The following is a 56306-nucleotide window of genomic DNA, read 5'->3' as shown; positions in this document are numbered from 1 at the left end:
GCCGCTGCTGGACGAACACGGCGCGCCGCGCATCCGCGCCTTCCTGGTGCCGGCGGCGCAGGTGCAGATCGTGCCGTCATGGGGCAGCATCGGCCTGCGCGCCAGCGCTTCGCACAGTTACCGCATCGATGGGCAATGGGTGGGCAAGGAGCATGGATTCACCATCAGCCCCGCCACCGCCACGGCGGATGGGCCGCTGTACCGCTACCCGTTTTATTCGCTGGCCTTCGTCACGCTGGCGGCCAACGTGGCGGGCATGGCCAGCCATTTCATGCGGCTGGCGCGGCCCTGCATCGAGCGCCGCCGGCATGCCGTGAAAAACCTGCCGCTGCTGGAGGTGCCCGAAGTGGCCGCCCTGTTGCGCGACAAGGAGCAGGCCCACGCCGCCGCCCGCGCGCATTTCTATGATGTGCTGGACCGCAGCTGGGCATCGGTGGCGGCCGGCGTGGCGCTCGGCGCGGACGACATGCTGGCCGTGCAGGCCGGTTCGCTGGCCCTGGTGGCCGCCTCGCGCGCCGCGGTCGACGAGCTCTACCCCTACTGCGGCCTGTACGCCGCGCACCAGGACAGCGCCATCAACCGGGTCTGGCGCGACTTCCATACGGCCAGCCAGCATTCCTTGCTGCTGCCGTGCTGAGCGCGTCCCTGGCTCAGGGTTGCACCACGAAGCGCCCCGGCGCCGGCCCCAGCGTCCGGCCCAACCCCATGGCCGGCGGCGCCACACGCTGGCGGTCGGAATGGCGCGCCAGCCATTGCTGCCAATGGGGCCACCACGAGCCTTCGGTGTGCTCGGCCTGCTCCAGCCACTGCTCCGGGCTGGTGTAGCCGATCGGCGCCACGTTGGCGGGATGGCTGTAATAGCTGCGGTTGGCGTGCCCCGGCTCCGAGACGATGCCGGCGTTATGGCCGCCCGAGGCCAGCACGAAGTCGATCGGCCCGTTGCACAGCAGGTGGATCTTGTAGACCGAGCGCCATGGCGACACGTGGTCGCGCTCGGTGCCCAGCACGAACATCGGGGTGCGGATATCGGCCAGCGCCACCGGCTTGCCGGCCACCTTATAACGCCCCTCGGCCAGATCGTTGTGCAGAAACAGCCGCCGCAGATATTCGCTGTGCATGCGGAACGGCAGCCGCGTGGCGTCGGCGTTCCAGGCCATCAGGTCGTTCGGCGCGCTGCGTTCGCCCAGCAGGTATTCGCGCATCATGCGCGACCACACCAGGTCGCGCGCATGCAGCAGCTGGAACGAGGCCGCCATCTGGTCGCCGTCCAGATAGCCCTGGTCCCACATCAGCGCGTCGAGGAAGGCCAGCTCGCTGTCGTCGATAAACAGGCCCAGCTCACCGGGCTCGTGGAAGTCGGTCTGCGCCGCCAGCATGGTCAGCGACGCCAGCTTGCCCTGCGCGTCCAGGTGGCCCGCGCTGAGCGCCGCGGCGCCCATCGCCAGCAGGGTGCCGCCCAGGCAGTAGCCGGCCGCGTGCACCGGCGCGCCGCCGCACAGCAGGTCGGCCTGCTCCAGCGCGGCCAGCAGTCCGCGCCGCAGGTAGTCCTCCATGCCGAGATCGCGGTCTTCGGCGTCGGGGTTGCGCCAGGAAATCATCAATACCGTATGCCCCTGCTGCACCAGGTAGCGCACCAGCGAATTGTGCGGTGACAGATCGAGGATGTAGTACTTCATGATCCACGACGGCACGATCAGCACCGGCTCCCGGTACACCTTGGCGGTCTGCGGCGCGTACTGGATCAGTTCGATCAGATCGTTGCGGTAAACGACCTCGCCGGGCGTCAGTGCCACGTCTTGCCCGGGCACATAGGTCCGGCCAACCGGCTCCGACACCGTCGCGCCGGGCGGCGCCAGGCGCCGGCACAGATCCTTGCGCCAATTGAGGGCGCCATCGATCAGGCTGCGCCCGCCGCTGGCGACCGCCGCGCCCAGCACCTCCGGGTTGGTCCACAGGAAGTTCGATGGCGAGTACATATCGAGCAGCTGACGCGCGGTGAACGCCACCACGTCGGCGTGATGCGACGACACGCCGGCCACGCCGCAGGTGGCCTGCTTCCAGAACTCCTCGGCGTGCTTAAAGACCTGCGCGTACCCGGAAAACGGCCACTGCCGCCAGGCGGCATCGGCGAAGCGCTTGTCGGCGCCGACGTCGACCGCCTGCGCGCCGCCGGCCAGGGCGCCGCTCCAATAGGCCAACAGTTCGCTGCACTTGCCCGGGGACACCGCCAGGTGCTGCCACCAGTCGTGGAACGCCAGCGACATCGCAATCGGCGACACGCCGCCCGTCATGCGCGCCACCTGGCTCTGCAGGTACAAATCCAGCACGTTGCGGCTGCCGATCGCAGCCGTGGGCGCCGGAGCGCCAACCGGATTCGATACGGACTTCAGCAGTGTTTTTTCCACAATCCCTCCTTGATCATCGTCGGACGATTATGGTTGGCGGAGGTTCCTGACGTATTTGATCCAGGTCAAAAACGTCGGCGATCATGCTCTCAGCTACCAGCCGGGCTTCCGCGCGCCAAAATGGAACACGGGGCGCGCAAGATTTCGCACCATAACAATGCAGCATGATTGCCATTGGTGCATGGAAGCGGCCGCGACCGCCCGGCCGCCCCGCATGCCGCTGGCACAGCTCTTGCTCAATGACAGGTAGCGAGAGGTGCGGCGGAAACAGTCGAACAACACTTCTTGAGCATGGACGCTAGGGTTCCGGTCGCTATCAAGCGATGTCTGGTCCGAGAGCAGCCGGTTTCGAACAGCGCAGCTGTTGGGAACTCCACGGAGGGATAAAAGCCCGGGAGGTCATCACATGGTTTGATTTGTGATGCTCACCTCTCGTCCTTTTATTTTTTCGGGAGCCTGACCATGCATCCACGTTTCTCCTCGCGCGTCCTGCGCACCTTCGTAGCATCCCTGTTGTGCATGACGCTGGGCCTGAGCGCCGGCACCGTCCGCGCCGAGGTCAAGGTCGGCCTGTCCGACTGGCCGGGCTGGGTGGCCTGGTATGTCGCGGATCAAAAAGGCTATTTCAAGAAATACGGCGCCAAGGTCAAGCTGGTCTGGTTCGCCAACTACACCGACTCCATCGCCGCGCTGTCGGCCGGACAGCTGGACGCCAATTCGCAAACCTGGTCCGACACCATGACGCCGCTGGCCAAGGGCGTGCCGCTCAAGACCATCCTCGTCAACGACAATTCTGCCGGCAACGACGCCTTGATGGTCAGCGCAAAAATCAAGTCCTTCGCGGACTTGAAGGGCAAGTCGGTCGCGCTGGAGCAATTCAGCATCTCCCATTTCGTGCTGGCCAACGCGCTGGCCAAGAACGGCCTGGCCATCAAGGACGTGAAGATCGTCAACCTGTCAGCCGGCGACGCGGCGGCGGCCTTCATGTCGGGCAAGGTCGACGCCGCCGTGGTGTGGAACCCGTGGGTGTCGAAGATCGAATCCAGCGGCAAGGGCCGCGCCCTGTTCACCTCCCGCGACATGCCCGGCTTGGTGCCGGACCTGCTGGTGGCGCACGGCAAGGCGCTGGCCGACAAGGCCAAGCGCGCCGAACTGGTGGCGATGATCAAGGCCTGGTTCGACACCGAGCAATTCATCCGCAGCAACCAGGCCGAAGCGCTGCAGATCATGTCCAAGGTGGTCGGCATGAAGCCGGATGAATACAAGGTGTTCCTGCCCGGCACCCGCTTCTTCAACGCCGCCGACAACAGCGGCGCGCTGGACCCGGCCCAGCCGCAGTCGCTGGTCGCGGTCGGCCCGGTCATCCACAAATTCCTCAAAGATAACAAGCTGGTCGATGGCACGGTGGACTATGCCCATGGCATAGACAGCTCCCTGCTGGCCGACGCGCTGAAGAAATAAGGCGCGCCATGCGGGACTTCACCACTGGCGGCAAGGCCGCCGCTGCCGGGCGCGCCGGCGTGCCGCGCAACCGCCGCTCGCCCTGGGCGGTGCGCGGCGAGCTGCGCCGGTCCAGCGTCGTGCTGCTGGCCGCGCTCGGCTTCCTGCTGCCGTTCGTGGCCTGGACCGTGCTCTCGGCCAGCGCCTGGGTCGACCCGGTGTTCCTGCCGACGCCGCTCCAGGTGCTGCAGCGCGCCCACGAATGGCTGTTGGCCGACGACTTGCTGAGCGATGTAGGCATCAGCGTGGGGCGCGTGTTCGGCGGCTTCCTGCTGTCGGCCGCCGTCGCCATGCCGCTCGGCGTGCTGATGGGCGCCTACGCGCCCGTACGCGCCCTGCTCGAGCCGCTGACCGACTTCAGCCGCTACCTGCCGGCGGTGGCCTTCATCCCGCTGATCATGCTGTGGGTGGGCATCGACGAAAGCGCCAAGGTCACGGTGATTTTCGTCGGCACCTTCTTCCAGATGGTGCTGCTGATCGCGCAGGACATCGCGCGCGTGCCGCCGGCGTCGATAGAGGCGGCCCAGACCATGGGCGCCAGCAACGGCGAAGTGCTGCAGCACGTGCTGATCCCGGCCGCCCGCCCGGCCATGCTCGACACGCTGCGCTCGATGATGGGCCTGTCCTGGACCTACCTGGTGGTGGCCGAGCTGGTGGCCGCCAATTCCGGGCTGGGCTTTTCCATCCTGAAGGCGCAGCGCTTCCTGCAGACCGACAAGATCTTCACCGGCATCCTGCTGATCGGGCTGGTGGGATTGCTGACCGACCAGGCGTTCCGCTGGCTGCACCGGCGCGCCTTCCCCTGGCTTTACCTGCGGAGCTAAGCGATATGACCAACAAGATCAGCATCCGCCAACTGGACAAGTACTACGGCGCCGGCGCGCGCCGCACGCAAGCCTTGCAGCGGATCGACCTGGACATCGCCGCCGGCCAGTTCGTCACGCTGGTGGGCGCTTCCGGCTGCGGCAAATCGACGCTGCTGCGCACGCTGGGCGGCCTGGAGGAATACCGCGACGGCGAGATCGCATGCAACGGCCGCGCGGTGGACGGGCCGGGCCCGGACCGGGCCATGGTGTTCCAGGGCTACAGCCTGTATCCGTGGCTGACGGTGATGCAGAACATCAAATTCTGCCGCCGGCTGCACTGCCACCGCGACAACACCACCTCGACCGACGTCGAATTCGCCGCCGGCCGCGCCGACGCGCTGGTGGCGCTGATGGGCCTGTCGCACGTGGTCCACGCCTATCCGTCCGAGCTGTCCGGCGGCATGCAGCAAAGGGTGGCGATCGCCCGCGCGCTGATGGTCAAGCCGGACGTGCTGCTGATGGACGAACCCTTCGGCGCGCTCGACGCGCAGACGCGGGAAGTGATGCACGACCTGATACGCCACGTCTACCTGCTGGAGAAGACCACCGTGGTCTTCGTCACGCACGACGTCGAGGAAGCGCTGTATCTGGGCCAGCGCGTGGTGGTGATGGCGCCGCGGCCGGGCCGCATCGATTCGGTGATCGAAGTGCCGTTCGGCGCGCAGCGCGACCAGGACCTGAAGCTGAGCCCCGAGTTCATCGGCCTGAAGCGGCAGATCCTCGACCGCATCCGCGCCACGTCGGGCATGAAGACCGACCTCGAACAACTGGAAAAACTGACACGCAGCACGACACAACCCATGGAAGGCCTGTGATGACTACAACGATGGAACCCGAAGCGCTGCAACAGGCGCGCGAACTCGCCCCCGGCCTGGCCGGCAAAGACATCCTGTGGAGCGAACTGATACCCGGCGGCGGCCACTGGTCGTACCGCGTGCGGCGCGGCAGCACGCTGCGCTTCATCGATCTCGAAGGCGGCGCCAACCTGGCCTGCCTGCTGTACCGCGCCGACGAGCGGCTGGAACGACTGAACCTGCCCGACACGCTGAAGGCCCAGCACACGGCGCACCTGACCGCCGGCCATGTGCTGTACTCGGACATGGGCCGCATCCTGGCCGCCATCTCCGCCGACACGCTGGGCTGGCACGATCCACTGTGCGGCCTGTCCGACGCCGCGCTGATCCGCTCCCGATACGGCGAGCGGCGCTACCAGGAACACCGCAACGCGATGCACCGCAACGGCAAGGACAGCCTGCTGATCGAGCTGGGCAAGTGGGGCCTGGGCCGGCGCGACCTGGTGCCCAACGTGAACCTGTTTTCCAAGGTGACGGTCGACGCCGGCGGACGCTTCCAGTTCGTGCCCGGCCACTCGCGCCAGAACGACTATGTCGAGCTGCGCTTCGAGATGGACACGCTGCTCGCGCTGTCGACGGCGCCCCACCCGCTCGATCCCTCGCCCGTCTACGCGCCCGGCAAGGTCGCCATCGTCGCATGGCATTCCGGCCCGGCCGCCATCGACGACGCCTGCCGCCTGTCGTGCCCGGAGAACGGGCGCGGCTACCACAACACCGAACTCGCCTACCGCTAGGAGCATACATGGACACCCTGCTTGAAAGCTCCCTCGATCCGGCCGCCGCGCTGCTCGACCATTACCAGCCGGCCGGCGAGCCGTGGCTGCACACCATGCGGCGCGGCCAGGTCCTGCGCATCATCGACCTGGAAGGCAACCAGGCGGTCGACACGATCTTCTACAACGCCGGCGATACCGAAGAAAGCTACAGCGTCACCGACACGCTGCAGCGCCAGGGCGGCATCTACCTGAGTACCGGTTCGGTGTTGTATTCGAACCGCGGCCGGCCGATGCTGTCCATCGTCGCCGACACCTGCGGACGGCACGACACGCTGGGCGGCGCCTGCGCGGCCGAAAGCAATACGGTGCGCTATGCCGCGCAAAAGAAATTCATGCACAGCTGCCGCGACAACTACCTGCTGGCGCTGGCGCATGCGGACAACGGCATGGGCAAGCGCGACCTGGTGCCGAACGTGAATTTCTTCATGAACGTGCCGGTCACGCCGGAAGGCGGCCTGAGTTTCGAGGACGGCCTGTCGGCGCCCGGCAAATACGTCGAGCTGCGCGCCGAGATGGACGTGCTGGTGCTGGTCTCGAACTGCCCGCAATTGAACAACCCGTGCAATGCGTACAACCCGACACCGGTGCGCTTCGTCATCTGGGATTCGGAATAATTACAAGGACTACGCCATGTTTACCAAAATCCTGATCGCCAACCGGGGCGAGATCGCCTGCCGCGTGATCCGCACCGCGCGCGCGATGGGCATCAAGACCGTCGCCATCTATTCCGAGGCGGACGTGGAGTCGCTGCACGTGCGCCTGGCCGACGAAGCCATCTGCGTGGGCCCGGCGCCGGCGGCGGAAAGCTATCTGTCGCAACAGGCCGTGCTTGGCGCGGCCCTGTCCACCGGCGCCCAGGCGATCCATCCCGGCTACGGCTTCATGAGCGAGAACGCGGCCTTCGCCGAAGCCTGCGCCGCCGCCGGCGTCACCTTCATCGGCCCGACGCCGCGGCAGATGCGCGAGTTCGGTCTGAAGCACACGGCGCGCGACCTGGCGCGGCGGGCCGACGTGCCTCTGCTGCCGGGCACCGATCTGCTGCGCGACATGGAAGACGCGCTGCGGCAGGCGCAAGCCATCGGCTACCCGGTCATGCTCAAGAGCACCGCCGGCGGCGGCGGCATCGGCATGCGGCTGTGCCACGACGCGGACGAGCTGGGCGCCGCCTACGCCTCGGTCAAGCATCTGTCGGAAAACAACTTCAAGAACGGCGGCATCTATCTCGAAAAATTCGTGCGGAACGCGCGCCACGTCGAGGTACAGATTTTCGGCGACGGCCGCGGCAACGTGGTCTCGCTGGGCGAGCGCGATTGCTCGGTACAGCGCCGCAATCAAAAGGTGATCGAGGAAACGCCGGCGCCGGGCCTGACCGACGCCACCCGCCAGGCGCTGGCCGCCACCGCCGTGCGCCTGACACGTTCGCTGTCCTATCTGTCGGCCGGCACCGTCGAATACGTGCTCGACGCCGACAGCGGCGCGTTCTACTTCCTTGAAGTGAACACGCGGTTGCAGGTTGAACACGGCGTGACGGAACAGGTGTTCGGCGTCGACCTGGTGGAGTGGATGATACGCGCGGCCGGCGACGGCTTTACCCTGCCGCCGCAGGACAGCCTGCGCTCGAACGGCCATGCGATGCAGCTGCGCGTGTACGCCGAGGACCCGGCCAAGAATTTCCAGCCTTCGTCCGGCGTGCTGACGGCGGTCGAATTCGGCCCGGGACTGCGGGTCGACACATGGATAGAACGCGGCGTCACCGTCAGCCCCTACTACGATCCGCTGCTGGCCAAGCTGATCGTCAAGAGCGGACAGCGGTCGGCGTCGATCGATGCCTTGTCCGAGGCATTGGCGGTATCGCGCATTGACGGCATCGAGACCAACCTGGCCTACCTGGCCAGCATCCTGCGCTACCCCGATTTTGTGGCCGGACGCCAGACCACGCAAATGCTGGCGGCCATGCCTTACCGGCCGCGCACGGTCGACATCCTCGACGGCGGCATCCAGACCACGCTGCAGGACTATCCCGGCCGGCTGGGGCTATGGGCGGTCGGCGTGCCGCCTTCCGGGCCGATGGACGCGTACGCACACCGCTACGCCAATCACCTGCTGGGCAACGACGCCGGCGCCGCGACGCTGGAAATGACCTTGCAGGGCGCGACCCTGAGCTTCAACTGCGACACCATGGTGGCACTGGCCGGCGCCGACATGCAGGCGTTGGCCAGCGGGCCGCAAGGCAGGCGCCAACTGGCCAACTGGCATACACATATGATCCGCGCCGGCGAAACGCTGCGCTGCGGCGCCATCGCCGGCGCCGGCCTGCGCGCCTATCTGGCCATCGCCGGCGGCGTCGATGCGCCGGCCTACCTGGGCAGCCGCGCCACGTTCACGCTGGGCCAGTTCGGCGGCCATGGCGGCCGCGCGCTGCGCAGCGGCGACGTGCTGAAACTGCACGCGGCCGCGCCGCAAGCGGCGCCCGCCGATCCCGTGGCGCCGCCGGTCTACGGCCATGCCTGGGACATCGCGGTGCACTACGGCCCGCACGGCGCCCCGGACTTTTTCACCGACGACGACATCGCCATGTTCTTCGGCACCGATTGGCAGGTGCACTTCAATTCCAGCCGCACCGGCGTGCGTCTGGTCGGCCCCAAGCCGCGCTGGGCCCGCACCGACGGCGGCGAAGCCGGCCTGCATCCGTCCAACATCCACGACAACGCCTACGCGATCGGCTCTATCGACTTCACCGGCGACATGCCCGTGATCCTGGGACCGGATGGCCCCAGCCTGGGCGGCTTCGTCTGCCCGGCGGTGATCGTGTCGGCCGACCTGTGGAAGATCGGTCAGCTGAAGCCGGGCGACACGGTGCGCTTCATCCGCGTATCGCCGCAACAGGCGGCGGCCATGCGCGACACGCTGGAACGCGTGTTCGAACAAGGCGGCGACAATGGCGGCAACGGCGTCAATAGCATCAGTGGCGCGCCAACGCCGCTGCTGGCACCAGCCAACAGCGCGGCCGGAACCGAAGCCGCCGCCATCGTCGGCACCGGCGCCTACCGCAACGAGACCGCCGTCACCTACCGCCGCGCCGGCGACGACTACCTGCTGGTCGAATTCGGCGACCTGGTGCTGGACATCAACCTGCGCTTCCGCGTGCACGCGCTGATGCAGGCCATCGAGAACGCACAACTGAACGGCGTGATCGACCTGACGCCGGGCATTCGTTCGCTGCAGGTCCATTTCGACCACCGGCAACTGCCGATGGCGCGGCTGGCGGGCCTGATCGGCGAACTGATGACGGCCCTGCCCTCGGTCGACGACATCGTCGTGCCGTCACGCATCGTGCACCTGCCGCTGGCGTGGAACGACGCGCAAACGCGGCTGGCGATCCAGAAGTACCAGACCACGGTGCGGCCGGACGCGCCCTGGTGCCCCAGCAATATCGAATTCATCCAGCGCATCAACGGCCTGGCCAGCGTGCAGGAGGTGTACGACATCGTCTTCAACGCCAGCTACATGGTGCTGGGACTGGGCGACGTCTACCTGGGCGCGCCGGTTGCGACGCCGATCGATCCACGCCACCGCCTGGTCACCACCAAATACAATCCGGCCCGCACCTGGACGCCGGAAAACGCGGTCGGCATCGGCGGCGCCTACCTGTGCGTGTACGGCATGGAGGGACCTGGCGGCTACCAGTTCGTCGGCCGCACGGTGCAGATGTGGAACCGCTATCGCCAGACCGCCAGCTTCCGCGACGACAAGCCATGGCTGCTGCGCTTCTTCGACCAGATCCGCTTTTATGAAGTCAGCGAAGAGCAACTGCTGGAACACCGGCGCGATTTTCCGCTGGGGCGTTTCGACATCAAGATCGAGGACACCACGTTCTCTCTGGCCGACTACAACCGCTTCCTGGCCGAGCAGCAGGACTCGATCGCCGCGTTCAAGCGCCGCCAGCAATCCGCCTTCGACGCCGAGCGTGAACGCTGGGGGCGCAACGGCCAGGCCGATTTCGTCGGCGAGGAAGCCGCGCCCGACGCAGCCCTCGAGGAGCGGCTGCCGGCGGGCCAGCAATACCTGACGGCCGAGGTGCCGGGCAGCGTCTGGAAAATCGTCGCCCAACCGGGCGAGCGCCTGGCCGCCGGCGACACCGTCGCGATCTTCGAGTCGATGAAGATGGAAATCACGCTGCGCGCCGCCGCGCCGGGCGCGGTGCTCGAATGGCTGGTCAGTGAGGGCAAGCCGGTCAACGCCGGCCAGCGCATCGCCATCTTCCGCCAGGCTGAAGAAAACGATCAATAAGTATCGATAAAAAACCCGTTCAATGTTTTCCCACTCAAGGAGCCCAACCATGTCATTTTGCCGCCGCAGCACCCTCGCCGTCGCAGTCAGCATTGCCCTGTCCAGCACCGCCGCCATGGCCGAAGAAGCTCCCGCGCCGGTAGCGCCCAGCCTGACCGCTCACGTCGACCTGGTCAGCCGCTACGTCCTGCGCGGCATCACCTCCACCTATGGCCCGGCCGCGCCGCTGGGCAACGCCGGCGCCGATGCGCCGGAATCGGACCGCCCGGCTTTGCAATGGGGCGCCGACTGGTCGCATCCGGACGGCTGGTACCTGGGCTATTTCGGATCGACCATCAACTACTCGTACCAGCAACTGGGCGACTCGTATGCGAACCGCGCCATCAGCGACTTCCAGAAGAAGAAGTCGATCGAGAACGACCTCTATGGCGGCTACAGCGGCAAGGCCGGCGACATCGGCTACACGGCCGGCCTGACGGCCTACGTGTACCTGAACGGCAGCCACGCGAACGCGCTGGAAACCAAGCTGGGCGCCACCATCGGCGACTTCACGCTGACCGCGCAAACGCTGCTGCAGGACGTCGTCTGGGGCAACAAGGGCGATACCTATTGGGCGCTCAACTATGCCCACCCGCTGCCGTATGAGCTGACCCTGACCACCTCGCTCGGCTACTACACCTACAGCAAGCAGGGTCGCTACCTCGGCAGCACCGACACCGCCGCCGGCACCCGCTGCGCCGCCGGCGAGAGTTTCTTCACCAACGGCTGCCTGGCCGGCGGCCAGCCCAGTTCCGGCGGCTTCCGCCACCTGATCGTCGGCGTCACGCAGCCGATCGGCCAGACCGGCCTGACCTGGGGCCTGCAAGGCATCCTCGGCGGCGACAACCGCTTTGGCGTCAAGCAGAAGAACCAGCTGATCGCCACGCTCAGCTACGCCATGTAAGCGGCGCCCGGCGACATCACACACAGAAAGGACAGCCATGCCCCATTTTGATCATTCCCTGGACCTGCGTCTGGACACACTGCGCGCGCAGTACGGCGGCGGCACGCTGTGCCCGACCGAATGCATCCGGCGCGTGCTGGCCGCCATCGCCGCCGAGCGGCCGGAAATCTGGATCACGCGCGTGCCGGACGATCGCCTGCTGACCCAGGCGGCGGCGCTGGACCGGCTGCTGTCGCAGCGCGGCGCGGCGGTCTTCGACAGCATGCCGCTGTTCGGCGTGCCGTTCGCGGTCAAGGACAATATCGACGTGGCCGGCATGGCGACCACCGCCGCCTGCCCGGAGTTCGCCTATGTGCCGGCGGTCTCGGCGACCGTGGTGGGCAAATTGCTGGAGGCCGGCGCCATCCTGGTCGGCAAGACCAACCTGGATCAGTTTGCGACAGGACTGGTCGGTACCCGCTCGCCGTACGGCGTGGTGCGCAACGCGCTGCATCCGGATTACGTCTCCGGCGGTTCCAGCGCCGGCTCGGCGGTCGCGGTGGCGCTCAGCCTGGTGAGCTTCGCGCTGGGCACCGATACGGCCGGTTCTGGCCGGGTGCCGGCTGGATTGAACAACATCGTCGGCTTGAAACCGAGCCGTGGCCTGCTCAGCACGCGCGGCGTGGTGCCGGCCTGCCGTACGCTCGATTGCGTCTCGATCTTCGCCGCCACCGTCGGCGACGCCTGGACGGTAACGCAGGCGGCGGCCGGCTACGACGAAGGCGAGCCGTATTCGCGCACGCTGCCGATGGCCGGCGTCAAGCGGCGCGGCTATCGGATCACCGTGCCGGCACAGCCGGAATTCTATGGCAACCAGGCCGCGCAGCACGCCTACGAAGCCAGCCTGGAACGATTGCAGCAGCTGCCGGACTGCCACCTCGCCAGCATCGATTTCACTCCCTTCCGCGAGGCGGCCCTGCTGCTGTATCAGGGGCCATGGGTGGCGGAGCGCATGGCCGCCGTCGGCGACTTCTTTACCGACCACCGGCAGGCGATGAATCCCGTCGTTGCCGGCATCATCAGCCAGGCCGACCGGTACAGCGCGGTCGATGCCTTCAACGGCCAGTACCGCCTGGCGGCGCTGCGGCGCCAGGCCGAGCGGCAATTGCAGGGCTATGACTTCATGCTGGTGCCGACCGCGCCGACCATGCCGACCATCGCCGAGGTCGAAGCGGAGCCGGTATTGCGCAATTCGGAGCTGGGCTACTACACCAACTTCGTCAATTTCTTCGATATGGCCGCGCTGGCTATCCCAGCCGTCGGACGGGCCGACGGCCTGCCGTTCGGTGTCACCCTGATCGGCGCGGCGGGATCGGACCACATGCTGGCCGCAGCCGCCGAAGGCTTCGTACCGCTGTGGCAGCCCGCCAATGCGCCGGCCATTCCCGTTGTGGGCCAGCCCCTGCCGTTTGCCGAGGCCAGCATCCAGCTGGCGGTGGTCGGCGCCCACCTGGAAGGACAGCCGCTCAACTGGCAACTGCTGGAACGGGGCGCGCGCAAGATAGAAAGCACCCGCACCAGCGCACGCTACCGGCTGCACGCGCTGGCCGGCACCACCCCGCCCAAGCCGGGCCTGGAGCGCGTAGTCGAAGGCGGCGCGGCGATTGCGGTGGAGTTGTGGGAGCTGCCGTTGCGAAATTTCGGCGCGGTGGTGGCCGAGGTGCCGGCGCCGCTGGGCATAGGCTCGTTGGAGCTGGCTGACGGCCGCTGGGTCAAGGGATTTGTCTGCGAGCCGTATGCGCTGGCCTCCGCACGCGACATCACGCACTTCGGCGGCTGGCGCGCTTACCTGGAACATGGCATGGAAAATGCTTAGTTGTTTCGGGTCACTTGGAGAGCAGCCATGAAAAAAAATTTCAGCAAAACGACGCTGCGCGGCATGGTCGGCGGAGCCTGCCGGCTCTGCCGCGCGGTCTTGAAAATGCTGGCCAGCCGGCCTGCGGTCGTCTATCCGTCGATCGCGGCGGCCATGCAGCGCAAATCGCTTTAGGGCGCCGGCGCGCCGGACCGATTATCCAGGTCTTGCAGCCTCGCGCGTATCGCCACCGCCAATGCGGCGGCCCGCGCGGCGTCCCAGCCGCCGCCGGTATCGACCACCAGCGCATGCGCCTGCTCCTGCGCCTGCAGGGGCTCGCGCGTCTGCTGCTGATAGGCCAGCAGCCCGACGCCGGCGTCGGAGGCTTGCTCCGACTCGCCGCCGCGCGCGGACAGGCGTGCCGCCAGCGTCGCCGCAGGGGTGACGATATCGAGCAATAGCCAGCGAGCGCGGAGCCGGCGCGCCAGCCGGACCAGGCGCCGGCGCTGCCATCGCTGCAGAAACGCCGCATCCAGCAGTACCGGCTGGCCGGCCGCCGCCGCGCGACAGGCCAGCCGCAGCAGCCAGCCGTAGGTTAGACGGCTGGCTTGCCCGGTATAGATGCCGGCTCCCGGGGAGGCGGCGGCGCGCTGGCTGGCGGCCATCCCGTGCAGGCGCTTGCGCTCGACGTCCGAACGCACGCGCACGGCGGCAAGCGGCTCGACCAGACCGTCGCACAAGGTCGACTTGCCGCTGCCGGACAGCCCATGCGTCGCCAGCAGCAACGGCGGCGCCGGCAAGGTAGCTTGCAGCGCCCAGCCCAGATAGTGTTCCGCCTCGGCCATGGCTTGTCCCCTGGCCGCGCCATCGCCGCCGCGCAGCAGCGCCACCTTGGCCCGCACCAGCGCCCGCTGGCAGCGGTAATACGGCAGCAGCACCGCGCCGTCATAGTCCCCACCGCGCTGCAGATAGGCGTCCAACAGCCGCGCGGCCAGGTCGGCGCGGCCGCGGCACTGCAAATCCATGCAGACAAAGGCCAGGTCCTGCTGCACGTCGGTCCAGCGCAGGCTGGCGTTGAATTCGATGCCGTCGAACACCAACACCTGGTCCGCCAAGGTCAGGATATTGCCGCAGTGCAGATCGCCGTGGCATTCGCGCACCCAGCCGCCGGCCCGGCGCCGCGCGTAGCGGCTGGCCAGCCGGCGCTGCTGCGCGTCCAGCCAGGCCGCCAGCCGCGCCAGCGTCGCGCGCGCCGGTGAGGCCGGTGGCAGCAGCGCGTTCACTTCGGCCAGATCGGCGCCGGTGCGCTCGCAGATGGCCGTCGGCGTGCCCCACGGCGTGTCGGCCGATGCGCGCGCGGCGCCGGCATGAAAGTCGGCCAGCAGCAGGCCCAGGTCCCGCGCCTCGCCGGCATCAAGACTGCCGTGCGCCAGTCGCGCCGTCCACAGCGCCTGCTGGTCGAAGCGCAGCATCCGTACGGCGTAGTCCAGCACCGGGCCGGTGCCGCCGAACTGTGGCTGGCACGCGCTGCCGGTGACCGCCTCCACGCCAAGGTACAGGCTGGGCGCCAGCCGCCGGTTCAGCCGCAGTTCCTCCTCGCAGCAGCGGCGCCGCGCCTCGACGTCGCTGTAGTCGAGCCAGTCGAGCCGGAGCGCCTTCTTGAATTTGTAGGCGTGCGCGCCGGCCAGCAGCACCCATGAGATATGGGTTTCGATCAGCTGGCCGTCGAGCCGCCGCGCCAGCGCATGGATCAGCTGCCGCTGGCGTACGGCGGCCTGCGCCAACGGCGCGTCAGCGCCCATGGTCCGGCACCAGCACGGCCGCGCCGTCAAATGCGCCGGCCCTCAGGTCGGCCAGCGCTTCATTCGCCTGCAGCAGCGGATACGTCACCGGCGCGGTGCGCAGGTCGATCTGCGCGGCCAGCCGCATGAACGCGGCGCCGTCGGCCCGCGTCAGATTGGCCACCGAGCGCAGGCTGCGTTCGCCCCACAGCAGCGCATACGGCATGGCCGGCAAGTCGCTCATGTGGATGCCGGCGCAGACCACCGTCGCACCCTTGGCGCAGGCGGCCAGCGCCAGCGGCACCAGCCGGCCGTCGGCGGCGAACAGGATGGCCGCGTCCAGCGGCACCGGCGCCGGGCCGCTCGATGGGCCGGCCCACACCGCCCCCAGCGACCGGGCGAACTGCTGCGAGCGCGTGTCGCCGTCACGTGTGAACGCGTACACTTCGCGCCCCTGCGCCACCGCCAGCTGGGCCACGATGTGGGCGGCTGCGCCGAAGCCGTACAAGCCCAGCCGCCTGGCGGCGCCGGTCATCGCATAGGCGCGATAGCCGATCAGGCCGGCGCACAGCAGCGGCGCCGCATGCACATCGTCGTAGCGGTCCGGCAGCGGCAGGCAATAGCGGCTGTCGGCCAGCGCGTAGCCGGCATAGCCGCCGTGCCGGTCGCAACCGGTGAAGCGGGCGCGGTCGCACAGGTTTTCCCGGCCGGCGCGGCAAAACGCGCACACGCCGCAACTGTGGGCCAGCCACGGAACGCCGACCCGCTGCCCCACCTGCCACCGTCGTACGCGCCCGCCGACGGCGCTCACGACGCCGACGATCTCATGCCCGGGCACCAGCGGCAGCCGGCGCGGCGCCAGCTCGCCGTCCAGCAGGTGCAGGTCGGTACGGCAGACGCCGCAGGCCGACACCCGCAGCAGCACGTCGTGGCCGCGCGGACGCGGCACGCCGCACTCGCGCTCACGCAACCGCGCACCGGCGCTGCTGTGTTCCAGCACCATGGCCCGCATGACGGCGCCCGCCGCCGGCCCGACCCTTCCCGTCGCAGGTAGATCGGTACTCAACGAAACACCAGCACCGGCAAATGGCAGTGGGTCAGCACTTTCTGGGTTTCGCTGCCCAGCAGCAGCGCCTGCACGCCCCTGCGGCCGTGCGACGCCATCGCCACCAGGTCGCAATGATGCTGGAGCGCGGCGTCGATGATGGCTGCATACGGATGCTCATGCTCCATCGTCAGCGTGTCGCACGCCACGCCTCTCGAGCGGGCGGCGGTCGCCACCCGCTCCACGCAAGCGCGGGCCCGCTCCTGGCTATGGACCGCGTAGCCTTCCGGGGTATCGGCTAGCACCTCGGCGCGCGTGCTCAGCACGTGGAATGGCTCGGTCACGTGCAGTACCGTCAGCCGGGCGCCCGTCTCTTTGGCGAAGCTCAGGCACGGCGTCATGGCGGCGATGGACGGCGCCTCGCCGTCGGTGGGAAACAGGATATGTTTAAACATGGAAGGCCCCCGGCGCCGTCAGCGCGTCAGCGTGGCATCGATGGTGATCAGGTTGTTGACGTGGGTCACGCCGGGGGCCAGCCAGGCCGCCCGCTCGGCCGCCTCGCGCTCGGACCATGAACGCACGCTGCCATGAAGCGTCACCGTGCCGCCGCTGGCCTCGACCCGCAGCCTGGCCGCATCGACCGCGGCATTGCGGTGAAAGGCCGCAACGATCTTGCGCTCCACGTCGTGGGGCTCGACCGCCGGCCGCAGGTGTATCTGGTTGGTGACGCCGCGCACGCCGCGTATCCGGCGCACCGCCTGTTCGGCGCGCTGGCGCTGGTAGTTCCATTCCACCTCGCCCTCCAGCTTGAGCATGCCGCCGTCGGCCACCACCTGGATCGATTCGGCCGAGTGCGGCAGCTGGAATTTGAGCACGGAGGCCGCTTCGCGTGCGATGTCGGCGTCGAGCCGGCCCTCGCCGGCCAGCCGCACCTCGATATCGTTGGCCACGCCAGCCACGCCGACGACGCGCTGCGCGGCGCGTTCCGCGACGATCTTCTGGCTGTAGCTGCGGACAAAGCCACTGAGCGTGACGATTTTCTCGCGCACAGAAACGCCCACGTCGGCCGCGGCCAGATCGGCATCCCAGGCCAGCTCGTGCTCGACGTTCTTCTTGATGTCGCTATCGGTCATCATGACTTCCTCCTTGCGTCGCCGCTACTTGGTGATGGTCGAGGCCTCGCCCAGCGCCTGTTGCAGCGGCTGCGCCTGCGGATTGCTGACGGTGCCGGCGGCGATGTCCTTCGGCGACAGCGTGCGGCCGTAGTAGGCGTTGGTCAGGTTTTGATTGAAGCGGATGTCGTTCAGTCCGATCGCCACGGCGTCGCCGAACAAGCCCTTGGTGCCGCTCCAGGCGACCACATCACCGGTGCCCGCCGTGCCCTGGGCCAGCTTGGACCAGTTGACCACGGTCAGGCCGGCCTCGGCGCTGAGGGCGAAGTTGTTTTTCTTCATGAACTCGGCGACCGCCTTGTCGTTGTTGAGGACCATGGCGATCGCCCCGCCCTCGGCGCCGACCTGCAGGCCCACCGTCAGCCCGCCGAGGTCGTAGAACGCCGGTCCGCTCCAGCTGCCGTCGGTGCGCTTGAGCAGCAGCAGGCCGGCGCCGCCGTGGGCACCGACGCCGAGCGCCGCGCGCCCGTACGACGGCACGATCAGCACGCCCTTGGCCTGCTGCAGCAATTGCTTCATGCGCGGCTCGGCCTCGAGCTGGCGTACCACGGCCAGCGCGTCGCTGACGCGCCGCGTCGCGCTTTGCGCCGGCTTGGAACTGGTGTCGGCCTGGCTGGACTGGTTCGATTGATCAGCCTGGCCCGCCGCCTGCGCCACCGTTGCGCCGCAGATGGCCAATGCCACCAGACTAGCCAGTACGCTTTTCCGCTTGGTATGAATAGGCATAGCGTTCCCTCCTGGGTTAGTGTTCTTGCACACCCCTCGTGTACCGGATCATGCTAGTCCCGCCACCCACGTGACATCCTTGATCTCGGTCAAATGCGCACTGTATTGGCCCAAGGAGGGAATCCTCGGCCGCGGCGATGGTCAAAAACAGGAAGGCGGACCGTCCCGCCGCCGTACTATGGGAGACCAGCCATGACCACCACCAGCAAGCTCGAGAAAACGGCATGGAAGCCGTACTTCGATCACGTCTCCACACTTCTGGAGGGAATGAACGTCGGCATCGAAGTCGCATCGCTGCAGATCGGCAGCCAGTTTGCGGCCGAATGGCTGCCGCTGACCGGTGTCGTCTACGATCCGAAGAACGACCTCATCGCGATCATGGCGGAGGGGCTCGACCACATGATACGGCGCCCGCGCGAAGTGTTTATCGAGACCAAGGGCGTCAACCTGCTGAGCATGGAGGTGGTCGACGCCGACGGCGTCAGCCAGGTCATCCGGTTCAGGGAACCGCTGAAGCTGCCGGCGCCCTAGACGCCGGCGGGGCCGCGCCGCTGGCCGCAGCGCGTCAGCGCCGGCTCGACGGCGCCGCCGGCACGAAACACCGTGCAGCCCTTGAGGCCCAGCCGGTAGGCGTCGTTGAGCAGCGCCTCGACCTGCTCCACGCCGGCCTGCGCGGGCAGGTTGACGGTCTTGGAGATCGATTGGTCGACATGTGCCTGCAAGCGCGCCATCAGCAGCAGCTGCCGCGCCGGGTCGACGTCGGCCGCCTCGACCAGCGCGTCCGGCAGCGGGACATGCTCGCCGTGCAGCTGTCGAAACAGGCGCCAGGCATAGTCGCTGCCCTCCATGACCGCCGTGCCGCCGCCGGCGGTGCGCACCTCGCGCCGCAGTTGAAAGGCGTAGACCGGTTCGATGCCGCTGGAGATATTGTTGGCGAGCACGCTGATGCTGCCGGCCGGGGCAATCGCGGTCAGGTGGCTGTTGCGGATGCCGTCGCGCCAGATGCCCTCGATGATGTCCTGCGGCAGCGACTGGATGAAGTCCCCGCCCAGGTACTCGGCCGCGCGGTAGGCCGGAAACGCGCCGCGCTCGCGGGCCAGCGCGATCGACGCGTGGTAGGCCGCGTGGCTGACGGTGCGCATGACGGTGTCGGCGATATCGAGCGAGCTGTCCGTGCCGTAGCGCACGCCCAGCATCGCCAGCGCATCGGCCAGGCCGGTGATGCCGATGCCGATGCGGCGCGCCGCGTGCGCGGCGCTTGCCTGCGCCCTGAGCGGAAACGGCGACACCTCGTACACATTGTCCAGCATCCTGGTGGCGGTGGTAGCGGCCGCAAAGATGCCCTGCAGGTCCAGCCGCGGATGGGCGCCGAACGGCTGTTCGACGAAGCGCGTCAGGTTCAGCGAGCCCAGGTTGCAGGCGCCATGCGGCGGCAGCGGCACTTCGCCGCAGGGATTGCAGGCGCTGATGCTTTCCCTGTAGCGCAGGTTGTTCGAGCGCTGCACGCGGTCGATGAAGATCACGCCGGGGTCGCCGCAGTCAAAGGCGGCCTCGGCGATGCGGCGCCACAGCGCGCGGGCGCCGACGGTGGCGGCCACCAGGCAGGGCTCGGGCGCCACGCCGCCCGACCACAGCCGTTCGCACACCACGCCGCCGTCCGGCACCGGGTGCCCGGCCAGAGGGAACACCAGCGGCCACGGCGCATCCTCATCCACCGCCTGCATGAACGCGTCGCTCACCAGCACCGACAGGTTGAAATGGCGCAGCGTCCCGCCCTGCCGCTTGGCGTCGATGAAGCGTTCGATATCGGGGTGATCGCAGCGCAGCGTCGCCATCATGGCGCCGTCGCGCTCGTGGGTCGACAGCAGCGTGGCGCAGGCGCTCTCCCACAGCTGCATGAACGACACCGGCCCGGAGGCGATATGGCCGCTCTGGATCGCCCGCGCGCCGGCCGGCCGCAGCGGGGAGAAATCGCAGCCGATGCCGCCGCCGGCCTGCAGCGTCACCATCGATTCCCCCAGCGCCGAAAAGATGCCGTCCAGCGCGTCGTGCAGCGTGCCGGTGACGAAGCAGTTGAACAGCGTGCGGCGGCGCGCGCTGCCGGCGCCGGCCAGGATGCGGCCGCCCGGCAGGAAACGGAAGTCGGCCAGCAATTGCATATAGCGTTCGCGCCACTGGTCGCGGTGATGGGCATCGGGCTGCGACAGCGCCAGCGCCACCCGCTCCCAGCTGGCGGCGATGTCCGCCTCGCCGGCGTCGCCGCCGGCCCGGTACCTGGTATGCCAGACATGGGCCGACAAGGGTTCCGACAATCGATCGTTTGGCATGATCACCTCCGTGGCGGCGTACCGCCTTGGTCTTTATTCTTTAGACTACGACGACATCGGCCGGCGGCTGCGTCTCCACCACCACGCAATCGGTGGTCAGCACCAGGCCGGCAATCGAGGCGGCGTTGCGCAGCGCCAGGCGGGTGACCTTGGTCGGATCGATGATACCCATCGCAGTCAAGTTGCCGTACTCGGCGGTGGCCGCGTTGTAGCCAAAGTCGCCGCCGCCATGGAGCACCTTGTCGATCACGACATCGGGCTCGCCGCCGGCGTTGGCGACGATCTGCCGCAGCGGCGCCTCCAGCGCCTGGCGCACGATGCGCACGCCACACTCCTGCGCCATATTCGCCGTCGCCACGGCGTCGAGCGCTGCGCGCGCGCGCAGCAGCGCCACGCCGCCGCCGGCGCCGACACCCTCCTCCACCGCCGCCCTGGTCGCATGCAGCGCGTCTTCCACGCGCGAGCGTTTTTCCTTCATTTCCGTCTCGGTCGAGGCGCCGACCTTGATCAGCGCGACGCCGCCGCCCAGCCGCGCCAGGCGGGCCTCCAGCCGGCCGCGCTCGACCGCGTTGGCGACCCTGCCCAGCTGCTGGCGTATCGCCGCCGCCTGACGCTCGATGCGCGCCGCGCTGGCCTCGCCGGCGATAATCGTCGTGCTGTCATGGTCGACCTCGACCCGCTGCGCCTGGCCCAGCTGGTCGAGGGTCGCCTTGTCGAGCGCCATGCCGGCCGCCGGCGCGATCACCTGCGTGCCGGTGACGGCGGCGATGTCTTCCAGCTGGGCCGCGCGCTCGTCGCCGAATCCCGGCGCCTTGACCGCGCACACCTTCAGCGTGCCGCGCAAGGCGTTGACCACCAGCGTCGCCAGCGCGTCGCCGCTGACATCGTCGGCAATGACCAGCAGCGCCTGGCCGCCCTGGATCAGCTGTTCCAGCAAGGCGTACAGCTCGGCGCCGGCCGACATGTGCCTGGCGCAGACCAGGATCCGCGCGTTCTCCAGCACCACCCGTCCCTTGCCGGGGTCGGCCACGAAGTACGGCGACAGGTAGCCGCGGTCGAACTGCAGCCCTTCCACCACTTCCAGCTCGTTGTCCAGGCCGCGCCCGTCCTCGGCCCTGACCACGCCCTCGCGCCCGACCCGCTCCAGCGCCTGGGCGATCATGGCGCCGATCGCCGCATCGCCGTTGGCGGAGATGGCGGCGACCTGGGCGATTTCCTGGCTCGAGGCGATGGTGCGGGAGGCCTCGTGCAGGCCGGCCACGACGGCCTCGACGGCGGCATCGACGCCGCGCTTCAAGTCCATCGGGTCGAGGCCGGCGGCGACATACTTCATCCCCTGGTAAATGATGGCCTGCGCCAGCACCGTCGCCGTGGTGGTGCCGTCGCCGGCCATCTCGGACGTCCTGGCCGCCACCTCGCGCACCATCTGCGCACCCATGTTCTCGCTCTTGTCCGGCAACTCGATCGCCCTGGCGACGATGACGCCGGAATTGATGATCATCGGCGCGCCCCGGCCGTCGTCCAGCACCACGGTGCGGCCCCTGGGACCCAGCGTGACCTTGACCGCGTTGGCCAGCGTATTGATACCGGCGTGCAGCCTGGCGCGGGCGTCGTCGTGAAACAGCAGATGTTTGGCCGGCATGTTTCCTCCCAGGTGACAGGACTGTCCGCCGCCTCGCCAGCGCCCGGCGACGCGGCCAACCCTGCCAGCATATGACCCGCCGCCCCGCCAAGATTGCGCTGCCTCAAAGGTGCGCTGCGGCCCGGCGCCTATCTGGTGATGCGCCGCTGGCGCCGTGCCGCCGGTGAGCTGTGATTGCCGCGTTTTTTTCTCCCGACCGAGAACCAAACCGGCGGCGGCGCGTCCAACGCATAGTGATGGCGCCCAAGCGCGGAGGACATTGCAGCGCTGAATTTCCGAGGTCGGCTCATGCGTAGACTGTTCAACAATCGACTGCACGCGGGCAAGCTGCTGGCTGACCGGCTGCACAGCTACGCCGGGGGTGGCGACGTCATCGTGCTGGGCCTGCCGCGTGGCGGCGTGCCCACCGCCTACGCCGTGGCCGAGGCGCTGGCGGTGCCGCTGGACGTCGTCCAGGTGCGCAAGCTGGGCTTGCCCGGCTATCCGGAATATGCGATCGGCGCCGTCGCCGGCGAAGGGCCGTGCCTGCTCAACCTCGAGGAGCTCAGGCTGCTCGGCATGCCGGCAGCCGCGCTGACCGATGAGGTCGACCGCGAGCGCGAGGAAATCGCCAGGCGCGAAATACGCTATCGCGGCGGCCGTCCGCCACCGCGATTGCGCGACCGGATCGTGATCCTGGTCGACGACGGCCTGGCCACCGGCGCCACCATGCGCATGGCTATCCTCGTGGCGCGCCAGGCGCGGCCGGCGAAAATCATTGTAGCCGTGCCCGTCGCCCCGCGGGAGGTCTGCCGGGCGCTGGGCGGCGAAGTCGATGAGCTGGTCTGCCTGCACACGCCCCATCCCTACTATTCGGTCGGCGAATGGTACCGCGACTTCGAGCAAGTCGGCGACGAGGAAGTGGCCAGCCTGCTGGCGCGGGCGTGGCGCCGGATCCCGCCCGACCCGAACCTACAACCGGCTGCCGCCCATCATGACCCCGACTGACACCGCTGACACCGCTGCCGCAAACGGTGCGGCGACGCCGGCGTTGATCGGCGCAGTGACGGCCTCGGCCCAGCTACTGACTGGCGCCGCCGCCGACTATGACGGCCTGCTCGCGCTGATCGGCGACGCCCGCATCGTGCTGATCGGCGAGGCCAGCCACGGCACGCAGGAATTCTACGACGAACGCGCACGGCTGACGCGGCGCCTGATCGCCGAACGGGGCTTCCAGGCGGTCGCCGTCGAAGCGGACTGGCCCGATGCCTACCGCGTCAACCGCCACGTCCGCGGCGAGGGCATCGACGCCAACGCCGACGCCGCGCTGGACGGCTTCCGCCGCTTCCCCACCTGGATGTGGCGCAACACCTCCATGGTCGATTTCGTCGACTGGCTGCGCCGCTACAACGCCGCCCTGCCCGCGCAAGCGCCGCGGGTCGGGTTCTACGGCCTGGACCTGTACAGCCTGTACACCTCGATAGCCGAAGTGCTGGCCTACCTGGACCAGGTCGACCCGGACGGCGCCCGCCGCGCGCGGGCGCGCTACGCCTGCCTCGACCACTTCCGCCCCGACAGCCAGCGCTATGGCTATTCCAGCGCGTTCGGCCTGTCGCCGTCGTGCGAGAACGAAGTCATCGCGCAGTTGGTCGAACTCAACACCAGGGCCGCCGGATACCTGCGCGGCGACGGCGCGGCGGCGCGCGACGCGCTGTTCTACGCCCGCCAAAACGCGCAGCTGGTGACGCAGGCCGAACGCTACTACCGCACCATGTTCCGCGGCCATATCTCGTCGTGGAACCTGCGCGACCATCATATGGCCAGCACGCTCGACGCGCTGGCCGCGCACCTGCGGCCGGACAGCGCGGACGGCCACACCCGCATCGTGGTCTGGGCCCACAACTCGCATATCGGCGACGCCCGCGCCACCGAGGCGGGCCGCACCGGCGAGTGGACGCTGGGCCAGCTGGCGCGCGAGCGCTACCGCGAGCGCGCCTTCCTGATCGGCATGACGACCTACAATGGCACGGTCACCGCCGCCTCCGACTGGGATGCGGCCGCCGAACGCAAGCGGGTGCGGCCGGCGCTGCCGCAATCGTATGAAGCGCTGCTGCACCACAGCGGCCTGCCCAGCTTCGTGCTGCCCTTCCGCGGCGACGCGGCAAGCAGCCAGGCGCTGTGGAAGCAACGGCTCGAGCGCGCCATCGGCGTCATCTACCGGCCCGAGACGGAGCGCCAGAGCCACTATTTCCACGCGCATCTGTCGCAGCAATTCGACGCCCTGCTGCATATCGACGACACGCGCGCGCTGGAGCCGCTGGAGCTGAGCGCCCCATGGCAGCTGGGCGAGGCGCCGGAAACTTTCCCGGTCGGCGTCTAGCGCGGGCCGCATCATGCCGAGTCCGGCCGCGCAAAACCCCGACCTGGCATTCTGGCGCATGCCGCTGGCCGATCTGCTGCGCCAGCTCGGCAGCGGCCCCGACGGCCTGCCGGGCGCGGTCGCGGCGGCGCGCCTGGCGCAGTACGGTCCCAACCTGCCCGCCACGGAACATGCCGCGTCGCTGCCGCGCCAGTTCGTGGCCAAGTTCGCCAATCCGCTGGTGCTGATCCTGGTGGTGGCCAGCGCGCTGTCGGCGCTGACCGGCGACACCGCCAGCTTCGTGCTGGTCGGCGCCATCGTCGTCGTCAGCGTCAGCCTCGACGTGGCGCAGGAATACCGGGCCGGCGCCGCGGCCGCGCGGCTGCGCCGCTCGGTCGAGGTGCGCGCCCGCGTGCTGCGCGACGGCCGGCCGGCGCAGATACCGGTGGCCGCGCTGGTGGCCGGCGACGTCGCGCTGCTGGCGGCCGGCGACCTGGTGCCCTGCGATGGCCGGGTGCTGGAGGCCAGGGACTTCTTCGTCAACCAGGCGCTGCTGACCGGCGAACCCTACCCGGTGGAAAAGAGCGCCGTCGAGCTGCCCGGCGCGGACGACGTGCTGGCCGCCGCCAATACCGTGCTGCTGGGCACCTCGGTCATCAGCGGCAGCGCCAAAGTGCTGATGTGCCGCAGCGGCCGCGCGACCGCCTTCGGCGAGGTCGCCGGCCTGCTGCAGGCGCGTGCCCCGCTGACCGATTTCGAGCGCGGCACCCGCCGCTTCGGGCTGTTGATCCTGCGGCTGACGGTGTCGCTGGTGCTGTTCGTGCTGCTGGTCAATGCGCTGTTCCACCGGCCGCTGCTCGAATCGTTCCTGTTCGCCGTCGCGCTGGCGGTGGGCCTGACGCCCGAGCTGCTGCCGATGGTGGTGTCGGTGACGTTGGCGCGCGGCGCGCTGCGCATGGCCGCCGCCAAGGTGATCGTCAAGCGGCTGGCCTCGATCCAGAGCCTGGGCAGCATGGACGTGCTGTGCACCGACAAGACCGGCACGCTGACCGAGGCGCGCATCCGCCTGGAGCAGCACCTGGACGCGGCCGGCCAGGACAGCGCCAAGGTGCTGGAGCTGGCCTATTTCAACAGCTACTTTGAAACCGGCCTGCGCAGTCCGCTGGACGAGGCCATCCTGGCCCACGCCGACATCGACGTGACACCCTGGCGCAAGGTCGACGAGCACGCGTTCGACTTCGAGCGGCGCCGGGTGTCGGTGCTGATCGACAACGGCGCGACCCGGCTGCTGGTGGTCAAGGGCGCGCCGGAAGACGTGCTGCGCCTGTCGGTGCGCTACGGTGCGGACCGGGACGGCGCCGAGCACCCGCTGGACGCGGCGGCGCGCGCCGCCATCGAGGCGCGCTACGCCGCGCTCAGCCAGGCAGGCCTGCGCGTGCTGGGCATCGCCTGGCGCCGGATGGCCACCGACCATCCGGACGCCGTCGTCGGCGACGAGTCGGCGCTGGTGTTTGCCGGCTTCGCCACCTTCGTCGATCCGGCCAAGCTCAGCGCCAGGCCGGCGCTGGCGGCGCTGGCCGCCGCCGGCGTGGCCGTCAAGACCGTCACCGGCGACAACGAACTGGTGGCGCGGCACCTGTTCACCCAGCTCGGCCTGCCGGTGCAAGGCGTGCTGGCCGGCGCCGACATCGAGCACCTGGACGACCTGGCGCTGGCCGCGCGCGCCGAGACCGTCAACCTGTTCTGCCGCGTCACGCCGGTGCAGAAGAACCGCATCATCGTCGCGCTCAAGCGCCGCGGCCACGTGGTGGGTTACCTCGGCGACGGCATCAACGACGCGCCGGCGCTGCATTCGGCCGACGTCGGCATTTCCGTCGACGGCGCGGTCGACGTGGCGCGCGCGGCGGCGGACATGATCTTGCTGGAACACGACCTGGGCGTGCTGCACGCCGGCGTGCTCGAGGGCCGGCGCACCTTTGCCAACATCATGAAGTACATCATGATGGGCACCAGCTCCAATTTCGGCAACATGTTCAGCATGGCCGGCGCCGCGCTGCTGCTGCCCTTCCTGCCGATGCTGCCGGCGCAGATCCTGCTCAACAACCTGCTGTACGACGTGTCCGAGCTGCCGATACCGCTCGACCGGGTCGACCCCGACTACCTGCGCCGGCCGCAGCACTGGGACATGGGCTTCATCCGCGACTTCATGCTGGTCATGGGGCCGGTCAGCTCGGTGTTCGACTTCCTCACCTTCTACCTGATGCTGGCCGTGCTCGGCGCCGGCGAGGCGCTGTTCCGCACCGGCTGGTTCATCGAGTCGATGGCTTCGCAGGTGCTGGTCATCTTCCTGATCCGCACCCGCGGCAATCCCTTCAGCAGCCGACCGCATCCCGCGCTGGCGGCCGTCTCGCTGGCCGTGGTCGGCGCGGCCGCGCTGCTGCCGTTCTCGCCGCTGGGGACGGCGCTGGGCTTCGTCGCGCCGCCGCCCCGCTTCTTCCTGCTGCTGGCCGTCATGCTGCTGGCCTACCTGCTGGCGGTGGAAGCGGTCAAACGCTGGTTCTACCGCCATTACCGGCCACGCCCGCGATCCTGAGCACCCGCGTCGCGCCCGGCGTGCGCCGGCGCTCCGTCCAGCCGGCCGGCAGCGCGGGCGAAAAACACCCCGGGCAGCATCGGCAGCCAGAAGCTGTAGCCGCGAAACAGCAACGTCGCGGCCAGCGCGGCGGGCAGCGACACGCCGGCCTGCTGCAGCGTCACGACCGAGGCCGCTTCAAACACGCCCAGCCCGCCCGGCACGACGCTGACGGTGCGCAGCAGGCTGGACGCCATGAAACTGGCGAACACCCCCGCCGGCGCGGCCGACTCGCCCAGGGCGCGGATCAGTACCCACAGCGTGGCCACGTCCAGCAGCACGATGGCCAGCTGGCACAGCACGCCGCGGCCGATCAGCGCGGCGCTGCGCGCCAGGCGCGGGTCGGCTTCGGCCGGCAAGGCCAGCAGCCGGCCGGCCAGCGGCAGGCGCCGCAGCCACGCGGGGCCGGCGCTCCGCCGGCCCGACAGCGCCAGCACGGCCGTGATCAGCACGCCGCTGAAGGCCGCCAGCAATCCGGCCACCGCGACCATGACCGGCGTCAGCCGCGCGCCCGCCGCGGTGACGGCCAGCGCGACCAGCAGCGCGCCGACATAGGCGCCGTAATAGGCGACGGTACCGACGATCATCGCCGCCATGACCACCGGGCGCGGCACTCCGCGCCGTTCGAAGGCGCCGGCCACGAGCAGCGTGCCGCTGAGCCCCGCCGACGGCAGCGCCTGGTCGACGAACAGCTTGGCGAGGCTGAACTCGAAGCCCAGCATGGCCGGCAGGCGCACCCCGCCGGCGCGCATGACCAGGCGCCAGGTCTCGCCCTGCGCCGCATAGGTGGCCGCCTGCAGCGCCAGCGCGACCGCCAGCCACCATGGCTGCGCCCGCTGCGCGATATCCACCATCTGGCGCTGCTCGGAAAAGTGCAGCGCGGCGACGATCACCGCGGCCAGCATGGCCACGCCAAGCACCCACGACATCCAGGCGGCAGCGCGCATGGCCTTTCCTTTCCAAGTATGGCGGCGCGGCGGCGTCCACTGCCGGCCACCTTCGGTTCGACATGGCGGCCGGCCGTCCCGTTCCCGGCCATGCGCGGCCGGCTGAACTCCGGCGGCCGGCGGCTGGTCAAACCAGCATACGCGCCGGCATCCGCCAGCGCATTTGCAGGAGTCATCATGATCAACCACACCGCTTCCCCCACGCCGGGCGCCCAGCGCGTCCACGCGCCGGCGCCGCTGACACCGCTGAGCCAGTCGCTGCTCGACGTGCTGGCGGCGCGCCGCAGCGAACGGGTATTCTCGCCACAGCCCCTGACGCAGGAACTGCTGGAGACGTTGCTGTGGGCCGCCGCCGGCGTCAACCGGCCGGAGCTGGACATGCGTACCGCGCCGTCGGCCAAGAACTGGCGGGAAATCGATATCTACGCGACCACCGAGGACGGCTGGTACCGGTTCGCCCCGGCAGCCGGCGCGCTGCAGCTGCTGGGCCGGCAGGACCTGCGCGCGGCCACCGGCTGGCAGGACTTTGTCGCCGCCGCCCCGGTCAACCTGGTGTATGTCGCCGACCTGGCCAGGATGGACCACGCCCCCAAATGGGAGCAGAAATTCTACGCCGCGCTCGACACCGGCTACATCAGCCAGAACGTCTATCTGTTCTGCGCCGCCCAGGGCCTGGCCACCGTCGCCCGCGGCTGGGTGGACCGGCCGGCTCTGGCGCGCGTGATGGGCCTGGCGCCGCAACAGCGCGTGATCCTAGCGCAAACGGTGGGCTACCCCGGCACGGCCGATGCGGCGCCGGCCGACGGCGCCGGTATTTGAAATCTTATAGAAGGCGGAGGCTATCATGGGCAAGATGATCGGTATCGACCTCGGCACGACCAATTCCTGCGTGGCGATCATGGAGGGCGGCCAGGCCAAGGTGATCGAGAACGCGGAAGGCGCGCGCACCACGCCGTCGATCGTGGCGTATCAGGACGGCGGCGAAATCCTGGTGGGGGCGCCGGCCAAGCGGCAGGCGGTGACCAATCCGCTGAACACGCTGTTCGCGGTCAAGCGCCTGATCGGCCGCAAGTACGACGAGCAGGAGGTGCAAAAAGACATACACCTGATGCCGTTCAAGATCACCAGGGCCGACAACGGCGACGCCTGGATCGACGTGCGCGGCAAGAGGCTGGCGCCGCAGCAGGTGTCGGCCGAGGTGCTGCGCAAGATGAAGAAGACCGCCGAGGACTACCTGGGCGGCCCGGTGACGGAGGCGGTCATCACCGTGCCCGCCTACTTCAACGACGCGCAGCGCCAGGCCACCAAGGACGCGGGGCGCATCGCCGGCCTGGACGTCAAGCGCATCATCAACGAGCCGACGGCGGCGGCGCTGGCCTTCGGCCTGGACAAGACCGGCAAGGCCGACCGCAAGATCGCCGTCTATGACCTGGGCGGCGGCACCTTCGATATCTCGATCATCGAAATCGCCCAGGTCGAGGGCGAGAAGCAGTTCGAAGTGCTGTCGACCAACGGCGACACCTTCCTCGGCGGCGAGGACTTCGACCAGCGCATCATCGACTACATCATCGACGAGTTCAAGAAGATCAACGGCCTGGACCTGAAGAAGGACCCGATCGCCCTGCAGCGCATCAAGGCTTCGGCCGAGCGCGCGAAGATCGAGCTGTCGTCGTCGCAGCAGACCGAGATCAACGAGCCGTACATCGCCATGGCGAACGGCGCGCCGGTCCACCTGACGCTGAAGATGACCCGCGCCAAGCTGGAATCGCTGGTGGAGGAACTGATCGACGCCACCATCGCGCCCTGCCGCATCGCGCTCAAGGACGCGGGGCTGGAGATCGACAAGATCGACGACGTGATCCTGGTCGGCGGCATGACCCGCATGCCCAAGGTGCAGGAGGCGGTCAAGGCGCTGTTCGGCAAGGAAGCGCGCAAGGACGTCAATCCCGACGAGGCCGTGGCGGTGGGCGCCGCCATCCAGGGCTCGGTGCTGTCGGGCGAACGCAGCGACGTGCTGCTGATGGACGTGACGCCGCTGTCGCTCGGCATCGAAACGCTGGGCGGTGTGATGTCCAAGATGATCGGCAAGAACACCACGATCCCGGCCCGGTTCAGCGAAGTGTTCTCGACCGCCGACGACAACCAGCCCGCCGTGACCATCAAGGTCTACCAGGGCGAACGGGAGATGGTCAGCGGCAACAAGCTGCTGGGGGAATTCAACCTGGTCGGCATCGCGCCGGCACCGCGCGGCATGCCGCAGATCGAGGTCGCCTTCGACATCGACGCCAACGGCATCCTGCATGTGAGCGCCAAGGACAAGGCCACCGGCAAGGAAAGCAAGATCACCATCAAGGCCAACTCCGGCCTGACCGAGGCGGAGATACAGAAAATGGTGCGCGACGCCGCCGCCCATGCCGAGGACGACCGGCGCCTGAAGACGCTGGCTGAGCGCCGCAACGCGGGCGAGGCGCTGGCGCACGCGACACGCAAGTCGCTGGCCGAACACGGCGCGCGGCTCGACGCCGCCGAACGCGCGACGATCGAGCAGGCCATCGGCGCGCTCGACACCGCGCTCAAGGGCAACGACCAGGCCGACATCGACGCCCGCATCGAGGCGCTGTCCGCCACCGCGCAAAAGCTGGGCGCGAAGATGTACGCCGGCACGCCGGAGGCCGAGACCGGCAATGTTCCGCCACAACAGGACGACGTCGTCGATGCCGATTTCAGGGAAGCCAAACACTGACGGCTTGAAACCACGTATTCTTTCCGCCGGCGTCGTGGTTCAACATCGCGGAGCGCAGGGTTGCCGCTATCTGCTGCTGCGCAGCTACCAGTACTGGGATTTCCCCAAGGGCCTGGTCGAAGCCGGCGAAAGCCCGCTGTCGGCCGCCTGCCGGGAGGTGCGTGAGGAAACCTCGCTGGACGCGCTGGAGTTTCCATGGGGGTATGCGTTCCGCGAAACGCCGCCTTACGGCCAGGGCAAGGTGGCGCGCTATTACCTGGCCCAGAGCCACAGCGACGACGTGCGCCTGCCGGTCAATCCGCAACTGGGGCGCCCCGAGCACCATGCCTTCCGCTGGCTGCCCTACGCCGCCGCGCGCGACCTGCTGCCGCTCCGGCTGATCCCGGTGCTGGACTGGGCGCATGCGTTGACCGAAGGTTAAGGCGGCCCGCGCTGCCGGCCGATTACGCGGTGTCAAGGCCGAAGTTTTTGATATGCATCAAAGAAATGCGGTTTGGGCCGGTGGGACAATCCATCCAGCCCATCACCGAGGACGACTATGATGCAGCACGACCTGGCCGCGGCGGCGCGATCATGAGCACCGCCGCCGAACACTATCTCAACCTGTACCTGGGTCAAGCCCGTCCCCGGCTGCGCACCATGCTGCGGCTGATGTTCAGCAGCGCCCAGGAATACGGGCACAAGAGCCTGTGGCTCGGCAGCGCCATCGAATTGATGCGGCCGCTTGGATTCCAGCAGCCCGCCGTGCGCGCCGCGCTGTTCCGGCTCGGCGTGCATCAGCAACTGCGCGTCGAGCGGCACGGCCGCCACAGCCTGTGCACGCTGACGCCGGCCGCCAATGCCGCGATCCTGACGGCGCGCCAGCGCCTCAACACGCCGCCGGAGCGCAGCTTCGCCGAGGACTGGACCATGCTGATCAACAGCGGCGGCATCAGCTCCACGCGTTATGCCCGCGTCCGCCGGCAGTTGCTGGGGCTGGACTACTGCCTGCTGGCGCCCAATGTGCTGGCCCGTCCCGCCGGCTACGCCAACGCCATGCCGTCGGCCGAGGACCACGGCCTGGCGCTGTTCCATGTCTGCGGCAGCCAGTTGGCGGCCGCGGTACGCCAGCCGCTGTTCGGACCGCCGGAATGGGACTTCGACGGCGCGGCGGCGCTGTATCAGCAGTTTGAAGAGCGCTTCGCGCCGCTGCTGCCGATGATGGGCCGGCACGATGCCATCGACGACGAGCAGGCCTACCTGATCCAGCTGCTGGTCAGCCACGGCTACCAGCACTGCCGCCAGGCCGATCCGCTGCTGCCGCAGGAGTTGCTGCCGGACGCCTGGCCGGCGACGACGGCCTACCGGACCTACGCGACGCTCTACAACGGCTGCGCCGAGCAGGCGCGACGCCACCTGTTGAGCGTGACGGCGGCGCCGGACCGGCCGGCGGCCGCAGGCGCAGCCAGCCGCGCCTGCGACGAGCGGCTTGAAATGAGCCGGACTGCTTGATATAACGCAAACCCTCGATACGCGTGGGGACGCGCTTCCTCCCTCTCTCCGTATACTCCTTCAATGGGCGCGCTTCAATGCGCGCTCATTAGCCGGAGGTCATCATGAAACAAGTTTCCATCGAAATGCCGCTAGTCGCACAGTGCTCGGTTGTCGAGTGCGCCTACAACACAGACAGCTGCTGCCACGCCCGCGCCATCACGGTCGGCAGCGGGGTCCACCCCGGGTGCGACACCTTCCTCGACTCCGCACCGCACTCCAAGGCGGAACAACGCACCGCCGGCGTCGGCGCCTGCAAGGTCTCGGCTTGCCGGCATAACGACGATTACGAGTGCATGACCGATCACATCTCCATCGGCCGCGACAGCAACTCCGTCCGCTGCCTGACCTATCAGCAGCGCTGAACCGCCATCGTCGCGACCATCATCGGTGCCACGCAAGCGCCTGCTTGCGCCAACTTTCTTGCAAGGGGAACCATCATGCAGCAACCACGCAGCAGCAATGCTGGATTACGCACGCACCTCATCGCCGGCGCCTTGGCCGCACTTGCCGCGCCCGTTGCGGTATGGGCCGGCGGGCAGGCCGCGCCCGCCGCTGCCGACGCCTTGGTCAGCAGCCCCGGCGACACCGAAGCCAGCCGCGCGCGCACCTGCATCTACAGCGTCATCAACCTGGGACCGGAGGCTGGCGCCGCGACCCTGCTCAACGAACGCGGCCAGGCCGCGTTCGGCTCCTTCATCGGCGGCGGCACCACCAACGGCTTCTTCGACGGCGACCGCGTGCACGATATCGGCTCGCTGGGCGGCAGCTATACCCTGATACACGGGCTGAACAAGCAAGGCGTGGTGGTGGGCGAATCGGAAGACGCCGAACAATTCAGCAACATCCTGGCGTTTGCGTGGACCGTGGGCGGCGGCATGCACGCGCTGCCCGGCACGACGGTCTCGAGCGCGCGCGCCATCAACGACCGCAACCAGATTGCCGGACAACGGCCTGCGCCCGGCATCACCGCGCGCGCCGTGCGCTGGAATGCGGGCGGCGCCGTCACGCCGCTGGGGCCGGTTCCGCTGTCGCTGTCGGAGGCCGATGCCATCAACTGGCAAGGCCTGTCGGCCGGCTATGCCGATGTCGCCGGCGGCGCGATCCACGCCATGCTGTGGGACCGCGCGGGCAACCAGACCGACCTCGGCACCTTGGGCGGCACCCTCGCGTTCGGCGAGCACATCAACGAGCGCAACGAAGTGGCCGGCGAGTCCGACAACGCCGCCAACGACAAGGTACTGGGCTTTTTCTGGAGCCGCGACAGCGGCATGGTGCAGATCAACGTCGAAGGCGGCGGCTCGCGCCTGGTCGCCGGCCTGAACAACCGCGGCGAGGTGGTCGGCGACACCGTCATCGGCGAGCGCAGCGTGGCCTACCAGTGGGCCATGGGGCGCGGCGTGGTGCAGCTGCCGTCCGGCTCGGCCGCGAGCAGCGACGTGTTCGACATCAACAACCGCAGCGAGATGGTGGGCATGATCGAGCGATCCGCCGGCGACGGCGGCGGCCGGCGCGCGGTGCGCTGGCCGGCGCTGACCGAGCCGATCGACCTGAACGCGCATCTGTACCGTCCGCCTGCCGGGCTGGTGCTGGAGGCCGGCGCGGCCATCAACGACGACGGCGTGATCCTGGCCCATTCAAATGCCGGCCTGGTCATGCTGCGTCCCGGCACCCGCGGCACCGACGCGCCGGTGCTCGGCCCCCTGCTCGGCCTGCCGGACGTGATCGAGGTCGGACAGGACCTGGCGCTGACGGTCGGCTTTGTCGACAACGCCGCGGCGCAGACCCACACGGCCAGCGTCGCCTGGACCGACCAGTGCGCTTCGCCGGCGCCGACGGTAAGCGAAGCGCGCGGAGTCGGCCAGGTCCGCTTGCGGCACCAGTTCTGCGCGGCGGGCTATTACGCGGTCAAGGCGCAGGTCACCGATTCGGGCGGCCGGTCCACGGCCGTGCAGCGGGACGTCGTGGTTGACGCGCCGGGGTTTGCCTCGCTCAGCGGCAAGGGCACGCTGGCCGGCGGCGGCGCAGCGGCCGCGCGCGGCTTTCGGGACCTGCCGCTGCACTTTGCGCTGTGGGCGCCGCTGGCCAGCGGCACGCAGAGCAAGGCTGCCGCCGGCAGTCCTGTCGTCATGTTGTCCGGTCCGTTCCATTTCCGCAGCGATCAGGTCAGCACCGCCGCATCGTCCGGCCGGCAGGCGCGCATCGAAGGCACCGGACTGCTCAATGGCCGCGCCGGCTACCGCTTTGTGCTGGAAGCCTGGGATGGCGGCGGCAAGCAAGGCGCCAGCCCGGACCGCTTGCACGTGCGGGTGACGCATGCGGACGCGGCCACCGGCGTCGAAGCGGTCGACTACGACAATGCCGCGCCGGCCAAGGCCAGGACGGTGCTCGCGCTGGACCGTACCGCCGTGGCCGAGGGCGGGCTCAGGCTGCGGAATTAGCGATATGAATGGCCCTGCCGGCCAAAAAACGTCCGCCGATTGGTGAATTTCGCAATTGCACACTCGGCATGTTCATTGCACAATACGGGGATGAGACACTCGACACTTGTTCGCCATGCGGTTTTGCTGACTTGCGCGCTAGCCGCCGCAGGGATGGCCGACGCCGCAGACGGGACTGTGCCGCAGTCCTACACCCCGGATTACTTCACCCAGTTTCAGGCCGGGACAGCGATGGACATGGTGACCCGCCTGCCCGGCTTCGTCTTCGACGGCGGCAATGCGGCGCGCGGTTCGGCCGGCAACGTGCTCATCAACGGAAAGCGCCCCGCTTCCAAGACGGATCCGCTCGGCGACGCGCTGGCGCGCATCCCGGCGGCGGGCGTTCAGCGCATCGACGTCATCAACGGCGGCGCGGGCGGCATCGATATGCAGGGCTACGCCACCGTGGCCAACATCGTGCTCAAACAGATGGACCTGGTTTCCGCCGCCACCAGCGTATCGGGCTACCTGATGCCTGACGGCAGCCTGCAGCCCTCGATGGATGGCAATTACAGCCTGAAGCGCGGGGACCGCAGCATCAACGTCACGCTGGGCTGGACCCGGACGCCGGATACCACGCAAGGACACAAGACCACGACGTATGCCGGCGCCGCCGCTGCCGCCGAGGCGACGATGGAGAACGCGGGCATTGCCGACAACAAGGCGATCAAGCTCAATTACGGGCAAGACCTGCTGGACGGCCAACTGAGCTTGAACGGCGCGCTCAGTCCGTGGACCTACCAGTCGCAGGGCCGCTACGACGCCGGGACGCCCTCCCTGAACAGCAACGACAACGCCGGGCGCACGCGGGAACAGGGCCTGGCCTATACGCGGGACCTGGCGCATGGCGCCAGCATGGACCTGAAGGCACTGCATCGGACAGCCGACATTGCCGCCGAATCGACATCCACCACCAGCGGCAACAGCTCGTATTCGCTGTCGAACAGCACGGCCAGCGAACAGATTCTCGCGGTACAACTGAGTTGGCAGGCGCTGGATGGCGTCGTGATACGCGGCGGCTTTGAACGGGCCGTCCACACCAATGACAGCAGCAACAGCTATCAGGCCAACCCCAACGCCGCAGCGGCGCCCACCGCCAGCGCCTGGGTGCAGGAATCGCGCTTCGAGGGCCAGCTGTCCTCGGCATGGCAGGTCGACAGCTCGATCAGCGCCGAAGCCGGCCTGAAGGTGGAGCAATCCAGCCTGAGCATCGGCGCCGACCAGCCGGAGGCCAAGGCTCACACCTATCCCAAGCCGCGGCTGCGCCTGTCGTTGTCGCCCTCGCCGTCGCTGCAGCTGCGCTTGCGCATGGAGCGCGAGACCAGCCAGCTGAACTTTGGCGATGCCGCGGCGTATTTCGCCATCGCCGACAAGACGCTGCGGGCCGGCTACCCCGATCTGGTGCCAGCCAAGACCTGGCTGTGCGAAGGCGCGCTCGAATACCGCTTCTGGGAACGGGGCGCCGCCATGCTGAGCTACACGCAGTCGCACATCAGCGACGTCATCGACCGCATGCCGATCCGTACCCCGTCCGCCACCATCGACACCGCCGGCAATATCGGCGACGCCAGCGCCGACAGCGTGACCGGCATGCTGAACCTGCCCACCGACAGCTGGTCGCTGCCGCAGGGGCTGATCAAGTTGTCGACGACCTGGAAGTCCTCGTCGGTCACCGATCCCGTCACGCTGGCGACGCGCCGGCTGTCCGGCGAACAGCCGCTGTCCTGGCGGGTCGAGTTCTCGCAGGACTTGCCGCGCCAGAGAACGGCCTGGGGCTTTTCGGTCGACAACGGCTGGACCAACGACAACTGGCAGCTTGCCGAACGCGATACCAGCAGCGGCACGGGCTGGGCCAGGGCCTTCGTCAACTACCGCCCCGTGTCGAACATGATGGTCACGCTGGAACTGAACAATCTCGCCGGGCGCGCCGTCACCTATGACCGGACGCACTATGCCGGCGACAGGCTGGCCGGCGGCGTCGACTTTGTCGAGCACAACATCACCCGCACCCAGCCGTTCGCCATGCTGCGCGTCCGCAGGGACTGGTAGGCGCTCATTCCCAGGCCCGCGCCAGCGAGCGGTAGGCCGTCCAGGTAAAGCCGACGCCGAGCGACAGTCCGCTGTTCTGGCGAAACAGCGGACTGTCGCGGTTGGCGGCGTGCGTGTAATTGTCGTAGCGGGCGAAACCGAATACGCGCCAATCGGGCGACACCCGGCGCGACAGGCTCAGGCCGAGCCGCGTCATCATCCAACCGCCCGTCGCGTGGTAGGCCGGGCGCGCGGCGTTGGCGTATTGCGGTGCGACTTCATAAAAATACCGGTTCAGGCGGGCATTCCCAAACACCGCGCCCAGGTTGGCGTCGGCCTGCCATCCGCCCGCCTTGTCGCCGGCCTCGAACACCACGCGCGGCTCAAACACCAGGCCCTGGCGCTGAAAACCATTTCCAAGCTCGAGCGGCACCCGCAGCGGCAGCTCCAGCCGCACGCGGCTGGCGGCCGTGGGCTCGGCCAGCAATACTTTCAGGCGCGGGCCGAACTCCAGCAGCGACTTCAAGTCCGGCATGCCGGCGCGGGCCGCCACGTCGCCGGAGCGGGCCGGCAGCGACAACGCGAACCCAAGATCGAGCTCGACCCGCTCGGTGTTGAGCAGGCGCGCGGCCACGCCGGAACGGTCGGCGCGCAGCACCTTGCCGCGATAGATCAGCAGCGGCAGCAACAGCGCGCGCGTGGAGCGGTCCTCGGCGCCCGGGTAGGCCGGCGTGGTGGCGGCGCCGCCGAACAGGCCCACTTCCCACAGCGGCAGATCCGCTGCCGGCGTTGGCTCCGCCTGCTGAGCGGCGGCTGGCGCCATCAGCGCCAGCGTTGCCAGCGGTGCCATCCCAGCCCACATGCGCTGCTTCATGGTTGCGTCCTCGCCGATCTTGCAAAGACAGACATCTTATCAGCTTGCCATCCCCGCCCACAACACGCTTGATCAACCGAAAGCCGGCGGCGCCTGGCCGGCCAGCACAGCAGCCGCCAGTACCGCCCCCGCCAACAGCAGCGACTCGATCCGAAGCACCAGCACCACCACCGGCCGGGCGCCGGCTTGGCCCGCAACGATGGCGGGAAAGCCTCGCAGTTTGTTGTAGCCACCCAATGCCACGGCCAGCGCAACCAGCACCAGCTTGACAGTCAGTGCCACGCCGTATGGGGTGGCGGCCAGGTTGTCCAACTTGCCCAGCCCGCGCCATGCGTTGAAGATGCCGGTGGCGACAATGCCGGCCAGAGCCAGCGTCGCCGCGTCCGACAGCTTGCGCAGATAGGCGTCCGGTGCCGCGCCGCCCCCGGCGGCGCTGGCGGGCAGCACCACCCAGGCGGCAACTGCAACGCCACCCACCCACAGCGCGATCAGCAGCAAGTGCAACCATTCAACCAGGAGCGGCAAGGTGAGCAAGCCCTGCTCAGCCGCGTGGCTGTTGGCGACGCGACTGAAGGCAAACGCAACCAGCACCGCCAGCGAGCGGCCCGGGCTCAGCGGCCAGAACGCCAGCGCCGCCAGGCAGGCGGCAGCGGCCCATGCGGCTTTGCCATAGTCGCTCTGCGCCAGCAGCATCCACAATGCCGCGCCGGCTTCGGACAGCGGCACATCGGCCATCGCCGCCGCCACCGCCCACAGCACCAGCAAATACGCCGCCAGGCAGACCAGCGCCGCCGCGCGACAGGACTGCTGCAACCACAACCGGCAGCGCAGTGTCCAGCCAGTGCCTTCGTTGCGCAGCCAGAATGCCGCCGTACACGCGCCCACCATCCAGGCCAAAGCCAGGTTCAACGCCCACACGGCGCCAACCTGCAGCAACATCGTCGTCATTTACTTGACCGAGAAGCCATACTGGCCGGTGCGGCGATGACCATCCGGTCCCACCGCCACCCAGCGCACGATGTAACGGCCGGACTTCAATGCCGGCAGCGCCAGCGTCATTTGTGCCGGATGGGCGGCATCGGTCTGCGCCTTGTCGGTGGGGACGACTTTGCCGGTCTCGTCCTGCAGCGCGATGGAACTGAAAGCGGGTTCGACTTTTTCGTTAAAGGTCAGCTGGACCTGCTGCGGCGCCTGCGGCAGCACGGCGTCCGCCGCCGGCAAGGAGGCCTGCAAGGTGGCGTGAGCCGATGCCGGCAAACTGGCCAGCGTGGAGACGGCCAGCAAGGCGCCCAGCGCCAGGGAGTGCAATCGTTGCATGTTGATTCCAATTCAAAAGTCGAGGGAGAGAGTGCGCTCCACTGTAAACGTTGCCCCCCTGGTAAGGTCAAGCGCTTTTTCGCGTCGCGATGCCACTCGACAGGGATGCGAAAAAAGCGATGCCCCGACAGCACTTTGTGCCGAAACGGCTGGCGCGCTTGCGACTTCCTTGCGTTCTTACTTCGGTGCTGGCGCGCCCCGCCGCGGCTGGGTTAGCATGGCTGCACGCTGCAACCACCAACACTGCTGAAGCACGGAGGAAATGTGAGTGATCCACAAACCGGAACCGCGGTGCGCTACCGCCGCATGACCGAGCAAGACCTCGACGCGGCGCACCGCCTGTCGCTGTCGGTGCGCTGGCCGCACCGGCTGGAGGACTGGGCCTTCATTCAACGCCTGGGGGCCGGCTATGTGGCTGAAAACGACGGAGGTCTGATCGGCACGGCCCTGTGCTGGAGCCACGGCACCGAATTCGCCTCGATCGGCATGGTCATCGTTACCGGCGCGTGGCAAGGAAAAGGCATAGGCCGCAAGCTGATGGCAATGGTGATGGCGGAACTGGGCAGCCGCAACGTGCTGCTGCACGCCACCGCCGCCGGCAGGGACCTGTATGCCCGCATTGGCTTCCAGCAGATCGGCGAGATTCATCAGCACCAGGGCACCGTCTTCAAGTCGCCGCTGATGCCGTTGCAGCCTGGGGAGCGCATCCGTCCACTCGGCTCGCGCGATGCCGCCAAGCTGGCGGCGCTGGGCGCCCGCGCCACGGGCATGCCGCGTGCCACGGTCATGGCCGCGCTGCAGGACGTGGCCGAGGGCGTGGTGATCGACCGCTATGACGAAGTGATCGGCTGCGCCATGCTGCGCCGCTTCGGCCACGGCTACGCCATCGGCCCGGTGATCGCGCCCGACATCGAACGGGCCAAGGCGCTGATCAGCCACTGGACCGGCACCTACGGCGGCGCCTTCCTGCGCATCGACGTCAGCGGCAGCAGCGGCCTCGGCCCGTGGTTGACCGAACTGGGGTTGGTGCAGGTCGACAGCGTGGTGGCCATGGTGCGCGGCGACGCGCCGCTGCCCGATCACGGCTTGCGCCAGTTCGCCATCATCAACCAGGCGCTGGGTTGAGCATGCGCTGGTCCGAGCTGCCGGCGGGCACCTTCCTGTACAAGGCCGATCCGCAGCGCGGCGCCGAGTGGGCGCGCCTGTTCGCCCGCCACGCGCCGCAGCTGGACTTCCGTATCTGGCCCGACGTCGGCGATCCGGCCAAGGTACGCTACCTGGCGGCCTGGCTGCCGCCCGACGACCTTGGCGCCTTTCCCCGGCTGGAGCTGATCTTCTCGGTCGGCGCAGGCATCGACCAGTTCGACCTGGCCGCGCTGCCGCCGGAGCTGCCGCTGGTGCGCATGGTCGAACCGGGCATCGCCGCCGGCATGGCCGAGTATGTGACGCTGGCGGTGCTGGCCATCCATCGCCAATGGGCCACGTATGCGGCGCAGCAGCGCAAGCACGCGTGGCGCGCGTTGCGGGTGCGTCCCGCGTCGGCCTGCCGCGTGGGCGTGCTGGGACTGGGCGTGCTGGCGCAGGCCGCGCTGGCGCAGCTGGTGCGGTTGGGCTTTGACTGCGCCGGCTGGAGCCGCTCGGCGCGCGCGCTCGACGGCGTGGCCTGCCACGCCGGCGCCGCCGCGCTGCCGGACTTCCTGGCCCGCTGCGACATCCTGGTCTGCCTGCTGCCGCTGACGGCCGACACCCGCAACATCCTGAACCGGGCCCTGTTCGATGCGCTGCCGCGCGGCGCCGCGCTGGTGCACGTGGGTCGCGGCGGCCACCTGGTGCAGCAGGATCTGCTGGACGCGCTGAACGACGGCCAACTGGCGCAAGCGGTGCTGGACGTGTGCGAGCCGGAGCCGCCGCCTGCCGACCATCCCTTCTGGGAGCATCCCGCCATCGTGCTGACGCCGCACATCGCCAGCATGACGCAGCCGGAAACGGCGGTGACGGTGGTGCTGGACAATCTGCTGCGCCATCATCGCGGTCAAGCGCTGGAAGGCCTGGTCGAGCGCACGCGCGGCTACTGAGGCGCAGCACAATCTGCCGCCGCTGCCGGAAATTCGCAATTTCGATGCGCTGCGCCGACGACAATCGCCAGCACTGGCTGCGGCAACGGTCCTAAGATGGTGACAGACCATTACACGGATCGTCATCATGCCCAACACCTCCCTCGTCGACCTCGATCGACAATTCCTGATTCACCCCGTCAGCAACTTCCGTCAACATGAACAGCGCGGCGCCGCCGTGCTGGCGGCCGCCCAGGGCGTCTACCTGCGCGACGACGCCGGCCGGGAACTGCTGGACGCCTTCTCCGGCCTGTGGTGCGTCAACACCGGATACGGCCACGAAAGCATCGTCCAGGCAGCCAATGAACAGATGCGGCGCCTGCCCTACGCCACCGGCTACTTCGGCTACGGCTCCGAGCCGGCCATCCGCCTGGCCGCCCGGCTGGTCGAACTGGCGCCGGCCTCGCTGCGCCACGTCTACTTCACGCTGGGCGGATCGGACGCCGTCGACAGCGCGCTGCGCTACATCAGCTATTACTACAACGCGCTGGGCCAGGAGCGGCGCACCCAGTTCATCTCGCTGCAGCGCGGCTATCACGGCTCGTCCTCGGTGGGCGCCGGACTGACCGCGCTGCCGGTGTTTCATCGCCATTTCAACCTGCCGCAGGCGAACCAGCACTACCTGCCCTCGCCCTATGCCTACCGCAGTCCGCTGGGCGACGACCCGCAGGCCTTGATCGCGGCCTCCGTCGCGGCGCTGCGCGCCAAGGTGGCGGAACTGGGCGCCGAGCGCGTCGCCGCCTTCTTCTGCGAGCCGATCCAGGGTTCCGGCGGCGTCATCGTGCCGCCGCGCGGCTGGCTCAAGGCCATGGCCGATACCTGCCGCGAACTGGGCATCCTGTTCGTGGTCGACGAAGTGATCACCGGCTTTGGCCGCACCGGACCGCTGTTCGCCTGCGAAGCCGAGGGCGTGCAGCCCGACATGATGACGCTGGCCAAAGGCCTGACCGCCGGCTATGCGCCGATGGGCGCGTTGATGATGTCGGACCGGATCTACCAGGCCATCGCCGACGGCGCCGGACCGGAGCTGGCGGTCGGCCATGGCCAGACCTATTCAGGCCATCCGGTCAGCGCCGCCATCGGGCTGGAGGTGCTGCGCCTGTACCACGAAGGCGGCCTGCTGGCCAACGGCGTGGCGCGCGCGCCGCAATTCGAACAGGGCCTGCGCGACCTGCTGGCGCATCCGCTGGTGGGCGACGCCCGCAGCCGCGGCCTGCTGGGCGCGCTGGAACTGGTGGCCGACAAGCACAGCAAGCGCCAGTTCGCGGCGGAGCTGAAGCTGCACGAGCGGGTGGCGCGCGCGGCCTACGATCAGCAGCTGGTGTTCCGCGCCTTCGGCGACAACATCCTCGGCTTTGCGCCCGCGCTGTGCTACACCGCCGATGAATTCACGCTGCTGTTCGCACGCTTGCGCGCCACGCTGGACCAGGTGCTGGCCCAGCCCGAGGTGCGCCAGGCGTTGTCGTAAGCGCGCCACCGCGGCGCCGCGCAGGGGCCTTGTAAGGCATTACCGCCATGCTACAATCACCCCGGGCGCCGCATCATTGTGGCGCATCGGGCAAGGGAGCTTATGTTAGAAGGTGCTTTCAAACTGGACAGGATCGATATCCGCATCCTGTCTCACCTGCAGCAAAGCGGCAGGATCGCGAACGTCGACCTGGCCGATGCGGTCGGCTTGTCGCCAAGTCCCTGCCTGATCCGCGTCAAGCGGCTGGAAAAAGCCGGCTACGTGACCGGCTATGGCGCCCACATCGAACTGGAAAAAATCGGCAACGTGCAGCTGGTGTTCACCCAGGTCACGCTGTCGGACCACCGCCGCGAAGACTTCGTCAAGTTCGAGGCCGCGGTGCGCAAGATCGATGAGGTGGTCGAATGCCATCTGGTCAGCGGCGGCTTCGACTACCTGCTGAAGTTCGTCACCACCGGCGTGGTGCACTACCAGACCATCATCGAGGGCTTGCTGGACCAGCACATCGGCATCGAAAAATACTTCAGCTACATCGTCATCAAGTCGCCCTTCACCAAGGGTTATTACCCGGTCGAAAAGCTGTTCACCCAGAACAGCTGACCAGCATCCCGGCGGCGCGGCACAATCTGCCGCCGCCGCGCGAAATTCGCAATTTCCCACCCGTCGTCCCGCCCCAATTCCGCGTCACCCGCCAGCCTTCCTCCACTACCATGGTCTCAGCAGTTCCCGGCCGGCGTCCGCCGCCCGGCAATCACTGACCGACCACACACATGAGCCAAACTTTTCATATCGCCGTCATCGCGGGTGACGGCATCGGCAAGGAAGTCATGCCCGAGGGCCTGCGCGCGCTGAACGCGGCGGCCGCCCGTTTCGGCATCACCCTGCGCTACACCCATATCGAATGGGCCAGTTGCGACTACTACGCCCGCACCGGCCAGATGATGCCGGACGACTGGAAGCAGCAACTGTCCGCCATGGACGCGATCTACTTCGGCGCGGCCGGCTGGCCGGACGCGGTGCCCGACCACATATCGCTGTGGGGATCGCTGCTGAAGTTCCGGCGCGAATTCGACCAGTACATCAACCTGCGCCCGGCGCGCCTGTTCGAGGGCGTGCCCTGCCCGCTGGCCGGACGCCGGGCCGGCGACATCGACTTCGTCATCGTGCGCGAAAACACCGAAGGCGAATACTCGTCGGTCGGCGGCATCAGTTTCGAAGGCACGCCGCGCGAAGTGGTGATGCAGCAGGCGGTGTTCTCGCGCCACGGCACCGACAGGGTGCTGCGCTTCGCCTTCGACCTGGCCCAACGACGCAAACGCAAGCACGTCACCGTCGCCACCAAGAGCAACGGCATCTCGATCAGCATGCCGTGGTGGGATGGACGCGCCGCCGACATGGCCGGACACTATCCGGACGTGGCCTGGGACAAGCAGCACATCGACATCCTGTGCGCCCGTTTCGTGCTGCAGCCGCAGCGCTTCGACGTGGTGGTGGCCTCCAACCTGTTCGGCGACATCCTGTCCGACCTCGGTCCGGCCTGCACCGGCACCATCGGCCTGGCGCCGTCGGCCAACCTGAATCCCGAACGCAGCTTCCCCTCGCTGTTCGAGCCGGTACACGGCTCGGCGCCCGACATCTACGGCAAGAACATCGCCAACCCGATCGCCATGATCTGGTCCGGCGCGCTGATGCTGGACTTCCTCGGCCAGGGCGACGCCGCCTGCCGCGCCGCGCACGACGCCATCGTCGCCGCGATCGAAACCGTGCTGCTGAACGGCCCGCACACGCCCGACCTGGGCGGCCAGGCCTCGACCACGGAGCTGGGCCAGGCCGTGGCCGCCGTGATCGCATCGATGCCGGAGGCGCCATGCCACTGACCCTGACCCGCGCCGCCCTGCTTTGCGGCGCCAACTACATTGCCGGCGTCTGGTGCGCCGGCAGCGACGCCCTCGCCTATGAGGTCTGCGACCCGGCCGACGGCATCGCCTTTACCACAGTGCCGGACAGCGGCGAGGCCGATGCCGCCGCCGCCGTCGATGCCGCCGTGGCGGCCTTCGAGGGCTGGCGCGCCCGCAGCGCGCGCGATCGCGCCCAGCTGCTCAAGCGCTGGCACGCGCTGATCATCGCCAATACCGACGACCTGGCGCGCCTCATCTCGCGCGAACAGGGCAAGCCGCTGGCCGAGGCACGCGGCGAAGTGCTGTACGGCGCTTCCTACGTCGAATGGTTTGCCGAAGAGGCGGTGCGCTGCTACGGCGACGTGATCCCGGAACCGGTGCGCGGCAAGAAGCTGATCGTGGTCAAGGAAGCGGTCGGCGTGGTGGCCGCCATCACGCCCTGGAACTTCCCGCTGGCGATGATCGCCCGCAAGATCGCGCCGGCCCTCGCGGCCGGCTGCACGGTGGTCGCCAAGCCGGCGGAGGACACGCCGTTGACCGCGCTGGCACTGGTCAGCCTGGCGCACGAGGCGGGCATTCCGCCGGGAGTGCTGAACATCGTGACGGCCTCGCGCGCGCGCACCCCGGCCGTGGTCGGGGTCTGGCTGGCCGACGCGCGCGTGCGCAAGATCACCTTCACCGGCTCCACCGCGGTCGGCAAAAGCCTGGCGCGCGATTCGGCCGCCACGCTGAAAAAACTGTCGCTGGAACTGGGCGGCAACGCGCCCTTCATCGTGTTCGACGACGCCGACCTGGATGCCGCCGTCGACGGCCTGATGGCGGCCAAGTTCCGCAACGGCGGCCAGACCTGCGTCAGCCCGAACCGGGTCTACGTGCAGGACGCCGTCTACCAGCGCTTTGCCGAGCGGCTCACCGCCCGCGTGGCGGCGCTGAAGGTCGGCCCGGCCGCCGATCCCTCGTCGCAGATCGGCCCCATGATCAACCGCCGCGCGCTGGACAAGATCCAGGCCCACGTCGCCGACGCCCTGTCGCACGGCGCGGTGCTGATGTGCGGCGGCGAACAGCTGCATCCGCCCGGCGCGGACGGCCCGACCTACTACGCGCCCACCGTGCTGGGCGAGGCCAGCCCGCGCATGCAGCTGGCGCAGGAAGAGACCTTCGGCCCGGTGGTGCCGCTGTTCCGCTTCCACACCGAGGCCGACGTGGTGGCGCAGGCCAACCACACGCCTTTCGGGCTGGCGGCCTATTTCTACGCGCGCGACATCGCCCGCGTATGGCGCGTGGCCGACCGGCTGGAGACCGGCATCGTCGGCATCAACGAGGGCGCGCTGGCGGCGGAGGCGGCGCCGTTCGGCGGCGTCAAGGAATCGGGCTATGGCCGGGAAGGCTCGCGCTACGGCCTGGAAGACTATATGCACACCAAATATCTCTGCATGGGCGGACTGCAAGCATGACACTGGAAACCTATCCGATCGAAGTCGAATTCCCCGATTTGTCGGCCTATGCCAAAGGCAACACCGGCATCCCCTACGTCTACACCTTCGACAGCGGCAAGCCCGGTTGCCATACCATGATCAACGCCCTCACCCATGGCAACGAGGTGTGCGGCGCGATCGCGGTCAAGGCCCTGCTGGACGGCGGGCTGCGCCCGCGCCGTGGCCGCATCACGCTGTCTTTCGCCAACGTGGACGCCTACCGGCGCTGGGATCCCGAGCGGCCCGACGCCTCGCGTTTCGTCGACCAGGATCTCAACCGCGTCTGGCAGCCCGCCATCCTGGACAACCTGGAACTGGACAGCGTCGAACTGCGCCGCGCGCGCGCGATGCGGCCGCTGGTCGACACGGTGGACTTCCTGCTGGACCTGCACTCGATGCACGAACGCTGCGCGCCGCTGAACGTGTGCGGGCCGCTGGACAAAGGCATCGCCATGGCCCAGCGCCTGGGCGTGCCGTCCTACATCATCAGCGACGCCGGCCACCAGGAAGGCTGCCGCCTGCGCGACTATGGCGCCTTCGGCCAAGCGGGAAGCCCGCGCAATGCGCTGCTGATCGAATGCGGCCAGCATTGGGAAGCGCAGGCCGTCACCGTGGCCAAAAACAGCTGCGCGCGCTTCCTGCTCTTGTGCGGCAATATCGACCTCGGCGATGTCCCGCACGGCTGGCTCAAGCCGCATCCCGAGCAGCGCCACGTGGTGCGCGTTACGGACGCGGTGGTGGCCAGCGGCTCCGACTTCCGCTTCGCCGCCCACTACACCGGCCTGGAGACCTTTCCCGAGGCCGGCACCGTCATCGGCTGGAACCAGGGCGAGACGGTGCGAACGCCCTATCCCAATTGCGTGCTGGTGATGCCGTCGCTACGCCAGCTGCGCGCCGGCGTGACCGTGGTGCGCCTCGGCCGCCTGCTGACCTGACTCTCCATCAACCAAAGGAAAACCCATGACCCATCCCACCATCGTGCACTTCCACGACATCGCGCCCGAGACCACGGTCCAGTATCCGGACCCCGAACGCCGCATCAAAGGCAATCCGAAACGCACCGCGCGGGAATATTTCGCCAACCAGCTGTACGGCGTGCGCGCCGGCACCTGGCAGGCCGAAACCGGCTCCTACCGCATCGCACTGGCGGCCGACAAGCATGAATTCTTCCACATCATCAGCGGCCACGTGATCGTCTCGGCGCCGGACGGCAGTCAGTCCCGCCATTTCGGGCCGGGCGACAGCGGCGTCATCACGCCGGGATTCGAGGGAATTTTCGAGATCGTGGAAGCGGCCAGCAAGTTCTGGGTCGTGACCGAGCACGCACCCGCTTAACGCTGCAGCTGCACTCCCAGATACAACACCAGCCGGCGCCGCGCTTCGCGGTCGCCGGCGATATCGCGTCCGGCGCTGGCCTGCAACAGCAGGTCCGCACCCAGGCTCCACTTGCCGCCGGCGCTCAGCAGGGTCTGACCGCGCGTGCCGGCGGCCCGCGAGTGATCGAGTTCGATGCGGCACTCCAGTTGCGGCAGGCACTGCCGCATCACCTTGACGCCCGCGCGCCATTCGTCCGGACCGCGCTGCACCAGGTTGCGGCCCACTTCGGCGAACAGGCCGGCGTCGCCGCTGCGGAAACCCGCCAGCAGCGGAAGCAGCAGGCTGTGTCCCTGTGGCGCCACGCCGCGCGCGGCCGACGTGCCGGACGGCGTCCAGGTGAAGCGCGGATACCAGCCCAGGGCGTAGCCTGCCTCGGGCGCATCCAGCCAGCGCCATTTCACGCCGGCGGTGGCGGCGCCCAGGCCCGATTTTGCGCTCTCCCCGCCCTGGCTGGCATTGATGAAGGGCTGGGCCAGCAGCAGCTGCAGATGGTCGGACAGGCCATGGCTGACATCGATCGCCGGCAGCGCGCGTTCGCGGCTGCCGGCGTGCAGTTCCTGCGCCGCGCCGAGATTGATCTCCCAGCGTCCGGCGCCGACCATGTCGGTGTCCTCCGTCGCGGCCGCCGGCAGCACGACGCCCAGCAGCAGCACCCTTAGAAATAACGTACCCATGCCTGATCCGACGTCCGCTTGAAATTGGCGAAGGCGCGGCAAGGCACATACAACACCGGCATCAAAGCCAGCGCCACCACCCACACCGGCCACAGCTGGTCGACACCAAAGCGCGCGCCATGGTTGGCGCCGAACAGCGCCACCAGCACATGCTGCAGCGCCAGCAGCAGGTACAGGTGCAGCAGGTAGTAGAACATCGGCGCGCCGCCGAAGGTCGCGCAGGCGCGCGTGAACCAGTTTTCCAGCGGCTCCATCACGGCCAGGGCCAGCATGCCGGTGCCGATCGTCATCAGCAGGAAGTCCAGCGACGGCGGGTATTTGGTGAAGTTAAAGAAGGACATGACCGTCTGCACGGCGGTCGCGCCATGCACCCAGGGCAGTTCCTCGCCATAGATGTTAAAACCGCGCAGCACCGCCAGCAACAGCAGCGACGCCGCGCCCAGCATCAGCAACAACTGCCGGCGGCGCTGCGGATCCATCGCCTTCGCGTACAGCGGGCCGGCGGCGTAGCCGAGCAGGATCACGCCCACCCACGGCAGCAGCGGATACGTCACCTTGAGCTTGACCGCGCCGTCGGCCACCAGGAAGCCGCGATGCAGCAGGATGGTCCAGGCATCGTAGGCGACGCCGCCCTGTTCAAAACTGATCCAGGTCAGCGCATTGTGGCCGAACACGATCAACAGGCCGACCGCCCCCAGCAACTGGAGCGGCAACCGGTGCAGCAGCGCCAAAACGATCATCGCCAGCCCGATCACCCAGATCACCTGCAAATACAGCACCGGCGGCGGGAACTGGCCGGCCCAGGCGAAGTTGACCACCACCAGTTCCAAGCCCACCAGCAGCAGGCCGCGCTTGACCAGGAAGCCGGTCGCATTGCGCGGACCGACCGCCGGATGGGCGTACAACCAGGCCGACAGGCCGGTGAGGAAGACGAACATCGGCGCGCAGAAGTGCGCCGCCATGCGGGTGAAGAACAAGGCCGGCTCGGTGGCGGCGACCGTCATCGGGTCGGTGACCTGCATGTGCAGGTACAGCGTCTCGCGCACATGATCGAACAACATGATCAACATGACCAGGCCGCGCAGCACGTCGATGACCGCGATGCGCGAGCGGACGGCCTGGCCGGCCGGATTGGCGGCCGCCGGTGCGGCCTGCTTGTGCGCCCACAGGGGGGGATTGTGAATACTGGTGTGGTCCATCATGCGTGTCCTGCCCATTTATCTGGTTATAGAATACTCCGCGAGGGGCCGCCCGTCGCCTTGCGGGAGCGGGTTGGCCACCAGGTCATTGTACGGACGGGGATTGGTTTTTTCTGCTTAGTTGGGCCCCGCAGGCGATGTTTGGGCAGTAAAGTTCGCCGTAGCTCAGCATATTCTACGGTCGGCAAACTATGCTGAAGCGGGCCGGAAAAACCGTCGTTTGTGCGCTGCATGGCGCCGCAAACGCCACAACTGCCATGGCGGTTTATGATGTAATGAAGCTATTGAAACAGGCTGGAGGCATATCTGATGAAATCCGAGTATCCCGCGCCAGCGGCCGCTTGCCCGTCCCCGCAGCGCCGTACGTTGTTGCGCGGCGCCGCCGGTGCTCTGCTGTTGCCGGCCAGCGGCGTGCTGCAGGCGGGCCAGCAACCGCGCCGGGGCGGCATGATGACCATCGCCACCCAGTCCAGCTCCAATGCCGACACCCTGGACCCGGCCAAGGGCGCGCTGTCGACCGACTACCTGCGCGCCCACATGTTCTACAACGGCCTGACATCGCTCGACAGCCAGCTGGCGGCGCAGATGGTGCTGGCCGAGGAGATCGTCACCGACGACGCCATCACCTGGATCGTCCGCCTGCGCAAGGGCATCCATTTCCACGACGGCAGAGAGTTGACCTCGGCCGACGTGGTGTATTCGCTGAACCGCCACAACGATCCGGCGGTCGCGTCCAAAGTGCGCGGCGTGGCGCAGCAATTCGACAGCGTGCGCGCGACAGGGCCGTTGACGGTGGAGATCACGCTCAAGGGCGCCAATGCCGACCTGCCGGTGATGCTGGCGACCTCCCACTTCGTCATCATCCCGGACGGCACCACCAACTTCGCCACGGCCAACGGCACCGGCGCCTTCAAGTGCAAGGAGTTCACGCCGGGCGTACGCACCATCGGCATCCGCAATGAACATTACTGGAAGCCCGGCCTGCCCTACCTGGACCAGGTATCGCTGTTCGGCATTCCGGACGAATCGGCGCGCATCAACGCGTTGCTGTCGGGTGACGTGCACTGGGTGAACGAAGTCAATCCACGCTCGACCAAACGTATCAAGGGCGAGCCCGGATACGCGGTGCTGGACAGCCAGGGCGGCCTGTACACGGACCTGATCATCCGCCAGACCGTAGGCCTGGGCCGCAATCCCGATTTCACGCTGGGCATGAAGTACCTGATCGACCGCGAACAGATGAAGCGCGCCGCCTTCCGCGGCTACGCCGTGATCGGCAACGACCAGCCGATCGCGCCGTCCCACCGCTTTTACTTCGCCGGCCTGCCGCAACGCCCCTACGATCCGGAACGGGCCAAATTCCACCTGCGGCGCGCCGGTGCGCTGGGCTTGACCTTGCCGGTGGTGGCCTCGGTGGCCGCCTCCGGCTCGGTGGACATGGCCATGCTGCTGCAGCAGTCGGCGCAAAAGGCCGGCTTGAACCTGGCCGTCAAACGGGTGTCCGCCGACGGCTACTGGTCCAATCACTGGATGAAATCGCCCATCGGCTTCGGCAACACCAATGCCCGCCCCAGCGCCGACATGTTGTTTACGCAGTTCTTCAAGTCGGACGCGCTATGGAACGAGTCGGGCTGGAAGAACGAGCAGTTCGACCAGCTGTTGATCCTGGCGCGGGCCGAAACCGACGACACCAAACGCCGTCAGTTCTACGCCGACATGCAGGTGCTGGTGCATGAAAAATGCGGCGTCGGCATCCCGCTGTTCATCAACAACCTGGAAGGGATCAGCACCGCCGTGCGCGGCGCCATCTCCCATCCACTGGGCGCCTTCATGGGCTATACCTGCGCCGAGCAGGTCTGGCTGGACGCCTGACACCTCTTCAAGGACCATCATGCGACATCACCTTTCCGCGGCGCTGATGCGCTGCCGCCCGGCCCTGCTGCCGGCCCTGACCATCCTGATGGCGCTGGCGGCCGGCGACGGCATCGCGCATGGCGTGGCCGAGGACGACAAGGCTTACCTGGAGCAGACCAGCGGGATGCAGATCCTGCCCTTCATCTACCTGGGCGCCAAGCACATGGTGACCGGCTACGACCACCTGCTGTTCCTGGTCGGCGTGATCTTCTTCCTGTACCGGCTCAAGGATGTCGGCGCCTACGTCACGCTGTTCGCGCTGGGCCACAGCATCACGCTGCTGTCGGGCGTATTGAGCGGCACCCACATCAACCCCTATCTGGTGGACGCCATCATCGGCTTTTCGGTGGTGTACAAGGCGCTCGACAACATGGGGGCGCTGGAACGGCTGCTGGGATTCCAGCCCAACACCAAGGCCGCGGTGCTGATCTTCGGCCTGTTCCACGGCTTTGGCCTGGCCACCAAATTGCAGGAGCTGACGCTGTCGCAGGAGGGGCTGGTGCCCAACATCCTGTCGTTCAATATCGGCGTCGAGATCGGGCAGATGCTGGCGCTGAGCAGCATCCTGATCGCGATGGGATATTGGCGCCGCAGCGCGTCCTTCCGGCGCCAGGCCTTCAACGCCAACGTGGTGCTGATGATCGCCGGCTTCGTCCTGATGGGCTATCAACTGACCGGTTACGCGACCGTCTGAACAAGGAAACCAGCATGATCACCACCTATGAAACCGCATCCCCGCCCACGCTGCAGCAACTGGGCAAGGCAACCGGCGTCGCGCTCGCCGTCGCCGCCCTGATCCTGACCGTGGCGGTACTGCCGGCCGAATACGGCATCGATCCGTTGGGCGCCGGCGGCGCGCTGGGACTGACCAAGCTGTATGGCGGCGCCCGCAAGACGGCCGAGGTGCAGCCGGTTCCCGCGTCCGGCGCCACGCAGGCGGCGGCCACGCAGGCAGGCCCGGTAAGCAGCAGCGCCATGCCGCTGCGTTCCGACGAGATGCGCGTGACGCTGCAGCCGGGCCAGGGGGCCGAAGTCAAGGCGCTGATGCGCAAGGGCGAGCACTTCGTGTTCAGCTGGTCCAGCGACGGCGGCCCGGTCAAATCCGACATGCACGGCGAACCGGAACATGCGAAGCCGGGGGAGTTCACCACCTACTGGAAGGTGGCGCAGCAGAGTGCCGCGCAAGGCGCATTCACCGCCGGCTTCGATGGCATCCACGGCTGGTTCTGGCGCAACAAGGGAGCGCAGCCGGTGACCATCACCGTCAAGGTCACCGGCTTCCACGAAAAGCTGTTCCGGCCGTCGTGATGCCATGAAGCGCGGACTGCTGCCACTGCACCGCTGGAGCGGGCTGACCTTCGGTGCGCTGTTCGTGATGGTGGGCGTGACCGGAGCCGGCATGGTATTCCGGCCGCAGCTCGAACCGCTGGTCAGTGCCGATCTGCTGCGGGTCGCACCCTGCGCCGCGTCGTTGCCGCTGGATGCGCTGTTGGCGGCCGCGCGGCAGGCCAACCCGCATGGCGGCGCGCCCGGAACGATCCGCATCGCCGGCGACGGACGCACCAGCGTCAAAGTGCGGCTCGGCGACGACCGCTGGATCTATGTCGATCCATGCAACGCCCGTGTGCTGGGCAGCCAGCAAATGTATGGCGGCCTGTTTGGCACTTTGGCGCGCCTGCATATCTTCGGATACCTGCCTGGCGGCGAGCTGGCGGCCGGCGGCATGGCGCTGCTGCTGGGCGGCGCGATGGCGTTGGGCGGCCTGTGGCTGTGGCGGCCCGCCAGCCTGCGACAACTGAAGCGCGGCTGGCGCATGGACTCCGGCTTGCGGGGACGCGCCTGGCAGTTGCAGCTGCATCGCACCGCCGGCATGTACGCCGCGCCAGTGCTGCTGGTCTGCGCGCTGACCGGCGTGCCGCAAGCCTTTGGCTGGGCGGCTCGCGCGATCGATATCTCCAGCGTATCGCCGCCCCGTGCCGCGGCCCCCACCGCAAGCGCGCCCTCGATCGACGCCATGTGGCGGAACGCGCTGCGGCTGTCGCCGCCATTGCAAAAGGCCCAGCTGCGGTTGCCGCAGGCGCCGGGCCAGCCGGTGGTGATGGAGCTGGTGGCGCGCGACGCCCCCCATCCCAACGCCAACAGCTATCTGTATTTCGACCCCGCCAGCGGCGCGCTAATCAAGCAGATCCCCTACAGCGCCAACCCGGCCGGCCACAAGATTTATCTGTGGGCGCTGGCCATACACTACGGCTGGGTGGGTGGCCTGGCCGGCCAGCTGTTGCTGTTCCTGGGCGCCATGTCCATCCCGCTGCTGGCCTGGGCCGGCACGCTAAGCTATCTGCACAGCCGCCGCACGCCGTCCCGATTGCAGCTGCGGGTGGATCGGATGTCGGCGGAAGCGGCAGGCATACGCAGTTTTCAACTCAGCGCCCCGGATGGCGGGCGGCTGCCGGAATTCACTCCCGGCGCCCACATCGACGTCTTTCTTCCCGGCGGCTTGGTGCGTCAATATTCGCTGTGCGGCGATCCGTCCGACCGCTATCGCTACCGGATCGCCGTACTGCGCTGCGCGGACTCCCTCGGCGGCTCGCTGGCCATGCACGCGCTGGACCAAGGCGACATGCTGACCGTCGGCCCGCCACGCAATCACTTTCCCCTGGCCGCCGACGCCGCCCATTCGATCCTGATCGCCGGCGGCATCGGCATCACGCCCATCCTGTGCATGGCGCGCCACCTCGCGGCGCAAGGCGCCAGCTTCGAGCTGCACTATTGCTGCCGCGCCGAGGACCATGCGGCATTCCGCACGGAGTTGCGCGGTTCCGGCTTCCGCCAGCGCGTGCACTGGCATTTCCCTCCCCGCCGCCTGGACCTGGATGCGCTGCTGGCCAGCAGCACTCCCGGCAGCCACGTCTACGTCTGCGGACCGGAGCGGCTGATGGACGCGGTCTGCGCGACCGCGGTCGTTCATGGCTGGCCAGCCGCGCAGGTACACCGAGAATACTTCAAGACCGGAGCCGCCGACACCTCCGCCGACAGACCGTTCGACCTGAAGATCGCCAGTTCCGGACGCGTGGTCAGGGTCGATGCGGGAGTCACCGCACTGGCGGCGCTGGCCGATGCCGGCATCGTCATTCCGTCGTCCTGCGGCCAGGGCGTCTGCGGCACCTGCGTCACGGGCGTGCTGGAAGGCGAGCCTGAACAACGCGACCGCTGTCTGCCACCGTTCTGCATCGACCGCTTCACGCCGTGCTGTTCACGCGCGCGCGGAGCGCTGCTGGTGCTGGACCTGTGATCCGGCGCTTCAATACTGCATTAAGACAAAAAAAATGCGCCATCGCTGGCGCACAAACCATCCTATTCCTATTTGATCTCGAAGGTGGTGCTGACCTTGGTCTTCTTGTCATCCAGCGTCAGCACGGCCAGTACCTTGCTGCCCTTGACCGCACCCGGCGCCTTGGCCTCCAGCAGATTGCCGCCGGCCGGCTTCAGCGTGAACTCCGATCTGGCGGCGCCCTTCACCAAGGTCAGTTTGCCGCTGATGCCGGCGGTCGGCATATCGTCGCCATCGTCCTGCAGATACAGCTGCAGGGTATCGCCCTTCACCACAAGCTCCAGCCAGGTCTCGCCCGAGGTCTGGACGATGCCCCCGTGGTTGGCCGTCGCCGAACCGTGCGCGCCGGCCAGGCCGCCGGCCAGCGCGGCGGCACTCAATACCAGCCAGCCCAGAATTTTCTGCATGATGCTGCTCCTTAAGGAATGCGGCGCTCTTGATCAGGCGGCGCCGCCTGGCCCCTTTTACTCCGGTGCGTGCGGCAGCACGAACGACAGCGAGGCCAGATGCTCGATGCGGTTGTACTTGGCCGGCTGATCGGACGGCGACTCAAAGATCGCAACGATCACGTTCAAACCCTGGTTGCGCACATTCAGCGTGACGGTGCCGTCGGCGCCACTCAGCACCGGCGCGCCATCGGGGTCGTTCAGCCAGTCCTGCAGTACCTTGGCGCCGGCCACCGGTTTGCCTTGATACAGCACGCGCAGCTTGATCGGCTGACCCAGCAAGGCCGGCAATCTGGACTCGACCGGAACGATCTCCAGTGTCTGGTGCGGCAGCGCTCCGATCGGCGCGTTGACGGCGGTGCGCAGGTGCACCGCGTATTTGATGGTGCGCTCGGCAACGACGGCGTTCGGTACTTCGTCCTTGCCCTTCTTGTGCCACTTGCCGTCCGGGGTCTTGCTCCAGGTGCCGTTGTCGAGCACCGCCGCCACCACCGCCGGCTGGTTTTCCAGGTTGACCAGCACCAGCCGGCCATCCGGTTCGAGCTTGGTGGCGACCGGCTTGCCGTCGGCGTCGTAACCGTCGACCGAGGTCACCTGCGGCAGGCGCTTGAGCGAATCCAGGTCGTCGGCGCCGACGCCGTACAGGAAAGCCAGCTGGGTGGCGCGCTGCGCGAACCAGATGCCGTGCGCCTGCACGCCGCCGGCGACGCCCGCGGCCAGCGCGCAGGCAACCATCAATTTTCCGATTTTTTTCATGTCAGCTCCGCTTAGAATTTGTACTGCAGATTCAAGGTGATGGTGCGCTCGATGCCGGGCGAAACCCAGACCTGGCTGTACGAGCTGGCGTAGTACTTCTTGTTGAACAGGTTGTCGACGTTCAGCGAGACGCGTACCTTCTTGTTGGGCGACCAGGAGGAAATCAGCTTGGCCGTGGTATAGGCGGGCAGCATGAAGTTGCTGGAGACCGCGACATCGCCCAGCCGCTCGCCGACATAATTCAAGCCGCCGCCCAGCGACGCCGTGCCGCCGGCCAGCGCGAAGGAACGGGTCAGCACCACGGTGGCGCTTTGCTTCGGCACATTGGGGAAGCGGCTGCCGGTGACGATGGTGTTGTCGCCCTTGGTGACGGTGGCATCGGTGTAGGCATAGGCGGCCGACAGGCGCGTGGCAGTGGCGATCTCGCCCGACAGGTCCAGCTCCACGCCCTTGCTGCCTACCTCGCCGGCGGACACCGAGAAATCGGTGTTGAGCGGATTGGTGGTCAGCACATTGGACTTCTTGATGTGGTACAGCGCCAGCGTGCCGGTGATCTTGCCGTCGGCCGTTTCCAGCTTGGAGCCGACCTCGTACGAGCGGCTGT

Annotated in this window: 50 protein-coding genes and 1 riboswitch (2 of these 51 cut by a window edge); of the genes, 33 read left to right on the top strand and 17 right to left on the bottom strand. The window is 68.1% G+C overall.

The features are described from left to right. Positions 1-637 carry the 3' portion of an acyl-CoA dehydrogenase family protein gene (locus tag ABWW33_RS20925; RefSeq protein ID WP_353403568.1) on the top strand. It extends 464 nt beyond the left edge of the window, so only the last 637 of its 1101 coding nucleotides appear in the window; the start codon falls outside the window, past its left edge; it ends in the stop codon at positions 635-637. A gap of 13 nt (positions 638-650) precedes the next feature. Here the strand turns inward: ABWW33_RS20925 and ABWW33_RS20920 are convergent, their stop codons facing one another. Beyond that, entirely contained in the window at positions 651-2405 is a 1755-nt protein-coding gene (locus ABWW33_RS20920) for a PHA/PHB synthase family protein (protein WP_353403566.1), read from the bottom strand. Positions 2406-2692: 287 nt separating this feature from the next. Beyond that, positions 2693-2805, top strand: a riboswitch (guanidine-I (ykkC/yxkD leader). Between the two features lie 62 nt (positions 2806-2867). Between ABWW33_RS20920 and ABWW33_RS20915 the strand changes: the two genes are divergently transcribed. Genes ABWW33_RS20915 through ABWW33_RS20875 form a run of 9 tightly spaced genes read left to right on the top strand, consistent with a single transcriptional unit; the run spans position 2868 to position 13663 of the window. Beyond that, positions 2868-3866, top strand: coding sequence for an ABC transporter substrate-binding protein (locus ABWW33_RS20915; RefSeq protein ID WP_353403565.1), 999 nt, complete (start codon positions 2868-2870; stop codon positions 3864-3866). 8 nt (positions 3867-3874) lie between these two features. After that, on the top strand, positions 3875-4729 hold the full coding sequence (locus ABWW33_RS20910) for an ABC transporter permease (protein WP_353403563.1): 855 nt from the start codon (positions 3875-3877) through the stop codon (positions 4727-4729). Positions 4730-4734: 5 nt separating this feature from the next. Further along, a complete protein-coding gene (locus ABWW33_RS20905) occupies positions 4735-5586 on the top strand; it encodes an ABC transporter ATP-binding protein (protein ID WP_353403562.1) in 852 nt (283 codons plus the stop codon). Then, the gene (locus tag ABWW33_RS20900; RefSeq protein WP_353403561.1) at positions 5586-6359 is read left to right on the top strand and encodes an urea amidolyase associated protein UAAP1; all 774 of its coding nucleotides are present in this window, start codon (positions 5586-5588) and stop codon (positions 6357-6359) included. Before ABWW33_RS20905 ends, ABWW33_RS20900 begins: the two co-directional genes overlap by 1 nt. Before the next feature lie 8 nt (positions 6360-6367). Beyond that, on the top strand, positions 6368-7015 hold the full coding sequence (locus ABWW33_RS20895; RefSeq protein WP_176651005.1) for an urea amidolyase associated protein UAAP2: 648 nt from the start codon (positions 6368-6370) through the stop codon (positions 7013-7015). A 16-nt stretch (positions 7016-7031) separates the two neighbouring features. After that, positions 7032-10691, top strand: coding sequence for an urea carboxylase (gene uca, locus ABWW33_RS20890; protein ID WP_353403559.1), 3660 nt, complete (start codon positions 7032-7034; stop codon positions 10689-10691). A gap of 49 nt (positions 10692-10740) precedes the next feature. Continuing rightward, on the top strand, positions 10741-11634 hold the full coding sequence (locus ABWW33_RS20885; RefSeq protein WP_353403558.1) for a TorF family putative porin: 894 nt from the start codon (positions 10741-10743) through the stop codon (positions 11632-11634). Positions 11635-11671: 37 nt separating this feature from the next. After that, on the top strand, positions 11672-13489 hold the full coding sequence (gene atzF, locus ABWW33_RS20880; protein WP_353403557.1) for an allophanate hydrolase: 1818 nt from the start codon (positions 11672-11674) through the stop codon (positions 13487-13489). A gap of 27 nt (positions 13490-13516) precedes the next feature. Next, positions 13517-13663 carry a hypothetical protein gene (locus ABWW33_RS20875; protein ID WP_176651009.1) on the top strand — a complete coding sequence of 49 codons (147 nt, stop codon included), beginning with the start codon at positions 13517-13519 and terminating at the stop codon, positions 13661-13663. Here the strand turns inward: ABWW33_RS20875 and ABWW33_RS20870 are convergent. The 5 genes from ABWW33_RS20870 to ABWW33_RS20850 are packed head-to-tail and all read right to left on the bottom strand — an operon-like array spanning position 13660 to position 18192. Continuing rightward, a complete protein-coding gene (locus ABWW33_RS20870; RefSeq protein WP_353403556.1) occupies positions 13660-15270 on the bottom strand; it encodes a bifunctional aminoglycoside phosphotransferase/ATP-binding protein in 1611 nt (536 codons plus the stop codon). The two genes, ABWW33_RS20875 and ABWW33_RS20870, sit on opposite strands and share 4 nt — an antisense overlap. After that, positions 15260-16261 carry a zinc-dependent alcohol dehydrogenase family protein gene (locus ABWW33_RS20865; protein ID WP_353403683.1) on the bottom strand — a complete coding sequence of 334 codons (1002 nt, stop codon included), beginning with the start codon at positions 16259-16261 and terminating at the stop codon, positions 15260-15262. The genes ABWW33_RS20870 and ABWW33_RS20865 overlap by 11 nt, the downstream gene beginning before the upstream one ends. Positions 16262-16311: 50 nt before the next feature. Next, positions 16312-16749: a universal stress protein gene (locus ABWW33_RS20860; RefSeq protein ID WP_176651011.1), complete on the bottom strand. Its 438-nt coding sequence runs from the start codon at positions 16747-16749 to the stop codon at positions 16312-16314. An 18-nt stretch (positions 16750-16767) separates the two neighbouring features. After that, positions 16768-17430 carry a BON domain-containing protein gene (locus ABWW33_RS20855; RefSeq protein ID WP_353403555.1) on the bottom strand — a complete coding sequence of 221 codons (663 nt, stop codon included), beginning with the start codon at positions 17428-17430 and terminating at the stop codon, positions 16768-16770. A 21-nt stretch (positions 17431-17451) separates the two neighbouring features. Beyond that, entirely contained in the window at positions 17452-18192 is a 741-nt protein-coding gene (locus ABWW33_RS20850) for a lipid-binding SYLF domain-containing protein (protein ID WP_353403554.1), read from the bottom strand. A 192-nt stretch (positions 18193-18384) separates the two neighbouring features. On the opposite strand from ABWW33_RS20850, the gene ABWW33_RS20845 reads away from it, so the two are divergent. Further along, positions 18385-18723, top strand: a complete 339-nt coding sequence (locus ABWW33_RS20845; protein ID WP_353403553.1) for a DUF5335 domain-containing protein — start codon at positions 18385-18387, stop codon at positions 18721-18723. Here ABWW33_RS20845 and ABWW33_RS20840 read toward each other — a convergent pair. Continuing rightward, positions 18720-20519, bottom strand: a complete 1800-nt coding sequence (locus tag ABWW33_RS20840) for an adenosylcobalamin-dependent ribonucleoside-diphosphate reductase (RefSeq protein WP_353403552.1) — start codon at positions 20517-20519, stop codon at positions 18720-18722. The genes ABWW33_RS20845 and ABWW33_RS20840 overlap by 4 nt on opposite strands. Positions 20520-20559: 40 nt before the next feature. Further along, positions 20560-22161, bottom strand: a complete 1602-nt coding sequence (gene groL, locus ABWW33_RS20835) for a chaperonin GroEL (protein ID WP_353403551.1) — start codon at positions 22159-22161, stop codon at positions 20560-20562. 288 nt (positions 22162-22449) lie between these two features. Between groL and ABWW33_RS20830 the strand changes: the two genes are divergently transcribed. Genes ABWW33_RS20830 through mgtA form a run of 3 tightly spaced genes read left to right on the top strand, consistent with a single transcriptional unit; the run spans position 22450 to position 27092 of the window. Next, positions 22450-23148 (top strand): phosphoribosyltransferase, encoded by a 699-nt coding sequence (locus ABWW33_RS20830; RefSeq protein ID WP_353403550.1) that lies wholly within the window; start codon positions 22450-22452, stop codon positions 23146-23148. Then, positions 23135-24520 (top strand): erythromycin esterase family protein, encoded by a 1386-nt coding sequence (locus tag ABWW33_RS20825; protein WP_353403548.1) that lies wholly within the window; start codon positions 23135-23137, stop codon positions 24518-24520. The genes ABWW33_RS20830 and ABWW33_RS20825 overlap by 14 nt, the downstream gene beginning before the upstream one ends. A 13-nt stretch (positions 24521-24533) precedes the next feature. Next, a complete protein-coding gene (gene mgtA, locus ABWW33_RS20820) occupies positions 24534-27092 on the top strand; it encodes a magnesium-translocating P-type ATPase (protein ID WP_353403546.1) in 2559 nt (852 codons plus the stop codon). Here mgtA and ABWW33_RS20815 read toward each other — a convergent pair. Next, the gene (locus tag ABWW33_RS20815; RefSeq protein ID WP_353403545.1) at positions 27068-28078 is read right to left on the bottom strand and encodes a lysylphosphatidylglycerol synthase transmembrane domain-containing protein; all 1011 of its coding nucleotides are present in this window, start codon (positions 28076-28078) and stop codon (positions 27068-27070) included. The two genes, mgtA and ABWW33_RS20815, sit on opposite strands and share 25 nt — an antisense overlap. Positions 28079-28255: 177 nt before the next feature. Between ABWW33_RS20815 and ABWW33_RS20810 the strand changes: the two genes are divergently transcribed. From ABWW33_RS20810 to ABWW33_RS20780, 7 genes are all read left to right on the top strand, one after another. Beyond that, positions 28256-28897, top strand: coding sequence for a SagB/ThcOx family dehydrogenase (locus tag ABWW33_RS20810; protein ID WP_353403544.1), 642 nt, complete (start codon positions 28256-28258; stop codon positions 28895-28897). 25 nt (positions 28898-28922) lie between these two features. Beyond that, positions 28923-30821: a molecular chaperone DnaK gene (gene dnaK / locus ABWW33_RS20805; protein WP_353403542.1), complete on the top strand. Its 1899-nt coding sequence runs from the start codon at positions 28923-28925 to the stop codon at positions 30819-30821. A 4-nt stretch (positions 30822-30825) separates the two neighbouring features. Further along, the gene (locus tag ABWW33_RS20800) at positions 30826-31242 is read left to right on the top strand and encodes a bis(5'-nucleosyl)-tetraphosphatase (RefSeq protein WP_353403541.1); all 417 of its coding nucleotides are present in this window, start codon (positions 30826-30828) and stop codon (positions 31240-31242) included. 80 nt (positions 31243-31322) lie between these two features. After that, positions 31323-32312 carry a PaaX family transcriptional regulator C-terminal domain-containing protein gene (locus ABWW33_RS20795; RefSeq protein WP_353403540.1) on the top strand — a complete coding sequence of 330 codons (990 nt, stop codon included), beginning with the start codon at positions 31323-31325 and terminating at the stop codon, positions 32310-32312. 104 nt (positions 32313-32416) lie between these two features. After that, positions 32417-32716, top strand: a complete 300-nt coding sequence (locus ABWW33_RS20790; RefSeq protein WP_353403539.1) for a DUF1540 domain-containing protein — start codon at positions 32417-32419, stop codon at positions 32714-32716. Between the two features lie 75 nt (positions 32717-32791). Further along, positions 32792-34792, top strand: coding sequence for a hypothetical protein (locus tag ABWW33_RS20785; protein WP_353403538.1), 2001 nt, complete (start codon positions 32792-32794; stop codon positions 34790-34792). A 153-nt stretch (positions 34793-34945) separates the two neighbouring features. Beyond that, positions 34946-36880, top strand: a complete 1935-nt coding sequence (locus ABWW33_RS20780) for a TonB-dependent receptor (protein ID WP_353403537.1) — start codon at positions 34946-34948, stop codon at positions 36878-36880. Between the two features lie 4 nt (positions 36881-36884). Here the strand turns inward: ABWW33_RS20780 and ABWW33_RS20775 are convergent, their stop codons facing one another. From ABWW33_RS20775 to copC, 3 genes are all read right to left on the bottom strand, one after another. Then, entirely contained in the window at positions 36885-37733 is an 849-nt protein-coding gene (locus tag ABWW33_RS20775; RefSeq protein WP_353403536.1) for a MipA/OmpV family protein, read from the bottom strand. 72 nt (positions 37734-37805) lie between these two features. Next, on the bottom strand, positions 37806-38681 hold the full coding sequence (locus tag ABWW33_RS20770) for a CopD family protein (RefSeq protein WP_353403535.1): 876 nt from the start codon (positions 38679-38681) through the stop codon (positions 37806-37808). Beyond that, positions 38682-39050, bottom strand: coding sequence for a copper homeostasis periplasmic binding protein CopC (copC, locus tag ABWW33_RS20765; RefSeq protein WP_176651023.1), 369 nt, complete (start codon positions 39048-39050; stop codon positions 38682-38684). Between the two features lie 264 nt (positions 39051-39314). On the opposite strand from copC, the gene ABWW33_RS20760 reads away from it, so the two are divergent. The 8 genes from ABWW33_RS20760 (at position 39315) to ABWW33_RS20725 (ending at position 47340) form a co-directional block, all read left to right on the top strand. Then, a complete protein-coding gene (locus tag ABWW33_RS20760; RefSeq protein WP_444551008.1) occupies positions 39315-40175 on the top strand; it encodes a GNAT family N-acetyltransferase in 861 nt (286 codons plus the stop codon). A gap of 2 nt (positions 40176-40177) precedes the next feature. Then, positions 40178-41125, top strand: coding sequence for a 2-hydroxyacid dehydrogenase (locus ABWW33_RS20755; RefSeq protein ID WP_353403533.1), 948 nt, complete (start codon positions 40178-40180; stop codon positions 41123-41125). Between the two features lie 127 nt (positions 41126-41252). Further along, the gene (locus ABWW33_RS20750) at positions 41253-42632 is read left to right on the top strand and encodes an aspartate aminotransferase family protein (RefSeq protein ID WP_353403532.1); all 1380 of its coding nucleotides are present in this window, start codon (positions 41253-41255) and stop codon (positions 42630-42632) included. 102 nt (positions 42633-42734) lie between these two features. Further along, a complete protein-coding gene (locus tag ABWW33_RS20745; protein ID WP_176651026.1) occupies positions 42735-43232 on the top strand; it encodes an Lrp/AsnC family transcriptional regulator in 498 nt (165 codons plus the stop codon). 170 nt (positions 43233-43402) lie between these two features. Beyond that, positions 43403-44509, top strand: a complete 1107-nt coding sequence (locus tag ABWW33_RS20740; RefSeq protein ID WP_176651027.1) for a tartrate dehydrogenase — start codon at positions 43403-43405, stop codon at positions 44507-44509. Further along, positions 44500-45984, top strand: a complete 1485-nt coding sequence (locus ABWW33_RS20735) for an NAD-dependent succinate-semialdehyde dehydrogenase (RefSeq protein ID WP_353403530.1) — start codon at positions 44500-44502, stop codon at positions 45982-45984. The genes ABWW33_RS20740 and ABWW33_RS20735 overlap by 10 nt, the downstream gene beginning before the upstream one ends. Beyond that, on the top strand, positions 45981-46940 hold the full coding sequence (locus ABWW33_RS20730; RefSeq protein ID WP_176651029.1) for a M14 family metallopeptidase: 960 nt from the start codon (positions 45981-45983) through the stop codon (positions 46938-46940). The genes ABWW33_RS20735 and ABWW33_RS20730 overlap by 4 nt, the downstream gene beginning before the upstream one ends. A gap of 25 nt (positions 46941-46965) precedes the next feature. Next, entirely contained in the window at positions 46966-47340 is a 375-nt protein-coding gene (locus tag ABWW33_RS20725; protein WP_353403528.1) for a cupin domain-containing protein, read from the top strand. On the opposite strand, the gene ABWW33_RS20720 is transcribed toward ABWW33_RS20725, so the two are convergent. Further along, the gene (locus ABWW33_RS20720; RefSeq protein WP_353403527.1) at positions 47337-48056 is read right to left on the bottom strand and encodes a hypothetical protein; all 720 of its coding nucleotides are present in this window, start codon (positions 48054-48056) and stop codon (positions 47337-47339) included. The two genes, ABWW33_RS20725 and ABWW33_RS20720, sit on opposite strands and share 4 nt — an antisense overlap. Beyond that, complete coding sequence (locus ABWW33_RS20715; RefSeq protein WP_353403681.1) at positions 48038-49255, bottom strand: acetyltransferase domain-containing protein; 1218 nt, start codon at positions 49253-49255, stop codon at positions 48038-48040. Before ABWW33_RS20715 ends, ABWW33_RS20720 begins: the two co-directional genes overlap by 19 nt. Positions 49256-49564: 309 nt before the next feature. Between ABWW33_RS20715 and ABWW33_RS20710 the strand changes: the two genes are divergently transcribed. From ABWW33_RS20710 to ABWW33_RS20695, 4 genes are read left to right on the top strand one after another with little or no spacing between them, the layout of a single operon-like run. Continuing rightward, positions 49565-51127, top strand: coding sequence for an ABC transporter substrate-binding protein (locus tag ABWW33_RS20710; RefSeq protein WP_353403526.1), 1563 nt, complete (start codon positions 49565-49567; stop codon positions 51125-51127). A gap of 19 nt (positions 51128-51146) precedes the next feature. Next, a complete protein-coding gene (locus ABWW33_RS20705; protein WP_444551007.1) occupies positions 51147-51863 on the top strand; it encodes a HupE/UreJ family protein in 717 nt (238 codons plus the stop codon). Between the two features lie 14 nt (positions 51864-51877). Continuing rightward, positions 51878-52477 carry a transmembrane anchor protein gene (locus tag ABWW33_RS20700; protein WP_353403525.1) on the top strand — a complete coding sequence of 200 codons (600 nt, stop codon included), beginning with the start codon at positions 51878-51880 and terminating at the stop codon, positions 52475-52477. Between the two features lie 4 nt (positions 52478-52481). Next, the gene (locus tag ABWW33_RS20695) at positions 52482-54461 is read left to right on the top strand and encodes a PepSY domain-containing protein (protein WP_353403524.1); all 1980 of its coding nucleotides are present in this window, start codon (positions 52482-52484) and stop codon (positions 54459-54461) included. A gap of 68 nt (positions 54462-54529) precedes the next feature. On the opposite strand, the gene ABWW33_RS20690 is transcribed toward ABWW33_RS20695, so the two are convergent. The 3 genes in view from ABWW33_RS20690 to ABWW33_RS20680 are tightly spaced (at most 57 nt apart) and all read right to left on the bottom strand, a layout consistent with a single transcriptional unit that may run on beyond the window. Then, complete coding sequence (locus tag ABWW33_RS20690; protein ID WP_353403523.1) at positions 54530-54907, bottom strand: hypothetical protein; 378 nt, start codon at positions 54905-54907, stop codon at positions 54530-54532. Positions 54908-54964: 57 nt separating this feature from the next. Continuing rightward, entirely contained in the window at positions 54965-55702 is a 738-nt protein-coding gene (locus tag ABWW33_RS20685; RefSeq protein ID WP_353403522.1) for a DUF4198 domain-containing protein, read from the bottom strand. A gap of 11 nt (positions 55703-55713) precedes the next feature. Continuing rightward, on the bottom strand, positions 55714-56306 hold the end of the coding sequence (locus tag ABWW33_RS20680; RefSeq protein WP_176651036.1) for a TonB-dependent siderophore receptor. 1588 nt of this gene lie beyond the right edge of the window; the window shows 593 of its 2181 coding nt (coding positions 1589-2181); its start codon lies off the right edge, out of view; its stop codon occupies positions 55714-55716.

The organism is Duganella hordei (assembly GCF_040369125.1).
Lineage (GTDB): Bacteria > Pseudomonadota > Gammaproteobacteria > Burkholderiales > Burkholderiaceae_D > Rugamonas > Rugamonas hordei.
This window is presented reverse-complemented; position numbering and strand designations above follow the sequence as displayed.

Excerpts from the sequence above, each read along its gene's own strand:
- ABWW33_RS20915 (WP_353403565.1), top strand. The coding sequence starts at position 2,868 with ATGCATCCACGTTTCTCCTCGCGCGTCCTGCGCACCTTCGTAGCATCC.
- ABWW33_RS20910 (WP_353403563.1), top strand. The coding sequence starts at position 3,875 with ATGCGGGACTTCACCACTGGCGGCAAGGCCGCCGCTGCCGGGCGCGCC.
- ABWW33_RS20905 (WP_353403562.1), top strand. The coding sequence starts at position 4,735 with ATGACCAACAAGATCAGCATCCGCCAACTGGACAAGTACTACGGCGCC.
- ABWW33_RS20900 (WP_353403561.1), top strand. The coding sequence starts at position 5,586 with ATGACTACAACGATGGAACCCGAAGCGCTGCAACAGGCGCGCGAACTC.
- ABWW33_RS20895 (WP_176651005.1), top strand. The coding sequence starts at position 6,368 with ATGGACACCCTGCTTGAAAGCTCCCTCGATCCGGCCGCCGCGCTGCTC.
- uca (WP_353403559.1), top strand. The coding sequence starts at position 7,032 with ATGTTTACCAAAATCCTGATCGCCAACCGGGGCGAGATCGCCTGCCGC.
- ABWW33_RS20885 (WP_353403558.1), top strand. The coding sequence starts at position 10,741 with ATGTCATTTTGCCGCCGCAGCACCCTCGCCGTCGCAGTCAGCATTGCC.
- atzF (WP_353403557.1), top strand. The coding sequence starts at position 11,672 with ATGCCCCATTTTGATCATTCCCTGGACCTGCGTCTGGACACACTGCGC.
- ABWW33_RS20875 (WP_176651009.1), top strand. The coding sequence starts at position 13,517 with ATGAAAAAAAATTTCAGCAAAACGACGCTGCGCGGCATGGTCGGCGGA.
- ABWW33_RS20870 (WP_353403556.1), bottom strand. The coding sequence starts at position 15,270 with ATGGGCGCTGACGCGCCGTTGGCGCAGGCCGCCGTACGCCAGCGGCAG.
- ABWW33_RS20865 (WP_353403683.1), bottom strand. The coding sequence starts at position 16,261 with ATGCGGGCCATGGTGCTGGAACACAGCAGCGCCGGTGCGCGGTTGCGT.
- ABWW33_RS20860 (WP_176651011.1), bottom strand. The coding sequence starts at position 16,749 with ATGTTTAAACATATCCTGTTTCCCACCGACGGCGAGGCGCCGTCCATC.
- ABWW33_RS20855 (WP_353403555.1), bottom strand. The coding sequence starts at position 17,430 with ATGATGACCGATAGCGACATCAAGAAGAACGTCGAGCACGAGCTGGCC.
- ABWW33_RS20850 (WP_353403554.1), bottom strand. The coding sequence starts at position 18,192 with ATGCCTATTCATACCAAGCGGAAAAGCGTACTGGCTAGTCTGGTGGCA.
- ABWW33_RS20845 (WP_353403553.1), top strand. The coding sequence starts at position 18,385 with ATGACCACCACCAGCAAGCTCGAGAAAACGGCATGGAAGCCGTACTTC.
- ABWW33_RS20840 (WP_353403552.1), bottom strand. The coding sequence starts at position 20,519 with ATGCCAAACGATCGATTGTCGGAACCCTTGTCGGCCCATGTCTGGCAT.
- groL (WP_353403551.1), bottom strand. The coding sequence starts at position 22,161 with ATGCCGGCCAAACATCTGCTGTTTCACGACGACGCCCGCGCCAGGCTG.
- ABWW33_RS20830 (WP_353403550.1), top strand. The coding sequence starts at position 22,450 with ATGCGTAGACTGTTCAACAATCGACTGCACGCGGGCAAGCTGCTGGCT.
- ABWW33_RS20825 (WP_353403548.1), top strand. The coding sequence starts at position 23,135 with ATGACCCCGACTGACACCGCTGACACCGCTGCCGCAAACGGTGCGGCG.
- mgtA (WP_353403546.1), top strand. The coding sequence starts at position 24,534 with ATGCCGAGTCCGGCCGCGCAAAACCCCGACCTGGCATTCTGGCGCATG.
- ABWW33_RS20815 (WP_353403545.1), bottom strand. The coding sequence starts at position 28,078 with ATGCGCGCTGCCGCCTGGATGTCGTGGGTGCTTGGCGTGGCCATGCTG.
- ABWW33_RS20810 (WP_353403544.1), top strand. The coding sequence starts at position 28,256 with ATGATCAACCACACCGCTTCCCCCACGCCGGGCGCCCAGCGCGTCCAC.
- dnaK (WP_353403542.1), top strand. The coding sequence starts at position 28,923 with ATGGGCAAGATGATCGGTATCGACCTCGGCACGACCAATTCCTGCGTG.
- ABWW33_RS20790 (WP_353403539.1), top strand. The coding sequence starts at position 32,417 with ATGAAACAAGTTTCCATCGAAATGCCGCTAGTCGCACAGTGCTCGGTT.
- ABWW33_RS20785 (WP_353403538.1), top strand. The coding sequence starts at position 32,792 with ATGCAGCAACCACGCAGCAGCAATGCTGGATTACGCACGCACCTCATC.
- ABWW33_RS20780 (WP_353403537.1), top strand. The coding sequence starts at position 34,946 with ATGGCCGACGCCGCAGACGGGACTGTGCCGCAGTCCTACACCCCGGAT.
- ABWW33_RS20775 (WP_353403536.1), bottom strand. The coding sequence starts at position 37,733 with ATGAAGCAGCGCATGTGGGCTGGGATGGCACCGCTGGCAACGCTGGCG.
- ABWW33_RS20770 (WP_353403535.1), bottom strand. The coding sequence starts at position 38,681 with ATGACGACGATGTTGCTGCAGGTTGGCGCCGTGTGGGCGTTGAACCTG.
- copC (WP_176651023.1), bottom strand. The coding sequence starts at position 39,050 with ATGCAACGATTGCACTCCCTGGCGCTGGGCGCCTTGCTGGCCGTCTCC.
- ABWW33_RS20755 (WP_353403533.1), top strand. The coding sequence starts at position 40,178 with ATGCGCTGGTCCGAGCTGCCGGCGGGCACCTTCCTGTACAAGGCCGAT.
- ABWW33_RS20750 (WP_353403532.1), top strand. The coding sequence starts at position 41,253 with ATGCCCAACACCTCCCTCGTCGACCTCGATCGACAATTCCTGATTCAC.
- ABWW33_RS20745 (WP_176651026.1), top strand. The coding sequence starts at position 42,735 with ATGTTAGAAGGTGCTTTCAAACTGGACAGGATCGATATCCGCATCCTG.
- ABWW33_RS20740 (WP_176651027.1), top strand. The coding sequence starts at position 43,403 with ATGAGCCAAACTTTTCATATCGCCGTCATCGCGGGTGACGGCATCGGC.
- ABWW33_RS20735 (WP_353403530.1), top strand. The coding sequence starts at position 44,500 with ATGCCACTGACCCTGACCCGCGCCGCCCTGCTTTGCGGCGCCAACTAC.
- ABWW33_RS20730 (WP_176651029.1), top strand. The coding sequence starts at position 45,981 with ATGACACTGGAAACCTATCCGATCGAAGTCGAATTCCCCGATTTGTCG.
- ABWW33_RS20725 (WP_353403528.1), top strand. The coding sequence starts at position 46,966 with ATGACCCATCCCACCATCGTGCACTTCCACGACATCGCGCCCGAGACC.
- ABWW33_RS20720 (WP_353403527.1), bottom strand. The coding sequence starts at position 48,056 with ATGGGTACGTTATTTCTAAGGGTGCTGCTGCTGGGCGTCGTGCTGCCG.
- ABWW33_RS20715 (WP_353403681.1), bottom strand. The coding sequence starts at position 49,255 with ATGGACCACACCAGTATTCACAATCCCCCCCTGTGGGCGCACAAGCAG.
- ABWW33_RS20710 (WP_353403526.1), top strand. The coding sequence starts at position 49,565 with ATGAAATCCGAGTATCCCGCGCCAGCGGCCGCTTGCCCGTCCCCGCAG.
- ABWW33_RS20705 (WP_444551007.1), top strand. The coding sequence starts at position 51,147 with ATGCGACATCACCTTTCCGCGGCGCTGATGCGCTGCCGCCCGGCCCTG.
- ABWW33_RS20700 (WP_353403525.1), top strand. The coding sequence starts at position 51,878 with ATGATCACCACCTATGAAACCGCATCCCCGCCCACGCTGCAGCAACTG.
- ABWW33_RS20695 (WP_353403524.1), top strand. The coding sequence starts at position 52,482 with ATGAAGCGCGGACTGCTGCCACTGCACCGCTGGAGCGGGCTGACCTTC.
- ABWW33_RS20690 (WP_353403523.1), bottom strand. The coding sequence starts at position 54,907 with ATGCAGAAAATTCTGGGCTGGCTGGTATTGAGTGCCGCCGCGCTGGCC.
- ABWW33_RS20685 (WP_353403522.1), bottom strand. The coding sequence starts at position 55,702 with ATGAAAAAAATCGGAAAATTGATGGTTGCCTGCGCGCTGGCCGCGGGC.